The organism is Desulfotomaculum copahuensis, from assembly GCF_001655685.1.
Taxonomy (GTDB): domain Bacteria; phylum Bacillota; class Desulfotomaculia; order Desulfotomaculales; family Desulfovirgulaceae; genus Desulfotomaculum_G; species Desulfotomaculum_G copahuensis.
The window spans coordinates 1-57,671 of the sequence record NZ_LYVF01000137.1 but is presented as its reverse complement, the minus strand read 5'-3'; the positions used below and the strand labels follow the sequence as shown (position 1 = coordinate 57,671).

Here is a 57,671-nt window from a genome sequence, read left to right as displayed (position 1 = left end):
TTATGTCTTATTCTTGCAAATTTACTGCTTCTCTCTCGTTGGAGCGGGAAATTATACATTTTATTTATCATTTTTTTAGAAATATAACTTTGTTATATTTCATTTGACCGGGACATGATCAAATGATAAAGTGAAACTATATTACCAAATACGTTCGGGAGTGGATCTTATTGCCCATCTATGAAAGTGTCACGGATTTGATTGGCGGCACACCCCTGTTGCGGCTGAAAAGGGTGGGCGCTGGCCTGCCTGCCGCGGTGGTGGCCAAGCTGGAGTATTTCAACCCCGGCGGCAGTGTCAAGGACCGCATTGCCGAGCGGATGATCCGGGAAGCGGAAAGGGATGGTTTGATCAACAAAGACACATTGATTGTCGAGCCCACCAGCGGCAACACCGGCATCGGCCTGGCCATGGTCTGCGCCGCCCGGGGTTACCGGCTGGTGCTGACCATGCCCGAAACGATGAGCGTGGAAAGGCGCCGCCTGCTGTCCGCCTACGGGGCGGAAGTGGTGCTCACCCCGGGGACGGAGGGCATGTCCGGCGCCATCCGCCGGGCGCGGGAAATAGCTGTGGAGCATCCCAACTCCTATATCCCGCAGCAGTTCGCCAACCCGGCCAATCCGGCCGCTCACCGGGCCACCACGGCTGAAGAGATCTGGCGGGACACCGGCGGGCAGGTGGATTTTTTTGTGGCCGGGGTGGGCACCGGCGGCACCATTACCGGTGTGGCCGGGATGCTCAAAGAGCGGCGGCCGGGGTTGCGGGCGGTGGCGGTGGAACCGGCATCATCCCCGGTGCTTTCCGGGGGTCATGCCGGACCGCATAAAATACAGGGGATCGGGGCCGGCTTTGTGCCGGAGGTGCTGGACGCCGGCTTGCTGGATGAAATCATCCCCGTAAGGGATGAAGACGCCCTGCATACCGCCCGCCGTCTGGTCCGGGAGGAGGGGCTGCTGGTGGGCATCTCCGCCGGGGCGGCTGTCTGGGCCGCCCTGCAGGTGGCCGGCCGGGCGGAAAACCGGGACAAGACGGTGGTGGTGCTGTTGCCAGATACAGGCGAGCGGTATCTGTCCACGGAGTTGTTTTTGTAATGAACATACGGGCCAAAATAATTGATCCGTGTCAGATTCAGGGATGTCCGGGGGCAATGGCCAGTGGTCCGGAAAAACCCCTGATCAATCCTTACCTGGCCATTTTGCTCGGCATAGCCGGCATTGCCTTTGCCTCCATTTTTACCAAACTGGCTGCCGCGCCGCCCATGGTCATCGCCTTCTACCGGCTGGGGTTTGCTGTAATAATGCTCGCCCCGCCGGCGCTGGCTTCCGGGCGGCATGAACTGCGGCGGATGAACAGGCGGGACATGGCTCTGGCCGGCCTGGCCGGAGTCCTGCTGGCCCTGCATTTCACCGCCTGGATCAGTTCGCTGAATTATACTTCCATTGCCAGTTCCACCGTATTGGTGACCATGCAGCCCTTGTTCGTGGTTGCCGGGGGTTATTTGCTTTTTCAAGAAAAGATCGCCCGCCCGGGGTTGCTGGGGGCACTTCTTGCCCTGGCCGGCAGTGTTGTTGTCGGTGTAAGCGATTTCCAGGTGGGCGGCCGCGCCCTGTTTGGGGATGTGCTGGCCTTTTCCGGTGCTGTCTTTATTGCCGGCTACGTGCTGATCGGCCGCAGTTTGAGGCATCACCTTTCCCTGCTGCCTTATGTTTTTCTCGTTTACGGGACCAGTACGGCAATTTTGCTGCTGGGCAGCCTGCTCACCGGCACGCCTCTCTACCCCTACCCGCCGTTGACCTGGCTTTGGTTTATCCTGCTGGCGCTGGTGCCCACCATTTGCGGGCATACCGTTTTTAACTGGGCATTGCGCTACGTCAAGGCGGCTGTGGTATCGGTGAGCATCCTGGGGGAACCGGTGGGTGCCACCATCCTGGCCCATGTTATTTTTCACCAGCTTCCTTCTCCGCTGCAATTAGCCGGAGGGCTGGTCATTATCGCCGGCCTGGGCATTTTCATCCGGGCCGCCGCCGTGAAAGGGTGAAATGATTGGGCATTTATTTAATCTCAACGCCGGCGGGCTGGGTGGCAACGGCCTGGACCGGGCGTGGCCTGGGAGGCCTGGATTTTCCCCGCACCAGTCCGGAAGAAGCGCTGGTTTCAATCAGGGGCATGTTTGTCAGCACGGGTGAAATGCCGGTTTATGAACAGGCCGGTATTAACAGTCCGGCTGGAGCGCTGGAGGAAAAGCTCAACCGTTATTTCCAGGGGGAAGAGGTGTCTTTTGCCGGTATTCCGGTGGATATTTCCTGGTGTACGCCGTTTCAGCGGCAGGTGCTGGAGTTCGTGCGCCAAATCGCCTATGGCGAACTGTGGTCCTACCGCCAGGTGGCGGCCGCCATCGGCCGTCCCCGGGCAATCCGTGCGGTGGGTGGCGCCCTGGGGGAAAACCGGGTGCCGTTGGTGATTCCCTGCCACCGGGTAGTGCGCCACGACGGTTCACCGGGCGGCTTCGGCGGTGGCCTGGCCCTGAAATCCCGCCTGCTGGCGCTGGAAGGCCGGGAACCCGGTCCGGGCGGCCGTTACCGGTTGACAAACAGGGCTGCTTGCGGTAATATAATAGACGCGTCCGGTTTGTAAGTATATCTGACGTATTGAATAATCAACCGGTACGGGGAAGTGCTGGTGTGGCTCAGGGGTAGAGCAGCGCACTCGTAATGCGCAGGCCGTCGGTTCGAATCCGACCACCAGCTCCAGGAAAACGAGGGAGTCGCAATGGTTTGCGGCTCCTTTGCTTTATGGCGAATTCTGCAGAAGGGCTTATTTAAAAATGCTTGACATCATAACAAGAAGATGGTTTAGGAAATAATCACCCCGGGTTGGTGCCAGGGGCTTTTGTCCTTTTGCCCTAAAAGCTGGAAAATGTCCAGGTAAGCATGCCGGCTGCTTTCGGGCAAATGCCCCGGAAGCTTTTTAAAGAGGCAAAACAGGATGAAAACCACTTCCGGTGAATATATAGTAAGACAGGTATAGTACTGTGCAGAAAAAAGGCTGGGGGGAATTGCACATTGGTGGTCGGGCTGCTCACCCTGGAGCTGTTTATTAATGAAGCCACATCGCTCAAAGGCAAGCGGCGTGTGCTGAAAAGCCTGCTGGACAAAGTGAAGGCACGTTACAACGTATCGGCGGCTGAAGTAGGCAAACAGGATGCCTGGCAGTTTTCCACGGTGGGTGTTTCTTTTGTCAGCAATGAAAGCGCCCATGTTCATCGGACCCTTGCAGCGGTGATCCGTTTTGTGCAGGGCCTGGGAACGGTGGAAGTGGTGGATGTGAAAACGGAATTGCTTTGAATTTAGTGGTATTAAAGTGAGGCCGCGGCGCCGGGTTGCGGCTTCGCTTGATTTTAACCCGGCCGGCCTTGCCCCCAGCACGTAACCCTAAAAAGGGCTTGTTGCCGGTGGAAGCGTTTTGACGCCGCCCGGGCGTCAGAACGCCGGGGTGTCGGGGTTGGCTGTCCGGGCGTGTACCCTGCCGGCTGTGCCGCCGTTCACTGGCTGCCGGCAGTGCTTTCTTCCTGTTTGGCGGGCAGGGCCGGCGTGTCACCCTGGCTGCCCTTCAACTCGGCCAGCAGCATGCCGCCCAGGATCAGGGCGCAACCAGTCAACTGGCGCAGGGTGAGGATTTCGCCGGCCAGCAGGAAGGCGGCCAGAGCGGCAAAAACCGGTTCTGTGGAAAAGATGATCGCCGTGTGTGTGGGCGACGTAAAGCGCTGCATCTTGTTTTGAATCAGAAAGGCCAGGGAAGTGGCCGGTATGGCCGTGATCAGGAAAGCCGTCCAAACGGGACGGGTGAAGTGCGCGGGCATGGTTTCCAGGCCCAGGCCGAAAAGAAAACTGATCAGCGAAACCACGCCGATTTGAATGGTGGTCAGTATGACCGGATTGTGATGAGCGGCGTAGTGACCGACCAGGATAATATGCATGGCAAAACAGACGGCGCAGAAAAACACCAGCAGGTCGCCGTAGTTCACCTGCAAGCCGTTGCCCAGGGAAAGCAGGGCCAAACCAACAGTGGCGCTGAGCACGCCTCCGGCCACAAAAAGGTTGGGTAAACGCCGGGTGAGCAAAGAGCTGAATACGGGCACCAGCACCACTGAAAGCCCGGTGATAAAGCCGGCATTGGCGGCGCTGGTATATTGCAGGCCGACGGTTTGAAAGGCGTAGCCGCCGAAAAGAAACAGGCCGATCAGTGTGCCGGCGGCTAAAGTGGGCCGGTCCAGCGACTGGAACTGTTTGTAAAAAACAGCCAGTAAAAACAAAAAAGCCAGCAAAAAGCGCAGGGCCAGAAAATAGTAAGGGCCGATGCCGCCCAGGGCATCCTGTACGACCACGAAAGTGGCGCCCCAGATGAAAGTGACGGCCAGCAGTGCCAGATCCGCCCGCATTTGTTTTGTTCCCGCCAATGCAGCCACCCCCGCCCGGAATCTTTTTTATTCTCTCATCATTTTGAAAGGTAGTCAATATGTTGAATAATTATAACCTGCTTTGCAGGATTTTTTCGTTTTGGAGCGAAAATTTATTGTTTGTGTAAATGAAACGGGAGGTGTTGCGGAGCTAATAATAGCGGCCTTGCACAAAATGACCGTTCCAGTGTCCGGGTCGTAACCCGGGCCGGGGTCTTCCCCCGGCGGAAAAACTTCTACTGATTTCCGAGGAGGTAGTGGAATTGCAGAAAAGCTTCAAGTGGGCCTTGACCGTCCTGGTAGTGCTGGCGGTGGCCCTGGCGGCGGCCGGTTGCGGCGGCCAGCAGGCGGCGCAGAACAAAGCCGGCGGGGAACAGCAGGCGACGGGAAAACAGGTGGTCCGGGTGGCGTCCGATACAGCTTATGCCCCGTTTGAGTTTCAGGATACCAGCACCGGAAACTATATCGGTTTTGACATGGACCTCATTAATGCTATCGGCAAGGTGAACAACTGGGATGTCAAGGTACGCAGCATGAACTTTGACGGCATCGTACCGGCTTTGGAAAGCTCCAGTGTGGACGCGGCCATTTCGGCGATGACCATCAACGCCGAGCGTAAGAAAAAGGTCAACTTCTCCCTGCCCTATTACCAGTCCGGTCAAAGCATCATCGTACAGGCGAGCAACAACTCGATCAAGGGATGGAATGACCTGAAAGGGAAGAAAATCGGCGTTCAGATCGCCACCACCGGTGCCGACGAAGCCCGGAAAATTCCCGGCGCCAAGGTCACCGATTACAATACAATCAACGAAGCCTTTATGGCTTTGAAAAACGGTAATGTGGACGCCGTGGTCAACGACTATCCGGTCAACGCCTACTTTATCAAGCAGGGTAATAAAGATGTCAAGCTGGTGGGCGATCTGCGCACCAGTGAAGTTTACGGCATTGCTGTGCCCAAGAGCAAACCGGAAACCCTGGCCAAAATAAACAGTGCGCTGGAAACATTGAAGAAAAACGGCCAGTTTGCTGAAATTTACAAGAAATGGTTCGGTCAGGCCCCGCCGGACTTCCTGCCCGGGGAACCGCCGGCCAAGTAGAGAGAAAACAGCTGGACATTGAATATGCGTAGCACTCTGTGTTACGCATATTTCCTGTCCGGCATCAAGGAGTGGAAAATTTGCAGATTGCCATTCATTCCCTGCCCGTTCTATTGCTGGGGGCGGGGAAAACGCTGGAAATCACCGCCCTGGCCGTTTCCATCGGCTGCATTCTGGGTCTGATCGGCGGCTTGTCCCGGCTTTCCAAAAACCGGCTGCTCCGTTTTCTGGGCACCTGTTATGTGGACTTTTTTCGCGGCACACCTCTTTTGGTGCAGATTGTGATTGTATATTTCGGTATTCCCCAGGTCATGCGTTCTTTTCAGGATTATCTGGTGTATGCGTATGGAATTACTCCTTTTTTTGATAACATCCCGATTTTCGTTGCAGCCGTAATTTCCTGCAGTTTGAACAGCGGTGCCTACATCGCTGAGATTTTCCGCGCCGGTGTGCAGTCCATAGAAAAAGGGCAAACCGAGGCGGCGCGCTCCCTGGGCATGACCAACGCCCAGGCCATGCGTTATGTAATCCTGCCCCAGGCCTTCAAACGGGTCATCCCGCCCCTGGGCAATGAATTCATCGCCATGATGAAGGACACATCCCTGTTGTCCGTGATTGGTTTTGAAGAGCTGTTCCGGCGCGGTCAGCTCATTGTGGGGGCAACCTATCAAGCTTTTGCCATTTATCTGTCGGTGGCTTTTATTTACCTGGTCATGACATTGTCATTTTCCCGCCTGGTGGACTACCTGGAAAGGAGGTTGAAGACCGGTGATTAAAGTAACCAACCTCCATAAACACTTCGGCCGGCTGGAAGTGCTGCGCGGCATCGACTGCCGGATTGCCCCGCAGGAAGTGGTGGTGGTGATCGGCCCCAGCGGCTCCGGCAAGAGCACTTTCCTGCGCTGCTTGAACCTGCTCGAAGAACCGACTGCCGGGGAAGTGGTGGTGGACGGGGTTTGTCTGACCGATCCCAAAACAAATATCAATGAAATCAGGCAGGAAGTGGGCATGGTCTTTCAGCGCTTCAACCTGTTCCCACATAAAACGGCGCTGGAAAACATCACCCTGGCGCCCCTGCGGGTGCGACGCATGAGCAGGGCGCAGGCCCGGGAGGTGGCTTACAACCTGCTGGCCAAAGTTGGTTTAAGCGACAAGGCGGATGTTTATCCGGATCAGTTGTCGGGCGGTCAGCAGCAGCGTGTGGCCATCGCCCGGGCGCTGGCCATGCGTCCGAAAATAATGCTTTTTGATGAACCCACCTCGGCGCTGGACCCGGAAATGGTCGGCGAGGTGCTGGCGGTGATGAAAGACCTGGCCCGGGAGGGCATGACCATGGTGGTGGTGACCCACGAAATGGGTTTCGCCCGCGAAGTGGGCGACCGGGTTTTGTTCATGGATGAAGGGAAAATACTGGAAGAAGGCGCTCCCGGACAAATTTTCAGCCGTCCGGGCAACGAACGGTTGCAGAGCTTTTTAAGTAAAATATTATAGGTCATCCGCCTGGACTGCAATCCGCCCCCGCGGCTTTCCGGAGCGTGTTGATTAAATCTTCCGGGTGGGTTCGCTGCGGTTGCGGCGGAAATATTTCATTTTTACCCGCTGTCCGGAAAGCCGTTCTGAAAATTCTGATCCAAAAAGCTGGTGACGTGGTATAATTAATCAGCGGGAAAGAACCGGTGCCCTGCTAGTGGCCGCCTCGGCCGTCTGCTTTTCGTTTACGGCTGTTTTTGCCAAACTGGCCTATGCCGGTCATGTCAATCTGACGACCCTCCTGTTTGCCCGGTTTATCCTGGCCGCCCTGGTGATCTGGGCTGTCATTGCATGCAGCCGGCAGTCGGCCGCAACGGCGCGGCGGGAACTGGGGGCGTACTTTTTCCTGGCCTTGCTGGGCTACGGCATCGCCACCTCCTGTTTGTTTGCGTCACTGCGGCTTATTCCGGCCTCGCTGGCATCCATGCTGCTTTATACCCACCCGGCACTGGTGGCGGCCGGAGAGGTGCTTTTCTACCGGCGCCCGTTGACCGGGAACAAAACAGCGGCCCTGGTCATGTCGGCGGCCGGTTTGCTCATGGTTCTGGGTACCGCTGCAGGCAAGGTCAGCCTGCCGGGTGTTCTGCTGGCCCTGGGTGCTTCCCTGTCATACGCCGCCTACCTGCTGTTGGGCAACCGGGTGCTCGATCATAATGACCATTCCCTGGCTGCCACCGGTTATGTGCTTGGTTTTGCTGCGCTGGGGTTTGGTTTGTACGGCCTTTTTTCCGGGCAACTGGATTTTGGCTTTCAGTTTTCCGGTTGGATTTGGATCACCGCCCTGGCAGTTGTTGCTACCGTTATGGCCATTATATTGCTTTATGCCGCACTGACCCGGATCGAGGCCGGCCGTGCGGCCATCATCAGCACACTGGAACCGGTTTTGACGGTGATTATGTCGGCGCTGATTTTCCGCGAACGGCTCGGGCCGTGGCAGGTTACCGGCGGCCTGCTGGTACTGACGGCAATTATGGTTTTACATGTCAAACCGCCTGTGAAAGGTGAGGTGGAGCTGCATTGAGTTGTCAGGAGCGCCATCATTTTTATCTTTACTCCCCGGCCGGCGGGAAAGGTTTGAATGATTATTTTTTATCCCGTTTGCCCGGGGTGAAACCCGTTTCGCTTGAAGTTTTTGAAGAATACCGCAAACAGTTTGACGATTTGGGCGAACTCAACCCGGACTATCACGGTTTTAAAACGCTGGTGGAAAAGTATATTTTATTGCTTACCGGCCGGGATGACCAACCCTGTGGCTACTGCGTTTATGGAGCGGAAAAGGCCGGGCTGATCGGTATTGACATCATCCTGGTGAAAAAAGAGTTGAGAAGAAAGGGATATGGAAGAACCATACTTGGTTATCTGGAACAATCCTGCCCTCCGGGAACGGTATTCTACGTGGACCATGTAACCAGCGCCGGGCGGAAATTTTTTGTGAGCTGCGGCTTTGCCCGGGATGTGGATCTGTTCAAAGTGCTGAGCGCGCACAACCGGATTTGTGCCTGGACGGCGGCGCCGGTAAAGGCCGTACCGGCATGTGTTTGAACCGGTGTGGCGAAAGCGGCGCCGGATGCCAGTTTTCAATTGCTTCCGGTGATATATTCACCACCGGCGGTCAGGAAAGTGCAATGGCGGAATTAATATTTACCCGGCCGTTCACCTTGACTTTTGATATGCGATTTGCTAAAATAAGTTTTGCTGACGGGAAGAAAAACCCGGATGGCCGGGGAAAAGGGAAGCCACATCCCGGTGAATGACAGCTCCCGGAAGCATAATAGCAGAGGTATGGTGGATGTAGCTCAGTTGGTTAGAGCACCAGATTGTGGCTCTGGGGGTCGTGGGTTCGAGTCCCATCTTCCACCCCATACTGGGGCGTAGCCAAGCGGTAAGGCAGCGGGCTTTGGACCCGCCATTTCGTTGGTTCGAATCCAGCCGCCCCAGCCATTTTTTTTATTATTGAGGCAACTTTAATGAGCCATTAGCTCAGCTGGTAGAGCACCTGACTTTTAATCAGGGTGTCCGGGGTTCGAGTCCCCGATGGCTCACCATTTGCGGGCGTGGCGGAATGGCAGACGCGCCGGACTTAGGATCCGGTGGGTAAAACCGTGTGAGTTCGACTCTCACCGCCCGCACCATATATGCGTTGATATCAGCCTGCCTGGCTTGAACGGGCGGGCTTTTTTGGGGGAAAAATAAAACCGCCCTTTTAGAGGCGGCCTCTTCCGGCAGTTCCCACGCCTCGCCCGGCGGCCGCGTTTCCCCTGGGGGTCGTCTGCCGTCCGGCGAATGCCGGCGTGCCATCTGCCATAATTAATAATAGCACGGCTGCTGGCATAAAGCAAGTGTTTTTACTAAAATTTAACACGGAGCAGACTGGTTTTTCTACCGTACACCGGAGCAATTCCGGATTAGGCATATCCTTCCGGTGCAGGAAATATCTATTTATAAACTTGCCCGGGGGGGTGGACCGGCATGGAAACTTTTATCAACAAGCTGGTACTGATCTATTTTACTGCTTTGGGTGTCCTGCTCGGGGCTTCCCTGGTTGGTTCCCTTTCCGCCGTCCTGGTTCGGGAGCCTCCGGTGACAACCATGCTCAAACTGGCCCGGGACGTGAAGATTTGGGCCATTGCCGCCGCCATCGGAGGCACTTTTTCCACCTTTGAAATTCTGGAGGGCGGGCTGTTTCAGGGTGAAATGCGTTCGGTGATCAAGCAGTTGTTCTATATTGTCAGCGCCTTGGCCGGTGCCCAGTCGGCCCACTACCTGATCCTGGCCCTGTGCGGGGCGAAAGAATGAAGCTGCGCCTGCTTGCCGCCCTGCTGGTGGGTATGCTTGCCGGGGGCGCACTGATCAATGTTTTGCTGGGCGAACAGGTGGACCGGTTGACGCTGGAAAGCAGCGCCCTGCTGGATAAGCTGGCCAGCACGGAAAAGGAGTTACAGCAGGTCAAGGCCAGTCTGGCCAACCGTCAGATGCGATCGATTACGGCGGTGGAAGTGCATGTTACCCTGACGGCGGGGAAGGAGATCCCCGAACTGGACCAGGCCAAGGCGCGGCTGGTGGTGGAAAACAAGGTGCGTGACTGGCTGCATCCCCTGCTCGGGCAGGAGGTGGACCGCCTGGATCACCTCCTGATCCCGCGGGTGGTGGACAGGCGGATAATAAACGTGGATGGACGCCGCTACGCGCTGAAAGTAATCCTGGTGGTGGTGGCGGAAAGAACGGTGATTTACCTGGAGGCCGTGCCGCAAAAAACATCCGCCGCCCCCGGGAATGCGCCGGTGGAACAGGAGCTTTAGCCGGACCGGCGGTTTATTTTTGCGGACAGGCAGGATTTCATTTTTCCGGTCAAGAAAAAGCAGATAGTTTTTGTAGATCAAAATTTGCACATGGGGAGACTGGCGATGAAAACAATTGATCTGCGCAGTGATACGGTCACCCGGCCCGGCAGGGAGATGCGGGAGGCCATGGCCCGGGCCGAAGTGGGGGATGACGTCTATGGTGAGGATCCGACAGTAAACGGGCTGCAGGAAACGGCGGCGCAACTGGTGGGCAAGGAGGCGGCCCTTTTTGTCCCCAGCGGCACGGCGGGCAACCAGATCGCCCTGCTCGCCCACACGGAGCGGGGCAACGAAGTAATTCTGGATGAGGAAGCACATATTTATTATTACGAGGCGGGTTCGCCTGCCATGCTGGCCGGTGTGCAGCTCAGGCCGGCGGCCGGTTTGTTGACGGCGCAGGGACCGGAAGTCCTGCGCCGGGCATTGCGTCCGGCCAATATTCATTTTCCGGTCACCCGGCTGATCTGCCTGGAGAACACCTTCAACCGGGGCGGCGGTACAGTTATGCCGCCCGGTGTAATGGCCCGGTTTTATGCCATGGCGCAGGAACGGAACCTGGCCGTGCATTTGGACGGGGCGCGCATATTCAATGCCGCCGTGGCCACCGGCTGCGATGTGCGGGAATTCACCAGACATTGTGACAGCGTCATGTTCTGTCTTTCCAAGGGACTGGGAGCGCCGGTCGGTTCGCTGTTGGCCGGCAGCCGGGAATTCATTGAAAAAGCACGGCGCTACCGCAAGGCGCTGGGTGGCGGCATGCGTCAGGCCGGCATACTGGCGGCGGCCGGTCTGGTGGCCTTGCAGAACATTTCCCGTCTGGCTGAAGACCATCTCAACGCCCGCCGTCTGGCCGCCGGCCTGGCGGAATTACCCGGAGTGGAGATTGATTTGGACAAAGTGCAGACCAACATGGTGCAGGTTAAGTTCACGGGCCGGTGCACGGCCGGTGATTTTGTACGGCAGATGGCCGGGCGGGATGTTAAATGCAACGCTTCCGGTGCCGATACGGTCCGTCTGGTGACCCACCTGGACATTTCCAGCGATGATGTCGAACTGTGCATAGCAGCTGCAAAGAACGTTTTGGTGAAAGGCTGCTGCGGTTGAATGAGGGAATAACCACTTTGGCGGCCGTGCCGTCTTTTCAATGCCGCGTACCGGCCGGCATATTTATTGTTTGTGAGTTGTTGTCCCCCAAGGACATGACCATTGAGGGGGGGCGCAACCCGTGCCGACGGCTGGCCGAACAATGCGCAGCCGTCGTAAGCGTGCCGGCGGCGCATTGTTCGCTGGCAGATGCTGCGCTTCCTTCCCGGCCGGTATGCCGGGAAGGAAGCGCATTTTGGCCGTCGGTTTAAAAGCGGAACCGGTTTTTTACCCGGAGCGGGCCGCATTGCAGTTTGTGCGGCGCGTTTCATGCCGGGGCGGCGGAGCAAAGTTGCCTGCACCGCCATCTGCCGTGTTTTAGCGCAGTCCCCGGATATTCAACCGCCGCCACGGGCCCACCCCGGTCAGGCTGATGCTCGCCCCTTCAGGGGCGGTGGCGGCCTTTTTGGATAGATAGACCTTCAGCCCGCCGGTTTCAAAAAGATCAAAGTCTTCTTCATTGGACGGCTTGCCTGCGTACACGGCAGGCTCATATGAAGGACCGCCTCAGCCGCCGCACATTTCCATGACCAGAGTAATAGCGTCGGTCTGTTCCAGAATATAATCCCTTGCCTCGCTGGTGACCTGAATGTTGTTCATGAAAATACCTCCCCAGGGTCTTTTGTTTAATATACTATAAAAACTTATCGCTGTAAATATACCCGGCATAAAAACTTTTAAGACTTTTTCCGCCGGGTGCGCTTCATTAAAAACGGGTGTTTTAGACCAAAAGCAGCTGGTGCGATTTTAACCTGATTTTAAGGTATTATACAATAAAATTTAACCGGCCGCTGATAATATACAAAAGAGGTTTTTTCCTATAAAAGGAGAATAGAACAGTACCGGCCGTCCGGTGCCGGATAATGTTTTGCTTTGAGGTGGGGTAATGAAAGTCACTGTTGCCAGGTTGACCAAACCGGTGACCACCGCTTCCCGTTACCTGTCCGCGGTCCCTTTGCCGTTGCAGGTGCTGGGGGCCAGTGATACTCATGTTTTTTGCAATGAACAGGCCAGGATCATATTGTATAATGACGGTCACCGGCAGGCGGCGCGATTTTTTAGTGAGTTCAAAAGCGAGCTTGACCGGGGTGTTACCTGGGCCGATCGCGGATTGCGCAGCACCACTCATCACTACGATCCTGTACGGGGAACGGGTGTCTGGGCCTGGGCCAACGCTGCGGAGAAGTGCCGGCAGTACTTCAGCCGGTCGGTAAAACTATGGCAGCGCGGCAGGCGGCAGCGGGCCATATTCATGCTCGGCGCGGCGGCGCATTTGGTGCAGGATGTCTGCGTGCCGCATCATGCCTGCTGCAAACTTTTTGACGGCCATCTTGATTATGAAAAATGGGCTAAAAGCAACAAGCATTTTTACCGGGCGCGTTCCGGCGGGCTCTATTCCCTCGGCGGCCGCCCCGAAGACTGGGTGGTTGCCAACGCCCGGATGTCACGTGAATTTTACAACATGGTTTGCGCATCGGCCGGCGAGGAGGATTACCAGCGGGCTACCGCCGTACTGCTTCCCCGGGCGCAGCGATCCACAAGCGGGTTTTTGCTTCTGTTTTTCCAGCGGATCAAAGGGGAATTGTATCTGTATAAATCCTGAGCGTGCATGCGGCGTCCGTCACCCGGCCATAATAAGAAAAACAAGGGGTGACGGACATTGCAATTATCACCGGGGGAACGATCCATCCTTGCCTATTTCCCGTCCAGCAACAGTGCGGAACGGGCGATGGCGGAGCTCAAGGCGACCGGTTACGGCACCGTGTCCCTGGACCGGGTGTCCCGCTACGGGGTGGAAAATAATGCCGAATTCAACAACCCTGTTGCCGGCCGGGCCGAAACAGCCACCGGACTGGTCCTTTACTCGGCCGGGACGGACAGTATGGCCAACAATGAGGCCCGGGTTTTGCTGGCTGCCGATCCTTCCGTAAGCGGTTACGGGGATACCGGTTACGGGCTGGCCGGGGGACGGTCCTTTCTGGTCACCGTGCTCACCGGCGGGGAAAAGGTTTCACCGGCGGTAGAGATTTTGAAAAAACACGGTGGACTGGTTTAGCCGGTTTGCAATCACAACTCCGGCTTCGGCGGTCATCTCCGTTGACCGTGGTTCCTGACGCTCAAATTCATAATATGCGGGAGGGAACAGGGATGCCTGAAAAAAGCAAGGGAACGGATGCGCCCCGGAACTTTGAGCAGGCCGCCGCGCGGATCCGGGAAAAGATCGAAGCGCCGGTGCTTGCGGAGGGACAGGCGGCATTATGGCATTCCGGATATGTTGACGGCGCCGGCAAAGCCCTGGCCCTGCTCGAAAAAGCCGGCCAGGACAAAAATGCCGTGGTGCCGGGCATCGCCGGGCAAAGCGGGCGCTTCGGCAGCGACGGCACATAGATTTAACGGCCGCGGCATCCGTCAGCCGGTTGCCGGGTTGTGAATAGCCGGAAAAGGCCGGGCGGCCGGAATATTCCGGCCGCAGGCCACTTTTCACGTCGATGGCAGGTAATGGGGACCGGTTTTCTTTACCGGTCTTTTTTGTGCTTTCCTTTAGCGCTTGTGGCTGCAAAGCCCGTTCCTTTTTGTCCGCACAGCGGCTGCGCTTGTAATTTTAGATTTTATTGGTTACAATGGTAGGAGATCACCGCGGCGGAAACGGAGGGCTTTTTTTTGAAAAGAGTGGTGAGCGTCAGTCTTGGTTCTTCCCGCCGGGATCACCGGGTGGAAGTGGAATTGCTGGGTGAAAAATTCGAAATCAGCCGCCGGGGTACGGACGGCGATTTCGATAAAGCATTGGCGTTGTTGAAGGAACTGGACGGCCGGGTGGACGCCATCGGTCTGGGCGGGATTGATGTTTTCCTGTATGCGGGCAAGAAGCGCTATGCGGTGGAGGACGGCTTGAAACTGATGGCGGCGGTAAAAAAGACCCCGGTGGTGGACGGCAGCGGTTTGAAAAACACCCTGGAGCGGGAAACCGTTTATTACCTGCGGGAACATACGGACCTGCTGCCGCCGGGGGTGAAAGTGCTCATGGTCAGCGCCGTGGATCGCTTCGGCATGGCCGAAGCGCTCAATGAGCTGGGCTGCGAGGTTACTTTCGGCGACTTGATTTTTTCCGCCGGCATTCCATATCCGATCCGGACAATCGGGGAACTGGAGGAAATCGCGGCCAGGATCCTGCCCGAAATGGTAAAATTGCCTTTTCATATGCTTTACCCCACCGGTAAAAAGCAGGACAGCCAGGATGAAGAAAAGGTGCAAAAGTACGGCCATTATTATCAGGAGGCGCGGGTAATCGCCGGGGATTATCATCTGGTGCGCCGTTACATGCCCGGTTTGACCGGGCAAACCATCGTCACCAACACCACCACCGCCGCCGATGTGGATTTTCTCCGGGAAAAAGGGGCCGGTTGCCTGGTGACCACCACGCCGGAATTCCAGGGCCGCTCCTTCGGCACCAATGTCATGGAAGGGGTGATGGTGGCTTTGTTGCACAAGCCCTGGGCGGAAATCACCCCGGGAGAATATCTGGATCTGCTAAAACGGTTGAATTTCAAGCCGCGTATACTGCCTCTGGCCTGAGTATTATTATACCAGGTCTGGTTTGATTTGCAGCACGCCGGCGGAAAACCGCCCGGTGCCGGACGTCCGGGAAAATGACGGAAACCGGCCGTCCGGGCTGCACCGGTAAACGGCGTTGCCTGCAAACCGCAATGTGCCGTATTTATGAAGTGGGGGGTAGCAGCTTTGGCCAGTCACGCCGAGATCACAGCAAGCCTGCGTGCTTTTCAATCCGGATACAGCAAAAATAAACGCTTGAAAATCATGAACCGCGATTGGGACCGGGTGGTGCTGGTAAAGGCCGAGGATATAGAATCCGAGCATACTTTAATATTAAAAGACGGTGAACTCTCTCTTATGGAAGGGAACAACGGGCGGGCCGATCTGATCGTCGCCGCGGACAGTGAAACCCTGGCCGATATGTTTTACGGCGATATTACACCTACCGAGCCTTATATGAACGGTACGCTGAAGATTACCGGTTCGGAAGACGATATCGTGCGTCTTGATTTTATTTCACTGATGATCTGGGGTGAGTAAGTGAAACTGAAGCGCGTGCTCACCCTGCGTACCATTGTATCGACCAGCGCCGGCCTGACCCTGGCCAGTTCCTCCTTTATCGCCGCCGTGCAGGTGGCCGGTTTTTTAGCCGGTGACAGCGCCTGGATCGCCATTCTTATTGGCGGACTTTTATGTCTGGCCGGAGCGGCCTGTTTTTCGGAACTCAACGGCCGGCTGCCGTCCGCCGCCGGTATCCGCCTTTATTTCTCCCGCGCCTTCAATGACCGCTTGGCGCTGGTCGTTTCCCTGCTTTACATGGCTGTAATTATGGGAGTGGTCGGCGCGGAAAGCTACGTGCTGGGCAATGTGCTGACCATGGCCGTGCCGGCCGTTTCCCCGCTGGTATGGATAGTGATCATGCTGGTGGCGGCCACGCTGCTCAACCTGCGCGGGATCAAGATTGCCGGTGCTTTTCAGGATATCATCACCTATGGGTTGATAGTCTCGTTACTGGTCCTGTCTTTCCTCGCCCTGAACCGGGTTGGCTTTCATCTGACCACACCGCTTTCCCCGGGCGGCGCCGGCAATCTGATCAGCGCCGTGGCGGTGGGCGTGTTTCTTTACGTCGGGTTTGAGTGGGTCACCCCCCTGGCCGAGGAGGTAACGGACAGCCGTCTTATTTCCCGGGGGATGCTGCTGGCCGTGGGTATACTGAGCGTCGTCTACGCCCTGTTCACCGTGGCCATGACGGCAACCGCCCCCCGTACGGAGTTGCTGGCCTCCCCGGCGCCGCAGATGGTTTTTGCCCGCCACCTGCTGGGCGAACCGGGCGTGATCTGGATGGTGGCCGTCAGTCTGGCCGCTTCGGCAACCACCTTCAATGCCGGACTGATCAGCGTATCCCGTTTTGTCTACGCCTCGGCGCGGGAACATGTGCTGCCCCCGGTTTTCAGCCGGGTGAGCACAATCTTTTTCACCCCCTGGGTGGCCATTGCCGGTGTCTTTGCCGTTGGCCTGTCTGTTTCCCTGGCGGTTGTTTTAACCCGTCATTACCTGGTGCTGGTCAACCTGGCGGCGGCCATGGAATCTATTGTTTACGCGCTGGCCGGGCTGGCGGTGCTCAGATTGCGCAAAAAAAACCCCGCCGCCCATTCTCCTTACCGGGTCCGGGGCGGCATGTTCATTCCCGTCATGACGGCGCTGGTTTTTGCCGGACTGGCGGTGGCGGTGGCTTTGACCAACATTTGGGTGGGTGGATACTTGCTGGCCGGAGTGCTGCTCAGTTGGTGGTACGTAAGTTATGTGGTGCCGCGGATCAAGCAGAAATACCAGGTTCGCCGTCCGGCCCGCCGCCGGCGGCCGGCGGCCGAACCGTCCGATCCGGCCGGATGTGAAAAAACCTGATGCCTGCCTCGGCAACCCCGGGTTCAACGTGTTCCCGGGGTTTTTTATTGCAGTCCCAGCGCCCGGTAGGCCGGTCCGTCGATCACATTGTCCCGGCTGAGGCCGTGGCGCGCGCGCAGCCGGTAGACGCTTTCCTCCATATCCATGCGCCAGGTGCCGTCTATCTTGCCGCTGTACAGCCCGAGGCGGTTCAGGGCGCGCTGCACCTCCATTACGTCGCTGCCGCAGAAATCGCGGCGTAATTCCCGGAAGGGCGGATCCCGGTGCATAAAGTTGTTGCCGATGATAATTACCGGAGCGTTTACCGGTATCAACGGGTATAACTGTTCCACGTCACTGTTGTGCATGCGGATGCAGCCGTGGCTGGCGTAGCCGCCGATTGCCCACGGCTTGTTGGTGCCGTGGATGCCGTAAAGTCCCCAGGGTACGTTCAGGCCCAGCCAGCGGCTGCCGAAGCCGGTGCCCCAGTGCATGGCCTTGCGCTGTACCCGGTAGTTGCCCAGCGGGGTGGGGGTTTCCGGTTTGCCCACGGCCACCGGATACTGCCGGTATGGTTCTCCGTTGTTCAATACTGTGAGCACACACCGGGTGGTGTCGATGATGATGCTTGTTTCCCCACGTACATCATCAACTGTTTCCTGCTGCGGGGTTATTTTCAACACCGGTTCGGGCGGGCAACCGCACGGATAGAAGGCCGGTGCGCAATGGGCCGCCGTTCCCGGCACCAGCCAGACCGGTAAAAGGATGAACAGGATGAAAATCAGCTTTTTCATGCCGTCACTTCCGTCTTCCAGACTGATTTTAGTTATGCCGGCCGGATTGGTTTTTATACGCGCCGTCCAGGCAATTCGACCGGGGGTAAAACACTGAGATTTTCCCAGCCGGGACCAATTCAGGGAAACGGCTCTTTTTTTGATAATTCGATGGCAGGATTTCCAGCCCCGGTGTTGAAACATGTAGAAGGCAGTCAAGCCAACGGGAATAAAAATAGATCAGGAGATGAGATTAATGAAACTGGAGCAGGTCAAGGCCATACTTTGCCGTCAGTCAGTGGTCTGCCTGACCGCCGGTTTTCTTTGTCTGGCCGGCCCGTCCCTGGCCTCGGCCGGTTTATCGACCCAGGCATCGTTTGTGGTCGGTCAGAGCAGTTACACAGCCGCCGGTCAGACGAAAACCATGGATGCAGTCACCTTTGAAGAACAGAACCGTACCTTTGTGCCGCTGCGTTATCTGGCCCTGGCCCTGGGTGTACCGGACAAGAATATCGGTTGGAACAACGCCGCCAATACAGCCACACTGAGCATGAGCGGCACTGTCATCAAGTTGACGGTAGGCAGTAAAACCATGCAGGTGAACAATCAAACCGTACCGATGGATGTTGCCCCGGTGGTCAAAAAAGGTCGCACTTACCTGCCGGCGCGCTATGTGGCCGAAGCGTTCGGTTACCGGGTGGGCTGGAGCGAATCTACCCGTACGGTTTCCATATTGCCGCCGGCTGTCTCACCCGCTTCCGGCCAGGTGGTGGTGAAGGGGAACGATGTCAATGTGCGCAGCGGGCCGGGAACGGGGCACAGTGTGATTACGCAGGTTAACCAGGGCGACCGGTTGGCGGTGCTGGGCAAGTCCAGCGACTGGTACCAGGTTCAGTTACCCGGTGGTAAAACAGGCTGGATTGTGTCCTGGTTGGTTACGGATGCGCCGCTGCCGCCTGACGGCGGCGGTCAAACCACGCCCGGCCAGGGGACGGATCCCTCCCGGGGCGGGGGGCATCTCGATCCGGGTAGCGGGAACGGTCAGTCTGGGGATGGTACTGGTAGCGGCAGCGGCCAGACCGGCGGGCAATCCGGGACGGGGTCCGGAGACAACGGTCAGGGCGGCCAACCCGGTAGCAACGGTCAACCACCTGCCGGCAACGGCCAACCGCCCGCCGGTGGCGGACAACAATCCGGCGGCAGCGGCACGGTCACGCCGGCGGCCAATGCCATCACCTGCCTGCAGGCCGGTCAGCAGGGCGATACGACCACGGTGACCGTTTCCGCCGGCGCGGCCATGAGTTACCATGCCTTCCGTCTGACGGCGCCGGACCGGCTGGTGGTTGACTTGACCGGTGTGCAGCCGGGAAGCCAGCCCCCGGCCCTGGCTGTCAATTCGGCCACGGTTCAGGATGTGCGGGTGGGCTATTACAGCAAGAACCCCGATGTCACCCGGCTGGTCTTTGATTTGAACCAGTATGCCGGCTACCAGGTTACTCCTTCCGCCGATCAAAAGACACTCACCATACAGGTCACGGTGCCCCAGTTGAGTGCTGTTTTGCGCGGCGTGGCCATTGCCGTGGATGCCGGGCACGGTGGATCCGATTCCGGCGCCGTCGGGCCAAGCGGACTTTATGAAAAGGATGTTACTCTGGCGGTGGCCAAAAAGGTGGATGATTTACTGCAGCAACAGGGCGCCCGGGTGATCATGACGCGCAGCGACGATACCTACGTCGGGCTCGGCGAGCGTACGGACATCGCCAATCAGGCCGGCGCCGACCTTTTTGTCAGCATCCACATGAACTCCTTGGACAACAACACTACTTACGACGGTACGGCCACCTATTATATAAGCCAGGCCGGCGTGAACGACGCCGTGTACTACGGCCTGGCCAGTCAGCAGGCGGAGGAGGAGCGGCTGCAGGAGAGCAGCCAACTGGCCTCCTGCATCCAGTCGGAACTGGTCAAGTCCATGGGACTGAAAAATGACGGCACCCGTCAGGCCAATTTTGCCGTGTTGCGCACCTCGCTGATGCCGGCGGTGCTTTGCGAGGTGGCATTCATCTCCAATGCCCAGGAGGATAAACAGATGACCACGGACACTTTTGTGGAAAACGCGGCCCAGGGGATCGTGCGTGGTTTGTCCGATTACCTGGCCCTGCGCGCCACCGGCAGGTGAAATTGATTTTTAACCGGGACCAGGAAAACAGGCCTGAAAAGGGCCTGTTTTTTGTGGTAAAATAACCTGGAACCCCGGGCCGGTGCATAAGATGGCGCGGCAGGCATAATAATAAGCAGATCTTCCGGCTCCAAAAACAGATACATGGAATCAAGGGGGTTAATAAGTAAAATTGAGCGATCCCAGACCGGTTGGTTTATTTGACTCGGGAGTGGGCGGGCTGACTGTTTCACGGGAAGTGTTCCGCCTGATGCCGGCGGAATCCACGATCTACTTTGCGGATAACATTCATGTGCCTTACGGGCCGCGCCGGGCGGAAGAACTGGTGGAGTTTGCCGGTGAAATTGTCTCCTTTTTAATTTCCCGGCACGTGAAGTATATCATCTTCGCTTGTAATACGAACTCCTCCGTTTCGCTGCACGTGATGCGCGAGCGTTTCAGCGGCGTGCCCATGATCGGCCTGGTGGAACCGGGAGCGCAAGAAGCGCTGCGGGTCAGCGCCAGCAAGCGCATCGGCCTGATTGCCACCGAGGCCACGGTGAAGAGCGGCGCCTACCAGCGTGCGATTATGGCTTTGGACCCCGCGGCGTCCGTCTTCAGCCTGTTTGCGCCCCGGCTGGTGCCTCTGGTGGAGGCGGGCCGCGCCGGTACGGCGGAATCCCTGGCGGCGGTAAAAGAATATGTGGAGCCCTTGCGGGCCGAAAAAATCGATACGTTAATCCTCGGCTGCACCCACTATCCTTTTTTAAATACCGAATTTCACCGGGCGTTGCCCGGTGTGACGCTGATCGACCCGGCCACGGTGACCGTGCAGGCCGCCCGGGAAGAAATGATCCGGTTGGGCCTATCCAGCGCCAGCCGGGGGGAACCCCCGCATCAATATTTCGCCAGCGGCGATCCCCGTGCTTTGCAGGAGGCGGCGGGACGGTTTCTGGGCCGGGAAATTCCGCCGGTGCGGCAGGTAAGATTGGACTGAACGCGTAGAATAATATATTATTGCAGTAAAGCAGGTGACTGCTGTGAAAACTCCTTCCGGCCCGCCCCGGGTGGGCATCACCACCACCGTGCCGGTGGAGGTGCTTTACGCCGCCGGCTGCGTGCCGGTGGATCTGAACAATGTTTTTATCACCTCCTCCAACCCGCAGGGGCTGGTGGAGGAAGCCGAACTGGCCGGCTACCCCCGCAATGTCTGCGCCTGGATCAAGGGGCTGTACAGCACGGTGCGCCGGGATCAAAGCATGCGCACCATTATCGCCGTCACCCAGGGGGACTGCAGCAATACCCACGCGCTGATGGAAACGCTGGAACTGGCCGGGGTGGAAGTGATTCCCTTCGCCTATCCCTTCGACCGCGACCGGGATTTGCTGGCCCTGCAAATAGAAAAGCTGATCTCCCGCTTCGGCGTGGACATGGCGGCCGTGAACCGGGCCAAGGAACGGCTGGACCGGGTGCGGCGCAAAGTGTGGCGCATCGACGAGCTGACCTGGCGGGAAGGACTGGCCGGCGGCCGGGACAACCATCTTTTTCAAGTCAATTGCAGTGATTTCAAAGGAGATCCGGATGCCTTTGAAGAAGAAATAGACCGGTTTTTGGACGGCCTGGCCGGCCGGGAACCGCAGCGGGAAGAAATCCGTTTGGGTTACATCGGCGTGCCGCCGATTGTGGACGACCTCTATGACTACTTGGAAGAACGGGGCGCCCGGGTGGTGTTCAACGAAACCCAGCGCCAGTTCACTCTGCCTTTTGACACGGCGGATGTGGTGGAGAGTTACCGGCTTTATTCCTATCCCTACGGCATCTTTTACCGTCTGGAGGATATAATCCGGGAAGTGGGGAAACGCCGCCTGGACGGTATCATTCATTACGCCCAGAGTTTTTGTTTCCGTCAGATTGAGGATTTGATTGTGCGCGAGCGGATCAAACTGCCCATTCTCACCCTGGAAGGGGACAACCCCGGCCGCCTGGACGCCCGCACGCGCATGCGTTTGGATTCTTTTGTGGAAATGCTGAAATAACCGGGAGTGAATTGCTTGTATTGCGGCATCGATCTGGGCAGCCGGAGTGTAAAAGTGGTTTTGATGACGCCGGCGGGCGGCCGGGAGTTTTATAAATTCGACACCATCAGCTTTTACCGGGAGCACGGACGGCTGGAGGAAGGGCAACTGGCGGTGGACCTGTCATCCCTGCTGCCCGGGCACGGGCGGTTTGAGGCCGTGGTCAGCACCGGCTACGGGCGGCAGACGGTGGCCCTGAAAGGCGCGCGCGCCATTCCGGAAATCAAAGCGCATGTATTGGGCGCCGTCTTTGCAACAGGCCGCGAAGACTTCACCCTGCTCGACCTGGGCGGCCAGGACAGCAAGGTGGCCCTGGTGCGGGGCGGCCGGTTGATCGATTTTCAAACCAACGACAAATGCGCCGCCAGCACCGGGCGCTACCTGGAAAACATGGCCGCCGTGCTGAACATCGATCTGGCGGAATTGAGCCGGCATTACCGTGATCCGGTGGAACTCACCGCCACCTGCGCCATTTTTGGTGAAACGGAATTGATCGGCCGGGTGGTGGAAGGTTATCCGCTGCCGGCGCTGGCCGCCGGGGTGAATTACACCATTTTCAAACGCATCCGGCCCATGCTGACCCGCCTGGCCAGCGACACGCTGGTCTTCACCGGGGGGGTGGCCCAAAACGGGGCGCTGCGGCAAATTTTGAGCAGCGAAATGGGGGTTGAAGTGGTGGTGCCGGAACGGCCCCAGTTTACCGGGGCCACCGGCTGCTGCCTGGAGGCCCGGAACCGGACCGGCGTCCGCCGGTAGGGTTGTTTTCCAGGCGGTTCATCATGGCCGGTATGAGGTTGTGTTTGCTTGTACCGGCCGCCTTAAATTAATTGCTTTTGACCGGTTTTAAATTTATGGCGTTGCGTGGTCCGGACACGATAAAGGCATGAAGCATAGCTTTAAAACCAATCAGATGCCGGTTGTTCCGGTGGTAACGGCGAACCGTTTAATGCCCGGTCGCTGAGGGAGGAGTTTCCAGGCGGGAATAGTATTCTATAAAGAAAGGAACGGTTGTTCATGCGCATAACCGTACTGGGTTGCTGGGCGCCCTATCCCCGGGCCGGGGGGGCCTGTTCGGGCTACCTGCTGCAGGATGCCGGGGGCAACATATTGCTGGATGCCGGCCACGGTGTTTTCAGCCGGCTGCAGCAGTTTATCCACCATAACGACTTGCGGGCGGCGGTGATCAGCCACTGGCACCCGGATCACGCCGCCGATCTGGAATGCCTGCGCCATGCCGCCGCGGCCGCGTTCAAACAGGGAACACGCCACCGTAAGGTGCAGCTTTTCATCCCGGCGGAGCCGGCGCCCGATTTTGCGCGTTTTTCCCGGTTTACCGATGTATTTGACATCGTTTCGATCGAAAGCCTGCCTGTGGAAGAAGTGCCGCCGGGTGTGCGTGTGCATGCGGGTTCGGTGGGGCCGGTGCGCCTGTTTTTTTTGCCGGCCAGGCATTCGTTGCCGGCTTACTCCCTGGGCGTGGAAGGATCCGGCTATCTGGTATATTCCGGGGATACCGCGCCGTCGGAGGAACTGACCGCCCTGGCCGAAGAGGCGGGCATTTTTCTCTGTGAGGCCAGCGGGTTCGACCGGGACGCGGAGCATATCGGACACATGCACCTGACCGCCCGCCAGGCCGGGGAAACGGCCCGCCGGGCCGGAGTGAAGGAACTGATCATCACCCACTTCTTTCCCGAATATGATCTGGCCGAACTGCAGGCGCAGGCCGCGGCCGGTTACGGCAGGCCGGTGGAACTGGCCACCGAGGGGGATACATATTTTCTCTATTGAACCGGGGGACTGCGTTGCATGAACGTTTCCATTATCCATGAATATTTGATGCACGCCGTTTATTTCGCCCCCCGGGGCAAGAGGCGGCTGTTGTCCCTGGGCGGCAGCCTTTCCCACCGCTACTTGAGCCCGGAGGACCGCCTGGTGGGACTGGTGGGCGACGCCGGGGCGGGAAAATCCCTGCTCATCCGGGGCATGTTTCCCGGCCTGGAGCTGACCAATGACGACGACGGCATCAACGTGCGCCCGCTTCCCCTGCTGGAAGACGCCGGCCGGGGACATTTCCGCTGCCGCACTTACCATCTGGATGTCCGTTTTGAGTCCGCTTTTACACCGCTCTGGGAAATTGCCGCGGCGGTGAAGAGCGCGATCAAAAAAGACCACCGGGTGGTGGTGGAGCATTTCGACCTGCTTTATCCCCAGCTGAAAATCAATGCCGAAATATTAATCGGCATCGGCGAGGAAGTGATCGTTACCCGTCCGGACCTGTTCGGCCCCGAGCCGCAGGAGTTGGTGGAGATCGTCTTTGAGTCGTTGATCTACCGGCGCATGGCGCACAGCGCGGAGGATATCACGGCACGGGTGATGAAGCGGATGGGTTGCCCGGAACCAGTAGCGCACAGTGACATCAAGCACGGCTTTATACTGGAGTTCGACCGGAAACCGGAGGTCGATCTGGATGAACTGGAACGGCGCGTGCAGCAGGCCATTGCCGCGGACAGGCCGATCCATTATCATGATGACGACCATATCAAGGTCGGGGACGAGGTATACTATTGTACGGGACCGCGCCTGCATGTGCGCCGGACCGGGGAGATTGAAAACTTCCGTCTGGTCAAGGATTTGCGCCGGGATCAGATGCAGGAGCTTTATGCCCTGGCCGGGCTGATTGGGCCGCAGGAACAGGAAGAGGAAAAAGCGGCCTGTCCGAACCGTTTCCGGCTCATTGAAGGGGCGCGGCGGCGTTCGCGCCGGCTGACTAAAAAAGAGGTGCAGGAATAATGGAAAGAGTGGACGGCAGGCGGCCGGATCAGATCCGCCCGGTGAGCATCATCAGGCACTATAACAAGTACGCTGAGGGCTCGGTGTTGATTGAAATGGGTGATACGCGGGTAATCTGCACCGCCACCGTGGAAAACCGGGTGCCCCCTTTCCGCAAGGATACGGGAGCCGGTTGGGTGACCGCCGAATACGCCATGCTGCCCCGGGCCACCGGAGTGCGCACGCCACGTGAAGCGGCCCGCGGGCGGCAGGGTGGGCGGACCATGGAAATCCAGCGGCTGATCGGCCGGTCTTTGCGTTCGGTGGTTGATCTGCCGGCACTGGGCGAGCGCACGGTGACGCTGGATTGCGATGTCATTCAAGCCGACGGGGGCACCCGGACGGCTTCCATTACCGGCGCGTTCGTCGCCCTGGTGGATGCCCTGGACAACCTGCTCCGGGAAGGGCAGTTATCCGCCATGCCCGTACACAATTTTCTGGCCGCCGTCAGCGTGGGCCGGGTAAACGGGCTGCTGGCCCTGGACCTGTGCTTTGCCGAGGATTCGGCGGCCGGGGTGGATATGAACGTGGTCATGACCGGCGACGCCCGTCTGGTGGAAGTACAGGGTACGGGTGAGGAAGCAACCTTCACCCGGGCGGAAATGAACGAGATGCTCGACCTGGCGGCGGCCGGCATCAGCCGGCTGGTGGACTGTCAGCGGCAGGCGCTCGGGGAAACGGCCGCCCGGATCACTCCGGTTGACCCTTTGGCCTGACGGGTGCCCAGCTAGGCATGATTTTAATCCGGGGAGAGGTGTCATTTTTGCAACTGGTGCTGGCTACGCGCAACGAAGGCAAAATCAGGGAGCTGACCGCCCTGATCGCCCCGCTGGGGTTTACCATCAGCTCTCTGGCCGACTATCCGCAAATTCCCGAAGTGGTGGAAGACGGGGCCACCTTTGAGGAAAACGCGGTGAAAAAGGCCCGGGCGGTGGCTGCGGCCGCCGGCTGTCCGGCCCTGGCCGACGACTCCGGGCTGGAGGTGGATTACCTGGGCGGCGCCCCGGGTGTCTATTCCGCCCGTTTCGCCGGCCGGGGACATGACGACCGGGCGAATAATGAAAAACTGCTGCAAATGCTGCGGGGGGTGCCGGCGGAAAAACGCACCGCCCGCTTCCGCTGTGTGGTGGCCGTGGCCACCCCCGGCGGCCTGGTTTATACCACCGAGGGGGTTTGTGCCGGGATGATTGGCGAAGAGCCCCGGGGAAAAGGCGGATTTGGCTACGACCCGCTTTTTTATATACCCGAATACGGTAAAACCTTTGCCGAACTGGACCCGTTTATAAAAAACCAGATCAGCCATCGCGGGCGGGCGCTGACCGGCACCTGGAACATCCTGGCGGAATTGAAGAAAGAAAAGTCATGAAAACCGCGTCAGGTGCTGGTATGTAAGCACTGTCCCGTCATGGGATACAGGCATGTTGACTGCGGTGAGCGAACTGGCTACCTGATTGCCGGGCGGAGGTTTTATTGATGCGCATCGGAGTATTGAGCGACACTCACGGCGCACTGGACCGGGCTGAAAAAGCGCTGCGCCGGATGGGTGAGATTGACATGCTTTTGCACGCCGGAGACCATTACCGGGATGCCGGGCAGTTGGCCCGGCTGTTGGCCGTGCCCGTGCATGCGGTGACCGGAAACTGCGACTACCGCGCCGGCGGCCCGGAAGAATTGCTGCTTGATGTGGGTGGTGTAACCATCTGGCTTACCCACGGCCACCTCTACGAGGTGCATTTTTCCGGGCAAAAGCTGCTCCACCGGGCACGGGAACAAAATGCCCGGGTGGTGGTATATGGACACACTCACGTGCCTTTTAACCGGGAGTGCGACGGAGTGCTGCTGTTCAATCCGGGAAGCATTTACCACCCCCGGGGCGGCAGCGGCCCCGGCTACGGCCTGCTGGACATCGAAGCCGGCCGGGTCAAGGCGGAATTGTGCGAGCTCTAGCGGATTTGCGAAATTCTCTTTGACTATTGGAGCATTTTTCGCTATAATATTGTTGCTGTGGATAATTCCATCGGTTGATATCCAGCGGGTGTAGCTCAATGGTAGAGCACCGGCCTTCCAAGCCGGGTACGTGGGTTCGATTCCCATCACCCGCTCCAAGTATCTCCCAGTAGCTCAGCTGGACAGAGCAACGGACTTCTAATCCGTGGGCCGGGGGTTCGAATCCCTCCTGGGAGGCCAGAGAAAGCCAAGCCCCGCAAGGATTTGCGGGGTTTTCACTTTATAGCGAATTATGCAGAAAGGCCACTTTGGGAGCAATTTGGGAGCAAACGGGGAGCAGGGGCACCAATGAGCACCAAAGAAAGGGGCGGCCGATTAAGCCTGCCCCTTTCTCTTTTTGCCTGCGGTAAGGATTTCATCCATTGTGTCGGCCGCCTGCCTGTCTACACTTTGCAGCGCGTGAGCGTATATGTCCGCTGTGGTGCCGGTGGTCGCATGCCCCAACCGGGCACTGACGCTTTTAAGCGGTATTCCCTTGGCGAGCAGCAGCGAGGCCGAAGTATGCCGCAGGGCGTGGAACTTAATATGCGGCAAGTTGTGCCGGACCAGGAATTTTGAAAACCATTTCCCAACCGTGTAAGTATACATCGGCCGGCCGTCCCATGTGGCAAATACCCTGTCCGTTCCCTGCCACAAATCCCCAGCCCTCAGCCGCTCTTCCGCCTGGTGCGCTTTGTGCTGCTTCAGCAACTCCATGACAGAGGCCGGGAGGGCAATAAGCCGCTCGGAAGTTTCATTTTTGGTGCCCTTCGTGAAGGTGCCCATTCCCGGCAGGGATTGACTGGCCCGTAAAACCTCAATGGTGCCATTCCCAAAATCAACATCCCGCCACGTAAGGCCCATTAACTCCCCTTCGCGTATTCCGCTAGCAACGGTCAGGACAACTGCCGCTTTGTATTTGAGCGGCTCATCATCCAGGGCGGCCAGCATGGCCGCTGTCTGCTCCCGGTCGTAACAGTCCGCCTGCCGCCGCTTAACCTTCGGCGGCTTGACCCGGGCGGCTGGACTGTGCGGGATAACCCCCCATTCAACGGCATCGTTAAGTATTGACGATAGCAACCGGTGGTGGTGGTGGATGGTGCTGCCGGAGAGTTTGCCCATCTTGCCGTCAAGCCGGAGGCCGTCCTCTGCCAGGTTCCGGTAAAACTCTATCAGGTGTATCGGTTTGATGTCCTCAGTCTTCAAATGGCCCATGGCGGGAAAGATGCGCGATACCAGCAATTCCCGATACCGGTGGACGGTTTTGGGGGCTAATTCTGGTTCGGCATAGTCCCGGAGCCAGCGTTCCGCAAACTGCTTGAATGTGAGCTTTGACGGCTCCACGTACTGCCCTTTGAGCACTTCGGCGCTGAACAGATCCAGGAGCTTTTCCGCCTCCCGCTTCGACGGCGCTTCCACGCCCTTACGGAAGGTTTTGCGGTGCCCGTCCGGACCGGTCCCGCCGGGCACGTTAAGCCGCCATTTGTTTTCTCCCCGCTTTTCAACCCAGCCGGCCATTAATCAAACCTCCTTTGATTTTTTGTTTTTCGCGCTTCCCGGCGGGCGGCCGCGCTTCTTTGGCGGTTTCCCGGCCGCCTGTGCCCTCCGCCACTCCCGCCGCCGGGCGGCGGAACCGCAGTGGGTGCAGAACCGGCCCCATGGCCTTCCCGGGATAAATACGTTCCCGCAGCCTGTGCAAAAGCGCGGGGCGTTACTGCTTACCGTCAGGCTTATAATAAACTCCTTCCAGATTTCGGCCAATAGGCACGGCGTTCCGTACTCCAATGTGGCTGTTTTATCATCGAAAGCGACCGAGACGCGCCTTAATATCCCGGTAAAGAATGACCCCCAGAATGGGAGCTTTAGGGCAATGGTTTCATCGTTGATGCCATAGTGGGAATACCAGGCATCCTCCTCGGGAAAGAGCGCATAAAATTCTTCGGAACAGCGGCGTATTTCCTCGAGCAATGGCCCGGTAGTCCCCTTTCGCGCTTCCAGGCATAGGCCATAAAAACCCGCCGCGACACGTAACTTCCGCGCTTCGAGTCGGACCATTTCAGGGGTTTCCTCAATGTGCAGGGGTACATTCACGTCCGGCGGGGCGCTATTCGCCCAACGAAAGAACAGCCATTTTGTTTGCTCCCCGGCCTTCCGCGGCTTCCACGGTTCGAGCGGCGCAAAGCCCCGATAGTACCAGGAACCGCCGGGCGCGTCAGGACACAGACCAAGCAGGCCGTGAGCGGCGACCCATTCCTTAATTCGGACATCGCCCGCATTGTGCAGCCGCGCAAATTCTTGCCACATGAAAACCGCTCCCCCATTAAAAATTAATTATGGAACGCAAATGGTTCTTTATTCGTATCGCTGTTTGCTATATTATAGAGACATGGAACTTAAAAATCAAGGGGGTACGGAAAATGTTTCGCTTGACCGTCGAACGGGAGCGGCGCGGCTGGAGTAAAACGCGCCTGGCGATTCTCATGGAAATTCATCCCGCCACGCTGGGGAAGGTGGAGCGCGGTCAACTGCCAGCCTTTCCGAGTTACTGCCAGAAGCTGGAAGAAATCTTCGGCATCCCGGCGGACAAGCTGTTTGAGGAGGTGGAGGACAAATGCGCGAAACAATAACCGCCCCGGAGGTGGCGAGCATGCTTGGCCTGTCCGAATGGTCGGTCTACGACCTGGCCCGGCGGCACGAAATCCCACATGTTCGAATCGGCCGGCGAGTGCTTTTCCGGCGGAGCAGCTTGATGGCCTGGCTGGAAAGCCGCGAGGCTGCCAGTGTGGCGGCAGATTTGAAGCCGGCGGGAAAAATCCGGCGGTTGAGATGAAGGCATGGTGCCGATGTTGGCCTTGGGCCGTTTCCGGCACTTAAAAAGGGAGGTATGCGCCCCGTGGCGCGGAACCGAAGGGTTTCCCGGGAGAAGAAGCGGCGTGATGCACAACTGGACAGGAAAAACGCATACGGCGTAACAGACCTGACGCCGTATAACGCGCAGAGGGTGCGCGACAAGAGTAAGTGCATAGCTTGCCGATAAGACCGCCACATTTGGGGCGGTTTTCTTATGCGCAAAAACAAAACCCGGCGCTGGCCGGGAGAAAGTGGGGGTAAATCTCTTGTGACCATAATAGCACAAAACGAAGATAAAGTCAACTTTATACACTTCGTGGCAAGGAGTGAGCTGTAGGTGCAATTGAGCGAATTTTTGTCCCGCCTTGAGGGCGTTAAGAGATCGGGCAATAATTATACGGCCCTATGCCCGGCCCATGGTGACCGGCAGAATAGTCTTTCGGTGACGGAAAAAGACGGAAAAATCCTTCTGAAGTGCTTTGCCGGCTGTAGTGTGACTGACATTGTTTCAAAACTGGGGTTACAGATGAAGGACCTTTTCCTGTCGCCTGGCCCGGTAAACTGCCCTACTCCTGCGAATGGCGGCGGCATAACCGTTGAAGCCCTGGCGGCGGATAAAGGGCTGCCGGTAGGCTTTTTGGGAAAGTTGGGAGTGGCCCAGACCGGTCGGGTAGTGAAGATCCCGTACCTGCTCGAGGACGGCACACCGGCCCCACGCCAGAGGCTGCGGACAGCCTTAAAGGCGAAAGACGGTTCCCGCTGGGCGAAGGGCGAGGGTGCCCCTGTGCCTTACGGCTTATGGCGGCTGTCAGACGCCCGGGATGCCGGTTTTGTTGTGCTCGTGGAAGGCGAATCGGACGCCTGGACATTGTGGCACCATGGCCTTCCGGCCCTGGGACTGCCCGGCGCGGATATGGCCTCGAAGCTGAGAGCGGCGCATTTCCGCGACATTGGGCGAGTGTATGTTTGGCGTGAACCGGACCGGGGCGGAGACACCTTCGTGGATGGCGTGGTCAAACAGTTTTCCGGCTGGAGGAGCTGGCAGGGCGAGCTGCGCGAAATCAGTCTGCCCGGGGCAAAAGACCCGAACGAGCTGCACCAGCGGGACCCTGACGGCTTCGAGGAGGTTTTCCGGAAGGCCATGGAAGCGGCCGCGCCGCTGGAAGTCCCGGTTCCCGAGGCTGGGCAGCAGGCCAGCACGGGGCGGGATTTTATACCGGCAAACGCTCCCATGGTTATCGCCAACAACCGCTTCCTTGAGGCTATAGCGGGTGAGGCGATGAGGTATTTGATCGCAAGCAACGAACCGCCTAAACTTTTCAACCGAGGCGGCGAGATCGTAAAAATTACTCAAATTCAAGAAAAAGACAGATTCAACCAACTATTCACCAGACCCGTCATTAAACCGGTAAGTGAAGCCTCACTACGCGGTTATTTGGCAAGAAGTGCTCGATTCGTAAAGGCCCGCGAAAAAAACGGCGAAGTGGTCTATTCGCCGGCATTTCCGCCGTTGGAGGTGGTCCGTGACATTATGGCGCTGGATGATTTGCCGTTGCCCCTACTTCGTGGAATAGTCCAAGCACCTGTCATGCGCTGGGACGGGAGTCTATGCGCCAATCCGGGATACGATGAGGTAACTTCACTTTACTACGCGCCGGAACAGGGATTTTCGTTGCCGGACATACCGGACAAGCCCACACCAGGAAATGTCAAGGAGTCCTTGAGTAAGCTGGTGGACGTTGTGCGCGACTTTCCGTTTGACGGAGAAGCAAGCCAAGCAAACGTCATTGCCGCGATTATGACCCCTGTGTTGCGAGATTTAATTTTAGGCCCAGTTCCAATGCTGTTAATAGATAAGCCGCTACAAGGAACTGGTGCTAGCCTACTGTCGGATGTCCTTTCAATCATAGCGACCGGCGGAAGTTCCCATATAACCACTGCGCCGGAGGGGCGCGAAAGAGAGGAGGAATGGCGGAAACGGGCCACGTCAATGTTGGCTGAGGGGCGACCAATCGTTGTGATTGATAACATTGAAGATGTCTTTAAATCGGCCACGCTGTGCGCACTGCTGACATCAACAAACTGGACTGACCGAATCCTGGGGCGCAACGAGCAGATCAACCTGCAACACCGCACCTGCTGGATCGCCACGGGGAATAATGTCCGCTTGGCCGGTGACCTGCCGCGGCGATGCTATAAAGTGCGGCTTGACGCGAACATGGCAAGGCCCTGGCAGCGAAAGCAGGACGAGTTTAAGCATCCGCACTTGGTTAAATATGTAAATGAGAATCGCGGATCATTGCTGGCCGCGATTTATACCATTGCGAGGGCGTGGATTCACGCGGGGCGGCCGGAGCCGGTAAATGCGCCGCCGATGGGCAGCTTCGAGGATTGGCGGAGGGTGGTCGGCGGAATATTGGAGTTTGCCGGTGTAACCGGATTCCTTCAAAACTCAAAAGAAATTTATGAAAACGCTGAGGTGAATGAGGGGCTCGAAGACCTCGTTGAAGCGCTGTATCAGAGATTAAACGGAGGCCTGGCGTCCACAAAACAAATCCAACGACTGATCGAATACGAATCAGACCTTCGAGATGTGCTGCCGGATTGGCTCGACCCTTCCGAGCGGGGATTTACCCGAAAGCTGGGGCGAGTATTGGCCCGAAAGGTTGATGTCATTTTCAGTAACGGCTATCGTTTGGAACGGGCCGGCATATCGCACAAGACCCAACAATGGAAAATAACCACCAGTAGTGGTTAAAATTGGGGGGGGGTTAAGGGGGGTTACGAAAAAACCCGCAAAGCCGCGCCATTACTGGATTAGTTGGACTTGCGGGGGGGTTTGGGGGGTTTTTTGCGGTGGCTTTTACGTGAGAAAAAAAGTAGAGATTTATATTATATGCGCGTATATAGCGTGGGGCGCAAAAAACCCCCCAAACCCCCCTTGAAAACGGGAAAGCCGCGCCGTTACTGGCTTTGCGGACATTTAGCAAACCCCCCATAACCCCCCTTTTTAATGATTTTGGCGGGAAAGCAATAACAAAAACACTATTCCGGCTGCCGGACCTTTACCATGACGGCGTATCATGTTAACCCCATATCACAAAAAAACAAGGAGGACACCACTAATGGCACGTAAATTCAGAAGGCGTCAGGCCCTTACTGCCGCCAGCCCTAGCGTCACGGTGACCATCTTGCCCCCATGCCCGGGCTGGGGCGCATCCCCGACCCCCGAGGCAGAGCCGCCCGACACAACGGCCGATGACATGGGCACAGGTGTGGCCATTGCCTTGGAGGGGCTTCAAATGTACGCCGAGCTGCGGCATACCCCGGTAGGTGAGGGTATTACTCCCGAGTTGTGGGCATGCCTGCTTGGCTTAGGACCTGATGGCGCGGCTTTCTTACGTTGGTTCGACGAACGGCTGAGCCTAACCGCCCACACAGAAGGGGAGTGACCTATATGGAAACGCAGGAGGTTTACCAGGCCGGGGGGCAAACTCCCGGCCGCTTTGTTGAAATCAAACTGCCGCGGTGCGTGATATTTCTGTTGCCGGAGGAAATCACCCGGTTGCTCCAACAGGACCCCGGCCTTTGGGAAAAGGCCCTGCGGCGCGGTAAGGCGATTACTCGCAACCGCCGGCCGGCAAAGGTGGTGGAATGTGACCGTGACCCTGAGCGGTTTTAGGTGGCGGCGGCCGGTGCGCCGAGTGGCTGGTTTGGCCTGGCGGCTGGCCCCGGCGGCGGCCACTGGCGGTTGGCTGCCTATGATTGGCCCCCAAACTGGAGGTGACCCACATTGAATCAAGCGGAGGCGGGACGCCTCTTAAGCCGTTTCCCCGCGCTGTGGGAACAGGCGTTCCAGCAGGCCGATGATGCCTTGTACGGCGGCAGCCGGGCGCTGTCGGCCGTTGGCAACCGGCGGCCCGAAGGTGGCCATAGCGACCCTGTAGGAAGTCGGGCGGCGGCCTATGGCGAGGTCCGGACGGCCGTGGCACGGCTACTCCTGGTGCGCCGGTGGATCGGCGAAGCCCTGCCGCAGCGGGACAGGCGGCTGCTGCTGGCGGTGTGGCGCTCGAGGCGGTACGGCTGGTACTGGACGGCACGGCAAGTCGGGATGGGGGTGGACGATTGCCTGAGTCGGTGGGACAAGCTGGTGGCGAAACTGGCCCGGTGGATGGAGAGGTAAGCGACCCGCAGGAGTCACTTTGCTGGACGTGTATGCGTGCCACATGGACATGCCTTTGTAGCTGGCCGGCGGAGCGGTGGCCAGGCATGGCGGTGCGGCAGGTAGTGGAGAATGGGCAAGCACTGCGGGTAGTCTTGAAATGTCCCGGTTACTGGCCGGAATGAGGACGGGGGGGGGGTGAACTGATGCGCAGGTTTTGGCAATGCCAGCATTGGAGTACGAAACTGTTGTTTGTGGTTGACATAGTGTGGCTGGCGGGGATGGCGTGGTCAATTTTTCGTTAAAGGCGGGTGGTGATTAAAAATGGCAGGAGGCTCGAAGAAGTCTTCAACGAAACAGGAACTTGCCCTGGTAACCCTGCTTGAATCGCCGTCAATCGGCGAGGCGGCGCGAAAAGTCGGTATTGGCGAGCGAACATTATGGCGATGGCTACAAAACCCCGAGTTTAGCGAGCGATACCGCGAGCTAAAACAGCAAATTCTGCACCAGGCCGTAAGTCGCCTACAAAGCATTTGCGGCGAAGCGGTAAATACTTTGCGCGATGTGATGCTTGACCCCAAAAACCTTGCATCGGCCCGGGTTACTGCGGCGCGTACGGTGTTGGAAATGGCGATTAAGGCGGCGGAACTGGAGGACCTGACCGCAAGGCTGGAAGAACTGGAGCGGCTTGCGGGCGTAAAATCGAAGGGGGCGGTGGTCCGGTGAAAATCAAGCAGCGGATTACTACCCTGGAAGAGAAACTTGCGGTTAACGACAAAAACCGGCCAGCAACGGCGGAGGAAATTGAGGCCTTGCGCGAGGAAGTGCGGGTAATGCTTGATGTAATGCGGCAAATATATGGCCGCGATATTAAGGAGGAACCGGCATGCAAACAATGACGACTGACGGCATATTGCTCATTAATATGGCACAGGCGGTAAATGCCGCCTGTGTCCTCCTCCTGGCGATAAAGGGCGAGTTTCTGACGGCCAAGCTGGATGACGCTGCCGTCAACATTGCGGACGAATCCCGCCGGATCGGGTTTGTTGACGGATACAATGGCGCCTGCCAAATCCTAACCGGAACCTCCGGAAGACTGGCACCTGACCTCCTGCCAGCCAAAACTAAACAGGATACAGCCCGCCTGCGGGAAAAATGCATTTGCCGCCGGCTTCCGGTACGGCGTAAAGTTTATCATTAGGATACTGAACGGCTAGACAGCCTTTGGCGAGAAAGGCCGCTCCTCCGGGGGCGGCTTTTTCCTTTTGCCGGCAAGCCTGCCGGACCCCTGCTGCCAGACCCTCCACCTCGTTCCTGCCGCGGGAGCCTACCTTTGGGGACCCCCCTCTATTATCCGCCGGACAGATCCGCTTCTCCCGCCTGATGGACAAACCAAACCATACGCCTTGCCAGGCCTGGGCGTACGAAACGGCGCATGGATAAGACCCCTCTGGCGTACGGCCCAACGTACGGCTTTCAGCCCCAAAACCGCCAGCAAGCCTCCTGTGGCCCAGTCTTCCCCATTCCAGCCGGGCAGCGGCCGGACCGCCTTCCTTCGCCAGCTCACAGCACTACTGCTGGCACATCTCTTGAGTAGCACAACCTGTGCCTATGCCCCGGCTATCGCGGGCGGAGGTATATGCCTTGCTCTAGCATGACGCATGCCACAAGCGACACAGCGAAGCGGCGCATGTGGCGGCGGCCGTACGTTTTGCAAAACGTATACCCATAAGTGCGCCTTGTGGCTGGCGAAGGTATGGCCGTTGCAATTGCAAAGCATATGCCGGAAGGTATCCTCGAAGTCCGGCGAATTACGCCGCTGAAGTATCCTCGAAGGGGGCGGGCTGGGATTTGCCCGCCTTATGCCCGATTGGCGCGGCCTGCCGGGTTTTTGGCCGCCAAAAACGGTACTTCGAGGCGATACCAGGCGGCTGGCGGCAGGCAGTGGCGATACCAGCGGCGGAACCGTCAAGGAACCCTTGACGGTTTACGCCTTTGGCGCTTTGCGGTGGGATGCCAGCGGCGCGGGAGCGTACGCATTTTAATATAAAAATCATCCCCCAAAGAAGACCCAAAAATGCCGTCACTGCCGTCACGCCGTCACAAACCGCGCCATTACTGGCTTTTTGGCGTGACGGCACTGTGACGGCACTGTGACGGCATTTTTGGCGACACTGAAAGTGCCGTCACGCTGGAAGCCGCGTCATTGCTGGATTTGTGACGGCGTGACGGCAGTGACGGCACTTTCGGTACTACTTTGGAGGCGCGTGAAAAAAAATACGCACACGCTCAACCAGGGAGTCAGTCAGCGATGATGCTGGCGATTGCCTGGGGGGCATATCTCCTTCCCTGCACATGTCGGCGCTTGTCGAGTCCCCCAAATCCGCAAGGAAAGCCCTCTCTGGCGCGAGATAGTCAGCGGCTGGTATGATTTGCCTATGTCAGGCAGAGAACAGCCGCCAGAGAGGCCCTGGCGGGGCATCCCCTTACTCCCCGCTGCTTCGGCGCTGGCGGGGCATCCTTACTCCTGGGGACCCCCCTGCCTCCTGGGGGACCACCCTGCCTACTGGGGGACCACTCGAGGGCCGCCCGGCGTACAGGTGGACGTACGGGTTAGTATTCGCTGAATGCCCCAAAATAGCACGGAAAGGCCCCTGTAGCGCGAGATAATCAGCGGCTGGCATGATTCCCTTTGCCGGGCGGTTATCGGCCGCCAGGGAGTGTGCTGGCGGGGCAAAGGCACAGCGAAGCGGAGTTATCCCGTTGGCGAAAAAGCCCCTTGTTTTGGGAGCAGAATGGCCTGTAAACCAGAATGCGCAGGCGATCCCGTGGGAGCAGATTGGGAGCAAACAGCAAAAATCAGGGGCAAAATGGGCCAGTTGTCACCCTGGAAGGATATAACAAAGCCAGTCAGGACAAGCCTTCGCAAACTTCGCCAACCTATACAAAGGCGGTAAAACGGACTTCTAATCCGTGGGCCGGGGGTTCGAATCCCTCCTGGGAGGCCAGAGAAAGCCAAGCCCCGCAAGGATTTGCGGGGTTGTTACATAATAGTGCATGTGAACTAATTCGAGTCCCTGTTACTGCTGTTTAATAACTGACACCCCGGGCAAAATAACCCGGGGTGATTATTATGCAACAAAAACGCGTGGCAGTGGCCGGTGCCGGACTGGCCGGTTTGAGCTGCGCCCTGGCCCTGGAAGCCGGGGGAATATCGCCGGTGGTCTTTGAAAGAAAGCCGCACGCCGGTCAGCGGTTTGCGCATATCAGCACAGTGCCGCTGTTTGCTTATCATGAGCGGGATTTTTCCTTCGGCCATTTGGAGAAAAATTACGGGATCAGAGTTAATCCCACAGCGCAATTTAATAAGCTGATACTTAAAGGCGTTAAGAATAACGCGGAAATAAAAGGGGAACTGGGTTACCTGGTCACGGTCGGTCAGAGCGATGATTGCCTGGAAATGCAGTTGTTCAAACAGTTGCGGACGCCCGTGCAGTTTGAAAAGCAGGTGGATCCGGTCACCCTGACCAATGAATATGATTATGTGGTGGTGGCCACCGGAGCCGAAGAGTATGCTAATCCGGCTTTGAGGCTCGGTTTGTGGCATGATCTGATCAGAGCCTGGATTAAGGTGTGCACCGTGCTGGGCAATTTCGAGCCCGGCACATTGACCATCTGGCGCAACCGCAGTTATTGCCGGGACGGTTTTGCCTATCTTGCACCCTTTAACGGACGCCGGGCCACTTTGGGGCTTAACGTGACCGGGATCAGCCAAAAAGAGCTTTCCGCTTACTGGCAGGCTTTTATCCGGAGCGAAAGACTGGATTATGATATAATTGACATCATGGAAAGGGATCACGTGGCCGGCCGGCTTTCCCGGCACCAGGCGGGCAACCTGCTTTTCACCGGCGATGCCGGCGGCTTCAAGGAACCGCTGCTCGGCATGGGTACGATGGCGGCTATAGCCAGCGGGGTGCTGGCTGCCCGGGCGATCATTAATGGGAGTGATTATGAAGAACTGGTAAAACCGCTACTCGATTGGCGGGAAAAGTTTATCCGCCTGCGGCGTTTGCTCGACCATCTGGATGATGCGGCCTACGACCGGTGGCTGGCTGTTGAGGGCCTGTGGCCGGTGCGAAAGTTAATGTTTGAGAGCGGGCTGCCCTGGATGGATCTGGCCGGGATGCTGTCCGTGCCCCTGGATTGGCTGAGAGGCGGAACAGACTGCATTACAAATGATTCTTGAGGAAGCATGAGGTGGTCGGGTGTTTAAAGAAATGCGCAGAAAAGAAAAGCAAATGAATGATCAGGCGGTGTTAAGGATACTGCGGGACGGGGAATATGGTGTTTTGGGGACCGCCGGGGAAGACGGCTGTCCATACACCACCCCGCTCAATTATGTGTTTGAAGATAATTGTATTTACTTGCACTGCGCTCTTGAGGGCCGTAAAATAGAAAACATCAACTTTAACAACAAAGTTTCTTTTTGCGTGGTTGGGCGGGCTAAAGTCCTGCCGGCCAAATTCTCCACGGCATATGAGAGTGCCATCGCCTTTGGCGAGGCGTCATTTGTTGAAGGTGAAGACAAAAAGGAAATTCTGATGAAATTTATAGAAAAATATTCTTCCGGCTATAAACTGGAAGGTCTGGTCGCCATTGAAAAAGCATTCAGCAAGGTGAAAATCGTAAAAATAAGTGTGGAAAGTATTACCGGAAAAGAAAACAGGGAAAGTTAAACTCGCCGGTGTGAACCACCTCCGGGACAAGCCAGTGGGTTTTCAGGGGCGGGTTTCTATAAAAATTTACGGTAGCGGCCGGGGAAAAGGCATTGCTTGGAGATAACCGGAATATAATATGAACAGTTTAAAACGACAGCCGTTTCCTTAACCGTCAACCCCGCCGGTTGAACCTGCCGGCGGGGTTGATTAATCTACCCGCCCGGGTACTGCGGGTCAAAAGTGTTCCTTGTTTTTTAACCCGGGAGCCGGTTGTAAATCCGGACAAGCTTCCGGGTACCCGGCAGGTTGGTGCCGGCCTCCGGTTCCCCGGCAGGATGGCAGAAATTTTGACTGTGGTAAAGAAAAATTGCTATTGAATGATGAGCTTTATTCAGTTACAATATGTCAATAGCATGTAGTAGCGATCCGTCTGCGCCGGATTGACAACCGGTCCGGCAGCGGATAAAAATATTTTTCCTGGAGGAAATTTCAGTCAGGCTGTAGAATTACTTTTTAAGTATTTGCCTTTATTTTGGTTACAATATAGTCAAAGCGGGCTATAATGGTAAACAGGGTTAAATCTGGTGCGGCCAAACCGTTTCAAAGGGGGAGCATAAGTGAAAGCAAACGCGGAAAGGATAGAAAAAAATACTGTTCTTTTGGAAGTGGAGGTAGGTGCTGAACAATTTTCCAAAGCAATGGATCAGGCCTATAAAAAGCTGGTAAAAAAGGTCAGCGTGCCTGGTTTCCGTCCTGGCAAAGCCCCCCGGGTTATTTTGGAACGACACATCGGCAAACAGGCTTTGGTTGACGAAGCCGTGGAGATAGTGGTTCCGGAGGCCTACTACAAAGCTGTGGAAGATACAGGGATCGAACCGGTGGCTCAGCCCGAACTGGAACTGGTCCAGGTAGAGGAAGGCAAACCGGTGGTTTTTAAAGCCAAGGTGGTGGTCAAGCCGGAGGCCGAACTGGGGCAGTACACCGGTTTGGAGGTCAAAGATCCTTACCAGGAAGTCACCGCCGATGATGTGCAAAAGGAATTGGAGCGCCTGCAAAACCGCCATGCCAGTCTGGTTACCCTGGATGAGGGGACGGTTCAGCAGGGCGACACGGCCGTCATTGATTTTACCGGCCGGGCGGACGGCGAGCCCTTTGAAGGCGGGCAGGCTACCGACTATTCCCTGGAGATTGGCTCGGGCCTGTTCATTCCCGGTTTCGAAGAACAAGTGGCCGGAATGACTGTCAATGAAACGCGGGACATTCAGGTCAAGTTCCCGGAAAATTACACCAATGAAAATCTGGCCGGCAAGGAGGCCGCCTTTACCGTCACCGTCAAGGCCATCAAGCGTAAGGAGTTGTCCGCGCTGGACGATGAGTTCGCCAAGGATGTCAGTGAGTTTGATACTCTTGAGGAATTGCGCTCCGACATTGAGAATAAATTAAAGCAGGCTGCAGAGGAACGGGCACGGCGGCAACTCCGCCAGGCACTGGTGGAGCAGGCGGTGGAAAACGCGCGGGTGGAAATTCCCGAACCCATGGTGGATTCCCGGGTGGACGAGATGGTGCAAAACATGGAGTCGAGACTGGCCGGACAGGGTCTTTCCCTGGAAAACTACTACAAGTATACCAATACCACCAGTGAGGAGATGCGGGAACGTGTGCGGCCGGACGCCGTGCAGAGCCTGAAGACCACGCTGGTACTGGACGCCATCGCCGCGGCGGAAAACCTGACGGTCAGTGAAGAGGAAAAAACAGCTGAAATAGAGCGCATGGCCCGGGCCATGCAGCAGGAGGCCGCCGTACTGCGCCAGGTGCTGGAAAAGCAGGGCCAGATGGATATGGTGATGCAGGGCCTGCTCAGGGACAAAGCGGTGGAATTGCTGGTGGAAAAGGCCGTGATCACCAGGGACACCGAACAACCGGCGGCAGAATAAGCTAATCAAAGATATGATTCCCAGGAGGTAGCCAATTATGTCCACTTTGGTCCCCATTGTAGTCGAACAGACCAACCGCGGCGAGCGTGCTTACGACATTTACTCCCGCTTGCTCAAGGACCGGATCCTGTTTATCGGCGGCCCGATTGATGATTACGTGGCCAATCTGGTGATTGCCCAGATGCTGTTCCTGGAGGCCGAGGATCCGGAAAAGGATATTCACCTGTATATCAATTCCCCCGGCGGGGTGGTGACTGCGGGCATGGCTATTTATGACACCATGCAATATGTCAAGCCGGATGTTTCCACCATCTGCCTGGGCCAGGCCGCCAGCATGGGTTCCTTCCTGCTGACCGCCGGCGCGAAGGGCAAGCGTTACGCCCTGCCCTATGCCCGCATCATGCTGCACCAGCCGCTGGGCGGGGTGCAGGGGCAGGCCACGGATATCGAAATTCATGCCAAAGAAATCCTGAAAATGAAAGATACACTGAACGAACTGCTGTCCAAACATACCGGGCAGCCCAGGGAACGCATCGACAGGGACACCGAACGGGACTTCTTCATGTCGGCTCAGGAAGCAAAAGAATATGGGATCATAGACGAGGTGTTCACTGTTCGCCAGACCAGGTAAAAGAGGTGGAAACATGTTTAATGAAAAGGGTCAGCTCAAGTGTTCCTTTTGCGGCAAACTGCAGGATCAGGTAAAGAAGCTGGTGGCTGGTCCCGGGGTATACATCTGTGACGAATGTATCGAACTGTGCAACGAGATTATCGAAGAAGAACTGAGTGAGGATCTGGGACTGGACCTGAGTGACATCCCGAAGCCGAAAGAAATCAAGGAGATCCTGGATCAGTACGTCATCGGCCAGGAGGCGGCCAAAAAGTCGCTTTCCGTAGCTGTTTACAACCATTACAAGCGGATCAACCTGGGCGGTAAAATTGATGACGTGGAGTTGCAGAAGAGCAACATCGTCATGCTGGGTCCCACCGGATGCGGCAAAACGTTGCTGGCCCAGACGCTGGCCCGTCTGTTGAATGTGCCATTTGCCATTGCCGACGCCACCTCCCTGACTGAGGCCGGTTACGTGGGCGAAGACGTGGAAAACATTTTGCTCAAATTGATTCAGGCTGCGGATTATGATGTGGAAAAAGCGGAAAAGGGCATTGTTTATATTGATGAAATCGACAAGATTGCCCGCAAGTCGGAAAACCCGTCCATTACCCGGGATGTGTCCGGTGAAGGCGTCCAGCAGGCGCTGCTGAAAATCCTGGAGGGCACGGTGGCCAGCGTTCCGCCCCAGGGCGGCCGCAAGCATCCGCATCAGGAATTCATTCAGCTGGATACCACCAATATCCTGTTTATATGCGGCGGCGCCTTTGACGGAGTGGATAAGATCATCCAGAACCGCATCGGCAAGAAGGCCATGGGTTTCGGTGCCGAAATACAAACCAAACGGGAACAGAATATCGGGGAAATCCTGTCCCACATCCTGCCCGAGGATCTGTTGAAATACGGCCTGATCCCCGAGTTTGTGGGCCGGTTGCCCATTATTGTCACGGTGGATGCCCTGGATGAGGATGCATTGATCCGCATTCTGACCGAACCGAAAAACGCGCTGGTCAAGCAATACGAGAAGCTTTTCGAACTGGACGGCGTGAACCTGGAGTTTCAGCCCGACGCCCTGCGCACCGTGGCTCAGGAGGCCATGAAGCGCAACACCGGCGCCCGCGGCCTGCGGGCCATCCTGGAGGAAATCATGCTGGAAGTGATGTATGAGATTCCTTCCCGGGAGGATATCGCCCGGGTGGTGATTACCAAAGACACCATCCTCAAGAAGGAAAAACCGCTCATTGTGGCCATGGATCGCAAGAAGAAGAAAGAAGTCACCGCCTGAAACGGAGGCCCCGGTTTTCAACCGGGGCCTTTTGCTGCAGTTCAGCGCACCGGAGGAACTGCTGCCGGTGCATGTAAGAAGCGGGGCGGGTGCCTCCGGTGGATCATCAAGTCCTCTATTATGTGCCGGAGAACAGGGAGAAAGCGCTCCGTCAAACAATTATTACCTCCGTTGCCATGGTGTTTATAAAATTACCCCTTCCGGGGCAATAATATTATGTATATCCAAGGGCGAGGAGGTATTACGGTGTCTGAATTTCCCGCCGGTTTCGGCAGTTTTATCACCTTCATCCAGGTGTTTTTCGGTGTGATTATCGGCCTGTATTTCTGGAACCTGCTCAAGGCGCAGCAGGGAAATAAATCCGTGGTGGAACGGGAGTCGCGCAAGGAACTGGAAAAACTGCAGCGCCTGCGGGGCATTTCCCTGACCGAACCCCTGTCGGAGAAGACCCGGCCGCAAAAGTTCGAAGAAATCGTCGGTCAGGAGGAGGGTTTGAAATCGCTTCGTGCCGCCTTGTGCGGACCGAATCCGCAGCATGTGATTATTTACGGCCCGCCCGGCGTTGGTAAAACAGCCGCGGCGCGGCTGGTGCTTGAGGAAGCCAAAAAGAACCCCCATTCCCCCTTCAAGGAAAACGCCAAATTTGTCGAGGTTGATGCCACCACCGCCCGTTTTGACGAGCGGGGGATCGCCGATCCGCTGATCGGTTCGGTGCATGACCCGATCTACCAGGGGGCCGGTCCGATGGGCATGGCCGGCATTCCCCAGCCCAAAGCCGGGGCGGTGACCAGGGCACACGGCGGCATGCTGTTTATCGACGAGATCGGTGAACTGCATCCGATTCAGATGAACAAGCTGCTCAAGGTGATGGAAGACCGCAAGGTGCTGCTGGAAAGCGCCTACTACAGCTCCGAGGACACTAATATTCCCGGTCATATTCACGATATCTTTCAAAACGGGCTGCCGGCGGATTTCCGCCTGGTCGGAGCGACCACCCGGACGCCGGATGACATTCCCCCGGCGCTGCGCTCCCGGTGTCTGGAGATCTTTTTCCGCTCCCTGCTGCAGCATGAGATCGAAGTGATCACTCTCAATGCGGCGAAGAAAATTGGTTTTCCCATGGAAGAGGCCGGTGTGGCGGTGATCAAAAAATATGCCACCAACGGCCGGGAGGCGGTGAACATCGTCCAGATTGCTGCCGGCGTCGCCCTGACCGAAGGGCGCCAGCAGGTTACCGCCGCCGATGTGGAGTGGGTGGTGCAAAGCGGCCAGTACAGCCCGCGTCCGGACAAAAAAGTGGGTGCGGTGCCCCAGGTGGGACTGGTGAACGGACTGGCTGTTTACGGGCCCAATATGGGCACCCTGCTGGAAATAGAGGTCAATGCCCTGACGGTGTCCCGGGGACAGGGCAAATTAACAGTGACCGGAGTGGTGGATGAAGAGGAAATGAACGGCCGCGGCCGCACCATCCGCCGCAAAAGCATGGCCCGCGGTTCGGTGGAGAATGTGCTCACCGTGTTACGGCGTGTGACGGATGTGGATCCGCGGGATTACGACCTGCACGTCAATTTCCCCGGCGGCATGCCGGTGGACGGGCCTTCCGCCGGAGTCGCGGTGGCCACCGCGGTATACTCGGCGCTTACGGGCATTCCGGTGGACAACCGGGTGGCCATGACCGGCGAGGTTTCCATCCGCGGACTGGTTATGCCGGTGGGCGGAGTAATGGCCAAGGTGGAGGCCGCCCGCCAGGCCGGAGCGAAAAAAGTGCTCATTCCCCGGGACAATGATCAGGAACTTTTCCACACCTTGACGGAAATTGAAGTGATCCCGGTGGACCGTCTGGAGGAAGTGTTCAAGCTGGCCCTGACGGAACTGCCGGCGCCGGCACGCAAGGCCGGCCTGCCCGCCCCCCGGGAGGTGCTGGCGGCGGCCGGAATTCTGCCGGTGCCCCCGCTGACGCAAAACCAATATTCAGGCAGCTAGTGCCCGCTATATAGTGATCATATCCGGCCACAGGCCGGTTTTTCTTTTTCCGTGCCACTTATTGCTATGGCAGTACGGCCGGGCGTATGTTAAAATGAATTGTAACTAGCAAGATAACCGACTATACCTGGAAAGGGGTGCAGCAAATGGAGATACGGGTGTTACCTTTGCTGCCGTTACGGGGCATCCTGGTATTTCCCTACATGGTCATCCACCTGGATGTGGGCCGGGATAAATCGGTACAGGCCATTGAGGAGGCCATGATTCAAGAGCGGGTGATCTTTCTGGCCACCCAGAAGGAAGCCCAGACCGATGATCCCGGAATGGAGGACATATACCGGATCGGAACCGTGGCCGAGGTCAAGCAGCTTTTGAAGTTGCCCGGCGGTACCATCCGGGTACTGGTGGAGGGCGTCGCCCGCGGCCGGATCAAGAGATACACCGGCCAGGAGCCGTATTTCAAGGTGGAGGTAGAACAATATTCCGAGGAGTTTGTGAAAACGCCCGAGGTGGAAGCGCTGATGCGCAGTCTGGTGCATCAGTTTGAGCAGTATGTCAAACTGTCCAAGCGCATTCCGCCGGAAACGGTGGTTTCGGTGGTCAACCTGGAGGAACCGGGGCGGTTGGCCGATATCATCGCCTCACACCTGACCCTGCGCATCGAGGATAAGCAGCAGGTGCTGGAGGCCGTGGATATTGTCAAGCGGCTGGAAAAGCTGTGCGCCATCGTAGCCAAGGAACTGGAAATTGTTGAACTGGAACGCAAGATTAATATTCGCGTGCGTAAGCAGATGGAAAAAACCCAAAAGGAATATTATTTGCGCGAGCAGATGAAGGCCATCCAGAAAGAACTGGGTGAAAAGGACGATCGCATGGCGGAAGGCGAGGAATACCGTGAAAAAATCGCCGAAGTCAAACTGCCCAAAGAAGTAGAGGAGAAGGCGCTCAAAGAGGTGGAGCGGCTGGAAAAAATGCCGCCGATGGCCGCTGAATCAACCGTGGTGCGCAATTATCTGGACTGGCTGATCGCCCTGCCCTGGAGCAAGAGCACCCGGGACCGCCTGGATATCAAGGCGGCCGAATCCATCCTGGAAGCGGATCACTACGGCCTTAAGGAAGTCAAGGAGCGCATCCTGGAATACCTGGCTATCCGCAAACTGGCCAAGAAAATGAAGGGTCCCATCTTGTGCTTTGTCGGTCCGCCGGGTGTGGGCAAAACGTCCCTGGGCCGTTCCATCGCCCGTGCGTTGGAGCGCAAGTTCGTGCGCATATCCCTGGGCGGCGTGCGCGACGAGGCGGAGATCCGCGGCCACCGGCGCACATACGTGGGCGCCTTGCCGGGCAGAATAATACAGGGCATGCGCACGGCCGGTTCCAAAAACCCGGTCTTCCTGCTGGACGAGATCGACAAGATGAGCATGGACTTCCGCGGCGATCCCTCTTCCGCCCTGCTGGAAGTGCTGGACCCGGAGCAGAACAACAGCTTCAGCGATCATTACATCGAAGCGCCTTTTGATCTGTCCAATGTAATGTTCATTACCACGGCCAACGTGCAGCACAGCATTCCCCGGCCGCTGCTGGACCGCATGGAGGTAATCTATCTTTCCGGCTACACCGAGGAGGAGAAGGTGCAGATTGCCCTGCGCCACCTGCTGCCCAAGCAGATCAAGGAGCACGGACTGACCGGGGAAACGATCAGTATTTCGGAAAACACCATCCGCCGGTTGATCCGTGAGTACACCCGCGAAAGCGGCGTGCGCAACCTGGAGCGGTCCATTGCCGGTTTGTGCCGTAAGGCGGCCCGGCAGATTGTCACCGAAGAGGTCAAAAAGGTACGCATTACCATGCAGAACCTGGAGCAGTTCCTGGGCGCGCCCAAATACCGCTACGGTGTGGCCGAGCAGGAGGATCAGGTGGGGGTGACCACCGGACTGGCCTGGACGGAAATGGGCGGGGATACCCTGGCCATCGAGGTGACTGTTTACCCGGGCAACGGGCGGTTGACCCTGACCGGCAAACTGGGCGACGTGATGAAGGAGTCGGCTCAGGCCGGCTACAGTTACGTGCGCAGCCGGGCGGCGGAACTGGGTCTGGGCGGTGAGTTTTTCGACAAACATGACATCCACGTACACGTGCCGGAGGGGGCCATACCCAAAGACGGCCCGTCGGCCGGAATCACCATGGCCTGTGCGCTGGCCTCGGCCTTGACCGGACGAAAGGTGCGCCACGATATCGCCATGACCGGTGAAATCACCCTGCGCGGGCGTGTCCTGCCGGTGGGCGGCATCAAGGAGAAAGTGCTGGCGGCACACCGGGCCGGCATCACCACCGTGCTGGTGCCCCGGGACAACCAGAAGGATCTGGAGGATGTGCCCAACAATATCAAACATAAGCTGCACTTCATACTGGTCGAGCACATGGATGAGGTGCTGGAAATAGCCCTGCTGGAAAAGGGATACCATCCGCCGGCCGAACTGGGCGCCGCCGGCGCCGCGCTGCCGGAAGGCATGCCTTACCAGCCGGTGATTCAGGACGGGGAGGAACCGGGAACCATTCATGAACACCGTTTCAGCTGAGTTTGTGATTAGTGTCGCCTCATTGAGCCAGTGCCCGGCCGGGGGGTTGCCTGAAGTTGCCCTGGCTGGGCGCTCCAATGTGGGCAAATCATCGCTGTTGAACCGCCTGGTCAACCGCCGGGGTCTGGCCCGCACCAGCAATACCCCCGGGCGCACCCAGATGCTGAATTATTTTCTGATCAACCAAAGTTTTTATCTGGTGGATTTGCCTGGCTACGGTTATGCTAAAGTACCGGAAAAAATGCGCGCCGGGTGGGGCCGTTTAATTCAAAGCTACCTGGAAAAACGCCGTGAATTGCGCGGGGTGATTCAGATTGTTGACTTGCGCCATCCGCCCACGGCACAGGACGTACAACTGCATGAGTGGCTGAAATACCACCGCCTGCCCACTGCGGTGGTGGCCACCAAGGCGGATAAACTTTCCCGCAGCCAGGGGCAAAAAAATCTCCAGGTGGTACGCCGGGTTTTGTGTCTGGACGAAAATGAACCGCTGGTCATGTTTTCGGCGCAAACCGGTCAAGGTAAAGAGGAAGTGTGGCAGGTAATCGAACAATGGTCCACGTAAGGGGCGGATGTGTATCCGCCTTTTTATATTAACAGCCATGACTTTTGCACGCAACCGGTAAATGAAAAGGATTGTGATTGTACCGGAGTAGCGACTTACGCTGTCCGGAAACGAAACCCGGCACAGATGAAGTAAGCGAACCGGCAGCACGAATCGCGCGTCAACGTTTTTGACATTTAAATATGAACGCTCTAGAAGGCGGTAGCCGTACCGGAGGTACGGCTATCAGCAAGTCATGGTGGTTAATTGCACTACCAGGAGAATATTTTCAAGAGCGGGTCGAACCAGCGCTCTTTTTTTTCTTCCGGCACATCGGGGATGTTAGTCACCGCCGCGCCGGCAAAGCTGCTGTTCACCATCTGGCTGTAGTCCACCGGGCGGGGTATCTCCCGCGCCTGATCCAGCAACTGTACGAAATCATTGTAGCCGTCCCGGCGGATGACCGGATCGGCGGGCCAGGTTTGCTGCGCCCGGTAAAGGTTGATCAGCTTGATTATTTCCTCCCGGTTCATCCCCTTTAGGTAGGGGGCGGCCAGGCCGGCGGCCTCTGTCGCGTCGTGCCGGGCCAGCCAGAGCTGTGCCCGGTAAATGGCATTGGTAAAACGCTGCAATGCCCGGGGGCTGTTATTGATCAGTTCCGTCCGGGTTACATAAACCAGAGCCGGCAGCGTTCCGGTTTCCTTGTCCAGCGATGCCGCCACCGTGCCCAGGCGGCGGAATTCCAGACGGCTGGCCAGCGCCCCGTCAGCCAGGATATAATCGCCCGAACCGGATTCAAAAGCGCCGGCACGCAGTCCGTCCGGGATATTTGTATACAGGGTGACATCCAGATTGGGTTTGATGCCGTGCCGGCGCAGGACTCCTTCCAACAGCACCGTTTCCCGGCTGTCGGGCCGGCCGGTAATGACCGTTTTCCCCTTTAAATCCGTCCATTTGAAGGATTCGGGCGGCTTGCGGGCGAGCAGGAAAGTGTTGCCGGCATCTGTAAGGGCGGCGAAGGCCGTGGCTTTTTGGCCATCGACGGCGCGGGAGTAAACGGCATCCTCCAGCCCGGTGAGTGCCACGTCGGCGTGGCCGTTCGCCAGTGCTGCCAGCAGGGCGTCTTTGCTGGCGGCGGTGGTTATTTTCAAAGCAAGTTTTTCTGTTTGGAAATACCCCCCGGCCAGGGCGATGTACTGGGGTAAATAATCGATTGCAGGCGGTCCGGTGATCAGGCGGAGCGCCTCCGCCTGCTCCTCCCGGTGCCAGGGCCGTACGGCAAAGGCGCCGGCTGCCAGGGTCGCACTTAACAAAATCAATACGGCCAGAACCAGCCGCGACCGTTTCATAAAATACACCCCCTGGGGATTGGCTTAATATTCCTCTAAATATATTTATTTGCCAATCAGTCTTTCATGACAAAAATCACTGGCGGCATGCCATCGGCCTTTGGCGGGTGCAGCGGTGGTTTATGGGCCTCACCGGGTGTTGATGTTGACTTTACCGGGCTGCCATGTCCGGTACTAAATTTCCGGTGCCAATGAATGCTTGTTGAAACCAAAGAAGAATATTCCGGGTGGACAGGCATATGTATGAATAAAAAGGTTGTCCACGGGGGGATGAAAAATGTTCAAAAGAGTGACTATCGTGCAGTGGAACCGGTCTGGCGGCTGCGGGGGGTGGCCGGTGGCGCCGGGGGCGGTCTGGCGGGGCCTGATCTGGGCGCTCAGTCTGACCCTGGGCGCTTTTGCCCTGCTCGCCTTCTGGAACGTTGTGGCCGGCGGGACGGCCGGCCACTTTGCCGCCCTGCTGACCGCCGTCTACCTGCTGGCGGCCGCCCTGGGCGGGTTGGCCGGCGGCAACGCGGCCCGCCGCCTGGGTTGGCTGCACGGCATCCTGGTGGGGGCGCTTTACGGCGCGTCACTGTTCCTGTTGGCCCTGGCCAGCGCCGCCGTCATCCCGGGGTTGCTGCAGCGCCTGGGCGCCTGTATCGTACTGGGCATGGTGGGCGGTGTGGCCGGGGTCAACCTGCCCGTGCTCCGCCGTCCCGGCCGGCGCGACGGGCTGCGCCGGCGGGGAATGTAATGCCAACGGGCGGTACCGGTTTGAGTGCCGGCAAAAGAGGCCGGGAAGAACAGTACCGGGCGCGGATGTATGCCAACAGGCCGCAACGGTTTTTGCCGCGCGGTACATTCGCCGGGCGCCGGCGGTTGACACCGGAGGGCAAAATAGATAATATATTGCCTGAGTGAACATTTATGACGGGCTGATGCGGCCCCCGGGTTTATTGTAAAACCCCTGGCGGTAAAAGGGGTTTTTTTTGTGATCGGGCCAAAGAGAGGGGAACAGATCTGATGAGCGGTTTTGATATGCCCACCACTTATGATCCGCGGGCGGTGGAGGACAAGTGGTACCGTTACTGGGAAGAAGGCAAGTTTTTTCATGCTAAGGTGGACGCGGCGCGAAAACCGTTTTGTATTGTCATGCCGCCGCCCAATGTGACCGGGCAGCTGCACATGGGACATGCCCTGGACAATACCTTGCAGGACATTCTCACCCGCTGGCGGCGCATGCAGGGCTATAACGCCCTTTGGATGCCCGGTACCGACCACGCCGGCATCGCCACCCAGGCCAAAGTGGAAGAGCAGCTGGCCAAAGAAGGGCTGACCAAATTCGACCTGGGCCGGGAAAAGTTTTTGGCGCGGGTGTGGGCCTGGAAAGAGCAGTACGGCGGGCGGATCACCCACCAGCTGCGCCGGTTGGGTGCGTCCTGCGACTGGGACCGGGAGCGTTTTACCATGGATGAGGGCTGCTCGGCGGCGGTGCGTGAGGTTTTTGTGCGCCTGTACGAACAGGGTTTGATTTACCGTGATTACTACATCACCAACTGGTGCCCTCGCTGTCATACCACCATTTCCGACATTGAGGTGGAGCACCAGGATCAGCCCGGCCAGCTGTATTACGTGCGCTATCCGGTGAAAGGCGGCGGCTCGCTCACCGTGGCCACCACCCGGCCGGAAACCATGCTCGGGGACGTGGCCGTGGCCGTGCACCCGGAGGATGAGCGTTACCGGCATCTGGTGGGCAAAACGTTGATCCTGCCCCTGGTGGGCCGGGAAATGCCGGTAATCGCCGATGAATACGTGGACCCGGCCTTCGGCACCGGTGCGGTGAAGATCACCCCGGCGCACGATCCGAACGACTTCGAGGTGGGCCGGCGGCACAACCTGCCCCAGGTGAAGGTGATCGATCAGGACGCCCGCATGACGGACGAAGCCGGTGAATACAAGGGCATGGACCGCTGGGAATGCCGCAAGCAAATTGTGCGGGAATTAAAAGCACAGGGCCTGCTGGAAAAAGTCGAAGACATCGGCCACGCGGTGGGGCACTGCTACCGCTGCCGGACGGTAATCGAGCCGATGCTTTCCCGCCAGTGGTTCGTACGCATGAAGCCCCTGGCCGGGCCGGCCATCCGGGCGGCCAGAGAAGGGGAACTGCGTTTTGTGCCCGAACGGTTCAGCAAAATATATCTGAACTGGATGGAAAACATCCGGGACTGGTGTATTTCCCGGCAGCTCTGGTGGGGGCACCGCATCCCGGTCTGGTATTGCCGGGACTGTGGAGAAATGATTGTGTCCCGGCAGGCGCCGCAGCAATGCCGTTGCGGCGGCAGCCGGCTGGAACAGGATCCGGACGTGCTGGACACCTGGTTTTCCTCGGCCCTCTGGCCCTTCTCCACGCTCGGCTGGCCGGAAAAGACGCCGGAGCTGGATTACTTTTACCCCACCTCCGTGCTGGTCACCGGCCGGGATATCATTTTCTTCTGGGTGGCGCGTATGATCTTCAGCGGTTTGAATTTCATGAATGCAGTACCATTCCGGGAAATTTTCATCCACGGCCTGGTGCTGGACGCCCTGGGGCGCAAGATGAGCAAGTCGCTGGGCAACGGCGTGGACCCCATCGACATAATCGAAAGCCACGGCGCGGACAGCCTGCGCTTTATGCTGATCACCGGCAATACGCCGGGCAACGATCTGCGCTTTCACTTTGAACGCCTGGACGGGGCGCGCAACTTTGCGAACAAGATCTGGAACGCCTCCCGTTTCGCCCTGATGAACCTGGGCGATGATCAGCCGGAAGCAGCGCCGGATGAAGCGCTTACCCTGGCCGACCGCTGGATTTTAAGCCGCTACCAGGCGGTGGTGCGTGACGTGACCGCCTACCTGGAAGCCTACGAACTGGGCGAGGCGGCGCGCGTGCTTTATGAATTCATCTGGAATGAATTCTGCGACTGGTATATTGAACTGGTCAAGCCCCGTCTTTACGCCAGGGACGAAAGTCCCGCCGCGCGGCAGGACCGGGCGGTGGCCCGCGACGTGCTGTCCCGGGTGCTGCGCGGCGCCATGGAATTGCTGCACCCCTTCATGCCCTTTATCACCGAGGAGATCTGGCAGCGCCTGCCCCGCCGGGGGCCGACCATCATGCTCGCCCCCTGGCCGGTTTACCGGGCGGAACAGCGCGACCAGACGGCCGAAGCGGAAATGGAAACGCTGATGGAAATAATCCGGGCCATCCGGCATATCCGCAACGAGATGAATGTACCGCCGGGTAAAAAGGCCGACGCCGTGCTGGTGGCGCCGCAGGAAAACCTGCGCCGCCTGGCGGTGGCGTGGCCCGGCTATATCGAGGGGTTGGCCGCCTGCCGGCTGCAGGTGTTGCCCGCGCTGGCGGAAAGGCCGGCGCAGGCCGCTCACGCGGTGGCCGGCGGGGCGGAGATCTTTGTGCCTTTGAAGGGATTGATCGATCTGGACCGGGAAACGGCCCGGCTGGAAAAGGAACTGGCCGTTTTGGGCAAGGACCTGGCCAGGGTGCGGGGCAAGCTGGGCAACGCCGCCTTTTTGTCCAAAGCCCCGGCGGCGGTGGTGGAAAAGGAGCGGGCCAAAGAAACGGAACTGGCCGTCAAATACGGGGCGGTGGAAAAAAGATTGAGCATATTGCGCGGCTAGGCTGACCGGGATGACAAAAAAGAGGATCCCTTTACCGGGGTCCTCTTGTCGCGTGCTCAGTCTTTTTCAAATTTCCAGATTTCAGCCACCTGCTGCAGTTTTTCCGCCAGGCTGTTCAATTCGCCGGTGATCGCCGCCGTCTGCTGGCAGCTGGCCGCCGCTTCCTCGGCCACCGCGGCAATGGCCTGCACGCCGCCCACCATTTGTTCCGTGCTGGCCGCCTGCTCCTGGGCGGCGGCTTCCAGTTCCCCGATACTGTCCACCGTGGCGTCCATTTGCGACAGAATGCGCTGGAAGGCCGCCTGCACTTCGCCGGTCAGCTCCAGTCCCTGCTGCACGGCGGTCACGCTTTCCCCGGTGGCTCCCTGGATGTTATCCACCAACTGGGTGATCTCCCGGGTGGAGCGGGCGGAATTTTCGGCCAACTGGCGTACTTCCTCGGCCACCACGGCAAAGCCGCGGCCGTGCTCCCCCGCCCGGGCTGCCTCGATGGCCGCGTTTAAAGCCAGCAGGTTGGTCTGGGCGGCGATGTTTTCAATCAAACCGACAAACTCACCGATGCGTGCCGAGTTGTGATCCAAGGTGGCGATCTTTTCATGAATCAACTTCATCCCGGCCACCACCCGGTCAATGGCCTGTTCGCCCTGGCGGGCCGTGCGGTCGGTTTCCCGCGCCACGCCGGCGGTTTCCCGCGCCCGCCCGGCTGATTTGCGGGCGGCGCCGGCCAGTTGCTCGATGCCCTGCAGCAACTTTTGCACCTGCCCGGCCTGCTCCTGGCTGCCCGTACTGATCTGGTCGGTGCCGGCGACGATCTGGCCGGTGGCCCGGTTGAGGTTTTCGGAGTAATCGCGCACCAGCCCGAACCACTTATAAACGCCTTTCAAAACTTTGCGGATATTGGTAAGCAGACTGTTTACCTCGCCCCAGCCGAAATTTTTTTCCTCGATGCGCTCGGTCAGATCACCATTGATGGCCCGGCCGGTTTTGTCGATAGCCATGTCGACGGTGGATTGCAAGGAGGAATAAATCAGCAGGGCTGCTATTACGGTCACCAGCACACCGGCGGCCGCGCCGCCCAGTAAAAACGGCCAGGCGCCGCCGCCCAGCCGGGCGCCCGCACCGGTGGCCGCGGCCGCCACCAGGGCCAGTACCCCGCTCCATAAAACAAGTTTCAGCCTTAATTTCCCCACTTGACCCCCTCCAGTATCTAATTTGCATTGTTTTATGTTTTTCGCCAGGGATGAGCAAAATCCTGTAGAATTTTCCGTCAATGGTAAAAAAGCTGTCAAAGTAAACCGTGGCTTCATGAAGATATTATCGGCAATAATTTGTAGGACTTTAATATTACACGTCGAAAATGTAAGAGTGAGTTAATATTTTGCACCGGGCCGGCCCGTGATGCCTGCCGGGTTGCGGCCGGCCGGTTTGACGCTTTATAAAAGCGCTGGCGGTTTGTACCGGTATGGCCCGCCGGTTTCCGTCAAAAGCGGCAGCAATAACAACCGAGGTGACTTTCAGTTGCAATATGATGAAGCGATGAACTATTTGCAGGAGTTGACCAAGTTCGGTTTCAACTTCGGGCTGGGACGGGTTGAAGAACTGCTTCGCCGTTTGGGAGACCCCCAGCGGCGGTTGCGGGTGATTCATACCGGCGGCACCAACGGTAAGGGTTCCGTGACGGCCATGGTGGCCGCTATGCTGGAAAAGGCCGGCTATACCGCCGGCACCTTTACTTCACCGCACCTGCACTCATATACTGAACGCTACCGCATTAACGGGGTGGCCATCGGACGGGAACGGGTGGCGGAATTGATCACGCAACTGCGGCCGCACCTGGAAGCAATGGTGGCGGAAGGCTTCGAGCAGCCCACCGAGTTCGAGGTGAGCACCGCCGCCGCTTTTCTTTATTTTTGGGAAGAAAAAGTGGATTTCCTGGTGTTGGAAGTGGGTTTGGGCGGGGCAATTGACTCCACCAACGTGGTGGAAAAACCGCTGGTCACAGTGATCACCAATGTGGCCATGGATCATATGGATTACCTGGGCCACACCATCCGGGAAATTGCCGGCGTCAAAGCCGGCATCGCCAAAGCCGGGGTGCCCATGGTCACCGCCGCGCAGGGGGAGGCGTGGCACGTGATCCGGCAGGCCTGCCGGGAAAAAGGCGCCCCCCTGGTGCGGGTGCTGGAAGCACATGAGGGTGTGGCGGATTATGCCGCGCCGCCGGATGAAACCATATTTCCGGATGGCGGTCCGGCGCCGTCCGGCGGGTCAACCAATGCGCCGGCCTGTTCCATGTTATCAACGGGCGGACCGGATAGCGCGGCGGTCCGTCCGGCGCCACCTGATGCCGGGGAAATTGACGGCCGGGCGAGTGCAGACGGTGATGAAAGGCCGTCCGGCAATGCCGCCGGTTCCCCCCCGCCACGGGTGGTTACCTGGCGGCAGGGGGAGGGCGGGTTTGACCTGCGCGGACAGTACCTGTCCCTGGATGGGCTGACCGGTCAACACCGGGAGCTTTACATTCCCCTGCTCGGCCGCCATCAACTGGCCAACGCGGCCACGGCGGTGGCGGTGGTGGAACTGCTCCGGGAGCAGGGCTGGCCGGTCAGTGAGCAGGCCATAGCGTCCGGCCTGGCGGCCACCCGCTGGCCGGCCCGGCTGGAGATTGTACGGGAGGAACCGCTGGTGCTTATTGACGGCGCCCATAATTACGACGGGGCGAGAAGTTTGCGCCGGGCGTTGGACGACTATTTCCCCGGCCGGGGGGTGGTGCTGGTGCTGGGCATGCTGGGCGACAAGGAACGGGCGCGGGTGGTGTCCGAACTGGCCCCCCGCGCCCGGGCGGTGGTGGTTACCCGGCCAAACAACCCGCGGGCCGGCGACTGGCAGCGCCTGGCCGGCGAGGCGCGGCGCTATGTGCACGAGGTTTATACGGTGGAAGAAATCCCGGCCGCAGTGCGCCAGGGGATGGCCCTGGTCCGCCCCGGCGAGGTGGTCTGTATCACCGGTTCTTTGTATATGGTGGCCGAAGCGCGGGAGCAGTTCACCACCCTGACGTAATGTGAAAACGGCCGCTCTTGAAGGCGGTGGCCGTACCGGAGCATTGGAGCGGCGAGGTACGGCCGCCGGTTTTTCATTTGTGGTTGCGTTCAAAAAATTTACCGTGTTTGGTGCGCAGTGGGCCGGGTGCCGGCTGAATTTTTATGTCCGGCTCCGGCGCCGTCCCTACGTCGTAAATGAACGCCCTGTTTCTGGATAAAAAAGCCGCCGGCAACCCATAATACCACATGTCTACATTGTTTGCATTCGGTGGAGGGGTGGCCTTTGTCCAGGATGCTCAGGTGTTTTTCCCGCCTGTTGACGCAGGGGCAAAAAAATGACGGCCGGAGTTTCCGGCATTCCGGCGCCCAGTGGGAGGAGACCCATCAGGCGGAAGAATTGAAAAAAATGCCTGTGAGCGCCCGTCTGGACGACAACCTGGCGCTGATCAAAGAGATGCTCGGGCGGAACAGCGACCTGGTGCTCCGGGAACTGCGCCTGGGCGCGGGTGGCAACACCCGGGCCGGACTGATTTTTGTGGACGGCATGGTGGACAACAGCGCCCTGAATGACACGCTGATCAAGGGACTTACCCTGGAATCGCGCATGGCCGCCGTTGACGGCCGGAGCGGGCTGTTTGCCGTACTCAAGGAATTCATGATCAACGTGGGCACGGTGCGGGAAGCGGAAAACATCTTTCAGCTGCTGGACGGCGTGCTTTACGGCACGGCCGGACTGTTCATCGACGGCTGTAACCGGGCGCTGCTGGCCGATGTGAAAGGCGGGCCGGTACGGGCCATCGAGGAACCGATAAGTGAAGGCGTGGTGCGCGGGCCGCGCACCGGCTTCACCGAGCAGATCCGCACCAACACTTCCCTGCTCCGGCGTTCTTTGCGCACTCCCAATTTTGTGATTGAGGGCACCGAACTGGGCCGGGACACCCGCACGGTGGTGGAGATTGCTTACATCAAAGGATTGGCCGCGCCTGAACTGGTGCGCGAGGTCAAGGAACGGCTGTCCCGGATCAAGATTGACGGCATTCTGGAAAGCGGTTACATAGAAGAATTAATTGAAGACCAGCCATATTCGCCCTTCCCCCAGGTCTTCCATTCCGAGCGGCCCGACCGGGTGGCGGCGGCGCTTTTGCAGGGGCGGGTGGCCATCCTCACCGACGGCACACCTTTTGTGCTGGTGGTACCGGCGGAGTTTGTCCTTTTTATGCAGGTGCCGGAGGATTATTACGAGCGCTGGCAGCTTTCCACGGTCATCCGCTGGCTGCGTTATATTTCCTTCGTCGCTTCGCTGCTGCTTCCTTCCATGTATATCGCCGTGACCACCTACCACCAGGAGATGATTCCCACCCGTCTTTTAATCAGCGTAGCCGCCTCCCGGGAGGGGGTGCCCTTTCCGGCCTTCGTGGAGGCGCTGCTGATGGAATTCACCTTTGAAGTGCTGCGCGAGGCCGGCATCCGCCTGCCCCGCAATATCGGCCAGGCGGTAAGTATTGTGGGTGCCCTGGTGATCGGCCAGGCGGCGGTGTCGGCAAGCATCGTCTCCCCCCTGATGGTGATCGTGGTCGCCCTGACCGGCATCGCCTCCTTTGCCGCGGCCAGCTACAATATCGCCATCACCACGCGCCTGCTGCGCTTTCCGATGATGATCCTGGCGGCCACCCTGGGCCTGTTCGGAGTGATGATCGGCATGCTGGTCATCCTGGTGCACATGGCCTCCCTGCGCTCCTTCGGCGTGCCCTATCTGGCCCCGCTGGCGCCGCTGCACGCCGGGGACCTGAAGGATGTGGCCTGGCGGGCGCCCTGGTGGGCGATGGACAACCGTCCGGAGGAACTGGTCCGGGACGACCGGCGGCGCCAGACACCGGGATTGATGCCCCATCCGCCAGCGCCCGGCGGCGGGCGAAAAGGGGGCGGCCGGGATGGGCCGCGCTAGCAGGGGCCTGCGGTTAACCGCCCTGGCACTGCTGTTTCTCTTTTTGCCCGGCTGTTGGGACCACCGGGAAGTGGAGGACCTAGGCATTGTGCTGCTCACCGCCGTGGACGAAGCGCCGGGGGATAAAATCCGCCTGGAGACGCAGGTTTTGATTCCCGGGGCGATGGGCGGCGGGGGCGGTGGGGGCGGCGTC

Annotated in this window: 54 protein-coding genes and 7 tRNA genes; 54 read left to right on the top strand and 7 right to left on the bottom strand. The window is 58.2% G+C overall.

The genetic code is table 11. The features are described 5' to 3' along the window. Positions 1–170 precede the first annotated feature (170 nt). The 5 genes from cysK (at position 171) to A6M21_RS08365 (ending at position 3,344) form a co-directional block, all read left to right on the top strand. Complete coding sequence (cysK, locus tag A6M21_RS08385) at positions 171–1,091, top strand: cysteine synthase A (protein WP_066667728.1); 921 nt, start codon at positions 171–173, stop codon at positions 1,089–1,091. Positions 1,092–1,147: 56 nt separating this feature from the next. Further along, positions 1,148–2,038: a DMT family transporter gene (locus tag A6M21_RS08380; RefSeq protein WP_066667971.1), complete on the top strand. Its 891-nt coding sequence runs from the start codon at positions 1,148–1,150 to the stop codon at positions 2,036–2,038. A 41-nt stretch (positions 2,039–2,079) separates the two neighbouring features. Beyond that, positions 2,080–2,634: a methylated-DNA--[protein]-cysteine S-methyltransferase gene (locus tag A6M21_RS08375; protein WP_151191860.1), complete on the top strand. Its 555-nt coding sequence runs from the start codon at positions 2,080–2,082 to the stop codon at positions 2,632–2,634. 41 nt (positions 2,635–2,675) lie between these two features. After that, positions 2,676–2,750, top strand: a tRNA-Thr gene (locus A6M21_RS08370). Between the two features lie 315 nt (positions 2,751–3,065). Then, positions 3,066–3,344: a DUF503 domain-containing protein gene (locus A6M21_RS08365; protein ID WP_345788091.1), complete on the top strand. Its 279-nt coding sequence runs from the start codon at positions 3,066–3,068 to the stop codon at positions 3,342–3,344. Positions 3,345–3,541: 197 nt separating this feature from the next. Here A6M21_RS08365 and A6M21_RS08360 read toward each other — a convergent pair whose 3' ends face one another. Beyond that, complete coding sequence (locus tag A6M21_RS08360; RefSeq protein WP_066667722.1) at positions 3,542–4,456, bottom strand: DMT family transporter; 915 nt, start codon at positions 4,454–4,456, stop codon at positions 3,542–3,544. A gap of 263 nt (positions 4,457–4,719) precedes the next feature. Here A6M21_RS08360 and A6M21_RS08355 point away from each other — a divergent pair, with 263 nt between their 5' ends. The 12 genes from A6M21_RS08355 to ltaE all read left to right on the top strand — a co-directional run bounded on the left by A6M21_RS08355 (position 4,720) and on the right by ltaE (position 11,528). After that, a complete protein-coding gene (locus tag A6M21_RS08355) occupies positions 4,720–5,553 on the top strand; it encodes a basic amino acid ABC transporter substrate-binding protein (protein WP_066667720.1) in 834 nt (277 codons plus the stop codon). A 71-nt stretch (positions 5,554–5,624) separates the two neighbouring features. Then, positions 5,625–6,329 (top strand): amino acid ABC transporter permease, encoded by a 705-nt coding sequence (locus A6M21_RS08350; protein WP_066667718.1) that lies wholly within the window; start codon positions 5,625–5,627, stop codon positions 6,327–6,329. Continuing rightward, positions 6,322–7,044 (top strand): amino acid ABC transporter ATP-binding protein, encoded by a 723-nt coding sequence (locus A6M21_RS08345; protein WP_066667717.1) that lies wholly within the window; start codon positions 6,322–6,324, stop codon positions 7,042–7,044. Before A6M21_RS08350 ends, A6M21_RS08345 begins: the two co-directional genes overlap by 8 nt. A 160-nt stretch (positions 7,045–7,204) precedes the next feature. Beyond that, positions 7,205–8,104 carry a DMT family transporter gene (locus A6M21_RS08340; protein ID WP_345788090.1) on the top strand — a complete coding sequence of 300 codons (900 nt, stop codon included), beginning with the start codon at positions 7,205–7,207 and terminating at the stop codon, positions 8,102–8,104. Next, positions 8,101–8,625, top strand: a complete 525-nt coding sequence (locus A6M21_RS08335) for a GNAT family N-acetyltransferase (RefSeq protein ID WP_066667714.1) — start codon at positions 8,101–8,103, stop codon at positions 8,623–8,625. The genes A6M21_RS08340 and A6M21_RS08335 overlap by 4 nt, the downstream gene beginning before the upstream one ends. 243 nt (positions 8,626–8,868) lie before the next feature. Further along, positions 8,869–8,945: transfer RNA gene (locus tag A6M21_RS08325), tRNA-His, on the top strand. A 3-nt stretch (positions 8,946–8,948) separates the two neighbouring features. After that, positions 8,949–9,024: transfer RNA gene (locus tag A6M21_RS08320), tRNA-Gln, on the top strand. Between the two features lie 28 nt (positions 9,025–9,052). Further along, positions 9,053–9,128 (top strand) — tRNA-Lys (locus tag A6M21_RS08315). 3 nt (positions 9,129–9,131) lie between these two features. Then, a tRNA-Leu gene (locus A6M21_RS08310) sits at positions 9,132–9,215 on the top strand. Between the two features lie 337 nt (positions 9,216–9,552). Beyond that, entirely contained in the window at positions 9,553–9,879 is a 327-nt protein-coding gene (locus A6M21_RS08305) for a YtrH family sporulation protein (protein WP_066667710.1), read from the top strand. Further along, the gene (locus tag A6M21_RS08300) at positions 9,876–10,382 is read left to right on the top strand and encodes a sporulation membrane protein YtrI (protein ID WP_066667708.1); all 507 of its coding nucleotides are present in this window, start codon (positions 9,876–9,878) and stop codon (positions 10,380–10,382) included. The genes A6M21_RS08305 and A6M21_RS08300 overlap by 4 nt, the downstream gene beginning before the upstream one ends. Before the next feature lie 105 nt (positions 10,383–10,487). After that, positions 10,488–11,528: a low-specificity L-threonine aldolase gene (gene ltaE / locus A6M21_RS08295; protein WP_066667703.1), complete on the top strand. Its 1,041-nt coding sequence runs from the start codon at positions 10,488–10,490 to the stop codon at positions 11,526–11,528. Between the two features lie 357 nt (positions 11,529–11,885). Here the strand turns inward: ltaE and A6M21_RS19270 are convergent, their stop codons facing one another. Further along, a complete protein-coding gene (locus A6M21_RS19270) occupies positions 11,886–12,167 on the bottom strand; it encodes a CC/Se motif family (seleno)protein (RefSeq protein ID WP_264175321.1) in 282 nt (93 codons plus the stop codon). A gap of 286 nt (positions 12,168–12,453) precedes the next feature. Here A6M21_RS19270 and A6M21_RS08290 point away from each other — a divergent pair, with 286 nt between their 5' ends. From A6M21_RS08290 to A6M21_RS08265, 6 genes are all read left to right on the top strand, one after another. Then, positions 12,454–13,170 (top strand): zinc dependent phospholipase C family protein, encoded by a 717-nt coding sequence (locus A6M21_RS08290; protein WP_066667702.1) that lies wholly within the window; start codon positions 12,454–12,456, stop codon positions 13,168–13,170. Between the two features lie 57 nt (positions 13,171–13,227). Next, positions 13,228–13,623 carry a hypothetical protein gene (locus A6M21_RS08285; protein ID WP_066667701.1) on the top strand — a complete coding sequence of 132 codons (396 nt, stop codon included), beginning with the start codon at positions 13,228–13,230 and terminating at the stop codon, positions 13,621–13,623. A gap of 92 nt (positions 13,624–13,715) precedes the next feature. Beyond that, positions 13,716–13,955: a hypothetical protein gene (locus A6M21_RS08280; protein WP_066667699.1), complete on the top strand. Its 240-nt coding sequence runs from the start codon at positions 13,716–13,718 to the stop codon at positions 13,953–13,955. A 273-nt stretch (positions 13,956–14,228) separates the two neighbouring features. After that, on the top strand, positions 14,229–15,140 hold the full coding sequence (locus A6M21_RS08275; protein ID WP_066667697.1) for a quinate 5-dehydrogenase: 912 nt from the start codon (positions 14,229–14,231) through the stop codon (positions 15,138–15,140). Positions 15,141–15,305: 165 nt separating this feature from the next. After that, positions 15,306–15,659: an SCP2 sterol-binding domain-containing protein gene (locus A6M21_RS08270; protein WP_066667693.1), complete on the top strand. Its 354-nt coding sequence runs from the start codon at positions 15,306–15,308 to the stop codon at positions 15,657–15,659. Then, complete coding sequence (locus A6M21_RS08265; protein WP_066667692.1) at positions 15,660–17,024, top strand: APC family permease; 1,365 nt, start codon at positions 15,660–15,662, stop codon at positions 17,022–17,024. It begins immediately after the preceding gene. Positions 17,025–17,068: 44 nt separating this feature from the next. On the opposite strand, the gene A6M21_RS08260 is transcribed toward A6M21_RS08265, so the two are convergent. Next, positions 17,069–17,797, bottom strand: coding sequence for a L,D-transpeptidase family protein (locus tag A6M21_RS08260; protein ID WP_078060534.1), 729 nt, complete (start codon positions 17,795–17,797; stop codon positions 17,069–17,071). A 235-nt stretch (positions 17,798–18,032) separates the two neighbouring features. Between A6M21_RS08260 and A6M21_RS08255 the strand changes: the two genes are divergently transcribed. The 11 genes from A6M21_RS08255 (at position 18,033) to A6M21_RS08205 (ending at position 27,025) form a co-directional block, all read left to right on the top strand. Further along, complete coding sequence (locus A6M21_RS08255) at positions 18,033–19,955, top strand: N-acetylmuramoyl-L-alanine amidase (RefSeq protein WP_066667691.1); 1,923 nt, start codon at positions 18,033–18,035, stop codon at positions 19,953–19,955. Positions 19,956–20,127: 172 nt separating this feature from the next. Further along, positions 20,128–20,931: a glutamate racemase gene (murI, locus tag A6M21_RS08250; protein ID WP_066667690.1), complete on the top strand. Its 804-nt coding sequence runs from the start codon at positions 20,128–20,130 to the stop codon at positions 20,929–20,931. A 43-nt stretch (positions 20,932–20,974) separates the two neighbouring features. Further along, positions 20,975–21,970 (top strand): 2-hydroxyacyl-CoA dehydratase family protein, encoded by a 996-nt coding sequence (locus A6M21_RS08245; protein WP_066667688.1) that lies wholly within the window; start codon positions 20,975–20,977, stop codon positions 21,968–21,970. A 15-nt stretch (positions 21,971–21,985) separates the two neighbouring features. Then, a complete protein-coding gene (locus A6M21_RS08240; RefSeq protein WP_066667686.1) occupies positions 21,986–22,765 on the top strand; it encodes an acyl-CoA dehydratase activase in 780 nt (259 codons plus the stop codon). Between the two features lie 258 nt (positions 22,766–23,023). Next, positions 23,024–23,797 (top strand): MBL fold metallo-hydrolase, encoded by a 774-nt coding sequence (locus tag A6M21_RS08235; RefSeq protein WP_066667685.1) that lies wholly within the window; start codon positions 23,024–23,026, stop codon positions 23,795–23,797. Positions 23,798–23,815: 18 nt separating this feature from the next. Next, positions 23,816–24,799 (top strand): alanine-tRNA synthetase second additional domain-containing protein, encoded by a 984-nt coding sequence (locus tag A6M21_RS08230; protein WP_066667684.1) that lies wholly within the window; start codon positions 23,816–23,818, stop codon positions 24,797–24,799. Next, a complete protein-coding gene (gene rph, locus A6M21_RS08225; RefSeq protein WP_066667683.1) occupies positions 24,799–25,554 on the top strand; it encodes a ribonuclease PH in 756 nt (251 codons plus the stop codon). The genes A6M21_RS08230 and rph overlap by 1 nt, the downstream gene beginning before the upstream one ends. 47 nt (positions 25,555–25,601) lie before the next feature. Next, the gene (locus A6M21_RS08220; protein WP_066667970.1) at positions 25,602–26,204 is read left to right on the top strand and encodes an XTP/dITP diphosphatase; all 603 of its coding nucleotides are present in this window, start codon (positions 25,602–25,604) and stop codon (positions 26,202–26,204) included. A 107-nt stretch (positions 26,205–26,311) separates the two neighbouring features. After that, the gene (locus A6M21_RS08215; RefSeq protein ID WP_066667681.1) at positions 26,312–26,785 is read left to right on the top strand and encodes a metallophosphoesterase family protein; all 474 of its coding nucleotides are present in this window, start codon (positions 26,312–26,314) and stop codon (positions 26,783–26,785) included. Positions 26,786–26,869: 84 nt separating this feature from the next. Continuing rightward, positions 26,870–26,943 (top strand) — tRNA-Gly (locus tag A6M21_RS08210). Between the two features lie 5 nt (positions 26,944–26,948). Further along, positions 26,949–27,025 (top strand) — tRNA-Arg (locus tag A6M21_RS08205). A gap of 135 nt (positions 27,026–27,160) precedes the next feature. Here A6M21_RS08205 and A6M21_RS08200 read toward each other — a convergent pair. Continuing rightward, entirely contained in the window at positions 27,161–28,342 is a 1,182-nt protein-coding gene (locus A6M21_RS08200) for a site-specific integrase (RefSeq protein WP_066667680.1), read from the bottom strand. A 3-nt stretch (positions 28,343–28,345) separates the two neighbouring features. After that, positions 28,346–29,128: a hypothetical protein gene (locus A6M21_RS18390; protein WP_151191859.1), complete on the bottom strand. Its 783-nt coding sequence runs from the start codon at positions 29,126–29,128 to the stop codon at positions 28,346–28,348. 113 nt (positions 29,129–29,241) lie between these two features. On the opposite strand from A6M21_RS18390, the gene A6M21_RS08190 reads away from it, so the two are divergent. The 15 genes from A6M21_RS08190 to yihA all read left to right on the top strand — a co-directional run bounded on the left by A6M21_RS08190 (position 29,242) and on the right by yihA (position 47,507). Continuing rightward, positions 29,242–29,451 carry a helix-turn-helix domain-containing protein gene (locus A6M21_RS08190; protein WP_066667676.1) on the top strand — a complete coding sequence of 70 codons (210 nt, stop codon included), beginning with the start codon at positions 29,242–29,244 and terminating at the stop codon, positions 29,449–29,451. Continuing rightward, the gene (locus tag A6M21_RS08185) at positions 29,436–29,654 is read left to right on the top strand and encodes a helix-turn-helix domain-containing protein (RefSeq protein ID WP_066667674.1); all 219 of its coding nucleotides are present in this window, start codon (positions 29,436–29,438) and stop codon (positions 29,652–29,654) included. Before A6M21_RS08190 ends, A6M21_RS08185 begins: the two co-directional genes overlap by 16 nt. Before the next feature lie 357 nt (positions 29,655–30,011). Continuing rightward, positions 30,012–32,432 (top strand): CHC2 zinc finger domain-containing protein, encoded by a 2,421-nt coding sequence (locus A6M21_RS08180; protein ID WP_066667673.1) that lies wholly within the window; start codon positions 30,012–30,014, stop codon positions 32,430–32,432. A gap of 699 nt (positions 32,433–33,131) precedes the next feature. Continuing rightward, positions 33,132–33,356 (top strand): hypothetical protein, encoded by a 225-nt coding sequence (locus tag A6M21_RS08170; protein WP_066667670.1) that lies wholly within the window; start codon positions 33,132–33,134, stop codon positions 33,354–33,356. A 303-nt stretch (positions 33,357–33,659) separates the two neighbouring features. Continuing rightward, entirely contained in the window at positions 33,660–33,857 is a 198-nt protein-coding gene (locus A6M21_RS18385) for a hypothetical protein (RefSeq protein ID WP_151191857.1), read from the top strand. 303 nt (positions 33,858–34,160) lie between these two features. Next, positions 34,161–34,562: a phBC6A51 family helix-turn-helix protein gene (locus tag A6M21_RS18380; RefSeq protein WP_066667667.1), complete on the top strand. Its 402-nt coding sequence runs from the start codon at positions 34,161–34,163 to the stop codon at positions 34,560–34,562. Then, entirely contained in the window at positions 34,559–34,735 is a 177-nt protein-coding gene (locus A6M21_RS18755; protein ID WP_161486035.1) for a hypothetical protein, read from the top strand. The genes A6M21_RS18380 and A6M21_RS18755 overlap by 4 nt, the downstream gene beginning before the upstream one ends. A gap of 2,234 nt (positions 34,736–36,969) precedes the next feature. Further along, entirely contained in the window at positions 36,970–38,082 is a 1,113-nt protein-coding gene (locus A6M21_RS08145; protein WP_066667663.1) for an NAD(P)/FAD-dependent oxidoreductase, read from the top strand. Between the two features lie 31 nt (positions 38,083–38,113). Then, entirely contained in the window at positions 38,114–38,572 is a 459-nt protein-coding gene (locus A6M21_RS08140) for a pyridoxamine 5'-phosphate oxidase family protein (protein ID WP_078060533.1), read from the top strand. A 599-nt stretch (positions 38,573–39,171) separates the two neighbouring features. Further along, positions 39,172–40,488 (top strand): trigger factor, encoded by a 1,317-nt coding sequence (gene tig / locus A6M21_RS08130; RefSeq protein WP_066667654.1) that lies wholly within the window; start codon positions 39,172–39,174, stop codon positions 40,486–40,488. A gap of 37 nt (positions 40,489–40,525) precedes the next feature. Then, complete coding sequence (gene clpP, locus A6M21_RS08125; protein WP_066667649.1) at positions 40,526–41,119, top strand: ATP-dependent Clp endopeptidase proteolytic subunit ClpP; 594 nt, start codon at positions 40,526–40,528, stop codon at positions 41,117–41,119. A gap of 13 nt (positions 41,120–41,132) precedes the next feature. Next, positions 41,133–42,383: an ATP-dependent Clp protease ATP-binding subunit ClpX gene (gene clpX, locus A6M21_RS08120; protein ID WP_066667648.1), complete on the top strand. Its 1,251-nt coding sequence runs from the start codon at positions 41,133–41,135 to the stop codon at positions 42,381–42,383. Between the two features lie 246 nt (positions 42,384–42,629). Then, entirely contained in the window at positions 42,630–44,366 is a 1,737-nt protein-coding gene (gene lonB / locus A6M21_RS08115; protein WP_242868804.1) for an ATP-dependent protease LonB, read from the top strand. Between the two features lie 146 nt (positions 44,367–44,512). After that, on the top strand, positions 44,513–46,942 hold the full coding sequence (gene lon, locus A6M21_RS08110) for an endopeptidase La (RefSeq protein WP_066667646.1): 2,430 nt from the start codon (positions 44,513–44,515) through the stop codon (positions 46,940–46,942). Then, complete coding sequence (gene yihA, locus A6M21_RS08105) at positions 46,923–47,507, top strand: ribosome biogenesis GTP-binding protein YihA/YsxC (RefSeq protein ID WP_066667645.1); 585 nt, start codon at positions 46,923–46,925, stop codon at positions 47,505–47,507. The genes lon and yihA overlap by 20 nt, the downstream gene beginning before the upstream one ends. 251 nt (positions 47,508–47,758) lie before the next feature. Here the strand turns inward: yihA and A6M21_RS08100 are convergent, their stop codons facing one another. Further along, positions 47,759–48,835 carry an ABC transporter substrate-binding protein gene (locus A6M21_RS08100; protein WP_066667643.1) on the bottom strand — a complete coding sequence of 359 codons (1,077 nt, stop codon included), beginning with the start codon at positions 48,833–48,835 and terminating at the stop codon, positions 47,759–47,761. Between the two features lie 277 nt (positions 48,836–49,112). On the opposite strand from A6M21_RS08100, the gene A6M21_RS08095 reads away from it, so the two are divergent. Then, positions 49,113–49,571, top strand: coding sequence for a TIGR04086 family membrane protein (locus A6M21_RS08095; RefSeq protein ID WP_066667642.1), 459 nt, complete (start codon positions 49,113–49,115; stop codon positions 49,569–49,571). Between the two features lie 269 nt (positions 49,572–49,840). Further along, the gene (locus tag A6M21_RS08090; protein WP_066667641.1) at positions 49,841–52,492 is read left to right on the top strand and encodes a valine--tRNA ligase; all 2,652 of its coding nucleotides are present in this window, start codon (positions 49,841–49,843) and stop codon (positions 52,490–52,492) included. A 56-nt stretch (positions 52,493–52,548) separates the two neighbouring features. On the opposite strand, the gene A6M21_RS08085 is transcribed toward A6M21_RS08090, so the two are convergent. Continuing rightward, positions 52,549–53,682 (bottom strand): methyl-accepting chemotaxis protein, encoded by a 1,134-nt coding sequence (locus A6M21_RS08085; RefSeq protein WP_066667639.1) that lies wholly within the window; start codon positions 53,680–53,682, stop codon positions 52,549–52,551. A 328-nt stretch (positions 53,683–54,010) separates the two neighbouring features. On the opposite strand from A6M21_RS08085, the gene A6M21_RS19110 reads away from it, so the two are divergent. From A6M21_RS19110 to A6M21_RS08065, 3 genes are all read left to right on the top strand, one after another. Then, a complete protein-coding gene (locus tag A6M21_RS19110; protein WP_242868803.1) occupies positions 54,011–55,552 on the top strand; it encodes a bifunctional folylpolyglutamate synthase/dihydrofolate synthase in 1,542 nt (513 codons plus the stop codon). Positions 55,553–55,825: 273 nt separating this feature from the next. After that, on the top strand, positions 55,826–57,478 hold the full coding sequence (locus tag A6M21_RS08070; RefSeq protein ID WP_078060531.1) for a spore germination protein: 1,653 nt from the start codon (positions 55,826–55,828) through the stop codon (positions 57,476–57,478). After that, positions 57,465–57,671 (top strand): Ger(x)C family spore germination protein (locus tag A6M21_RS08065; protein WP_486599213.1); only part of this gene is annotated, 207 nt, incomplete at its 3' end. The genes A6M21_RS08070 and A6M21_RS08065, both read left to right, overlap by 14 nt.

Bases quoted from the DNA above. Each gene is read 5' to 3' on its own strand.
- A6M21_RS08380 (WP_066667971.1), top strand. From the start codon at position 1,148: ATGGCCAGTGGTCCGGAAAAACCCCTGATCAATCCTTACCTGGCCATT.
- A6M21_RS08305 (WP_066667710.1), top strand. From the start codon at position 9,553: ATGGAAACTTTTATCAACAAGCTGGTACTGATCTATTTTACTGCTTTG.
- A6M21_RS08300 (WP_066667708.1), top strand. From the start codon at position 9,876: ATGAAGCTGCGCCTGCTTGCCGCCCTGCTGGTGGGTATGCTTGCCGGG.
- ltaE (WP_066667703.1), top strand. From the start codon at position 10,488: ATGAAAACAATTGATCTGCGCAGTGATACGGTCACCCGGCCCGGCAGG.
- A6M21_RS08290 (WP_066667702.1), top strand. From the start codon at position 12,454: ATGAAAGTCACTGTTGCCAGGTTGACCAAACCGGTGACCACCGCTTCC.
- A6M21_RS08280 (WP_066667699.1), top strand. From the start codon at position 13,716: ATGCCTGAAAAAAGCAAGGGAACGGATGCGCCCCGGAACTTTGAGCAG.
- A6M21_RS08260 (WP_078060534.1), bottom strand. From the start codon at position 17,797: ATGAAAAAGCTGATTTTCATCCTGTTCATCCTTTTACCGGTCTGGCTG.
- A6M21_RS08255 (WP_066667691.1), top strand. From the start codon at position 18,033: ATGAAACTGGAGCAGGTCAAGGCCATACTTTGCCGTCAGTCAGTGGTC.
- A6M21_RS08235 (WP_066667685.1), top strand. From the start codon at position 23,024: ATGCGCATAACCGTACTGGGTTGCTGGGCGCCCTATCCCCGGGCCGGG.
- A6M21_RS08230 (WP_066667684.1), top strand. From the start codon at position 23,816: ATGAACGTTTCCATTATCCATGAATATTTGATGCACGCCGTTTATTTC.
- rph (WP_066667683.1), top strand. From the start codon at position 24,799: ATGGAAAGAGTGGACGGCAGGCGGCCGGATCAGATCCGCCCGGTGAGC.
- A6M21_RS08215 (WP_066667681.1), top strand. From the start codon at position 26,312: ATGCGCATCGGAGTATTGAGCGACACTCACGGCGCACTGGACCGGGCT.
- A6M21_RS08200 (WP_066667680.1), bottom strand. From the start codon at position 28,342: ATGGCCGGCTGGGTTGAAAAGCGGGGAGAAAACAAATGGCGGCTTAAC.
- A6M21_RS18390 (WP_151191859.1), bottom strand. From the start codon at position 29,128: ATGTGGCAAGAATTTGCGCGGCTGCACAATGCGGGCGATGTCCGAATT.
- A6M21_RS08190 (WP_066667676.1), top strand. From the start codon at position 29,242: ATGTTTCGCTTGACCGTCGAACGGGAGCGGCGCGGCTGGAGTAAAACG.
- A6M21_RS08185 (WP_066667674.1), top strand. From the start codon at position 29,436: ATGCGCGAAACAATAACCGCCCCGGAGGTGGCGAGCATGCTTGGCCTG.
- A6M21_RS08170 (WP_066667670.1), top strand. From the start codon at position 33,132: ATGGAAACGCAGGAGGTTTACCAGGCCGGGGGGCAAACTCCCGGCCGC.
- A6M21_RS18380 (WP_066667667.1), top strand. From the start codon at position 34,161: ATGGCAGGAGGCTCGAAGAAGTCTTCAACGAAACAGGAACTTGCCCTG.
- A6M21_RS08145 (WP_066667663.1), top strand. From the start codon at position 36,970: ATGCAACAAAAACGCGTGGCAGTGGCCGGTGCCGGACTGGCCGGTTTG.
- A6M21_RS08140 (WP_078060533.1), top strand. From the start codon at position 38,114: ATGCGCAGAAAAGAAAAGCAAATGAATGATCAGGCGGTGTTAAGGATA.
- clpP (WP_066667649.1), top strand. From the start codon at position 40,526: ATGTCCACTTTGGTCCCCATTGTAGTCGAACAGACCAACCGCGGCGAG.
- clpX (WP_066667648.1), top strand. From the start codon at position 41,133: ATGTTTAATGAAAAGGGTCAGCTCAAGTGTTCCTTTTGCGGCAAACTG.
- lon (WP_066667646.1), top strand. From the start codon at position 44,513: ATGGAGATACGGGTGTTACCTTTGCTGCCGTTACGGGGCATCCTGGTA.
- yihA (WP_066667645.1), top strand. From the start codon at position 46,923: ATGAACACCGTTTCAGCTGAGTTTGTGATTAGTGTCGCCTCATTGAGC.
- A6M21_RS08100 (WP_066667643.1), bottom strand. From the start codon at position 48,835: ATGAAACGGTCGCGGCTGGTTCTGGCCGTATTGATTTTGTTAAGTGCG.
- A6M21_RS08095 (WP_066667642.1), top strand. From the start codon at position 49,113: ATGTTCAAAAGAGTGACTATCGTGCAGTGGAACCGGTCTGGCGGCTGC.
- A6M21_RS08090 (WP_066667641.1), top strand. From the start codon at position 49,841: ATGAGCGGTTTTGATATGCCCACCACTTATGATCCGCGGGCGGTGGAG.
- A6M21_RS08070 (WP_078060531.1), top strand. From the start codon at position 55,826: ATGCTCAGGTGTTTTTCCCGCCTGTTGACGCAGGGGCAAAAAAATGAC.